The 55462-nt window shown below is 73.6% G+C and carries 55 protein-coding genes (2 of these 55 cut by a window edge); 30 read left to right on the top strand and 25 right to left on the bottom strand.

Annotation, left to right across the window (positions count from 1 at the left end):
- Both AOM06_RS03520 and AOM06_RS03515 read right to left on the bottom strand, forming a co-directional pair.
- Positions 1 to 159, bottom strand: the 5' portion of a protein-coding gene (locus AOM06_RS03520; RefSeq protein WP_062302835.1) for a fluoride efflux transporter FluC. 267 nt of this gene lie to the left of the window's left edge; only the first 159 of its 426 coding nucleotides appear in the window; it begins with the start codon at positions 157 to 159; its stop codon lies beyond the left edge, outside the window.
- Positions 144 to 635: a DUF2505 domain-containing protein gene (locus tag AOM06_RS03515; protein WP_156163562.1), complete on the bottom strand. Its 492-nt coding sequence runs from the start codon at positions 633 to 635 to the stop codon at positions 144 to 146. Before AOM06_RS03515 ends, AOM06_RS03520 begins: the two co-directional genes overlap by 16 nt.
- A 59-nt stretch (positions 636 to 694) precedes the next feature.
- On the opposite strand from AOM06_RS03515, the gene AOM06_RS03510 reads away from it, so the two are divergent.
- Positions 695 to 2158: a sensor histidine kinase gene (locus tag AOM06_RS03510; RefSeq protein WP_062302830.1), complete on the top strand. Its 1464-nt coding sequence runs from the start codon at positions 695 to 697 to the stop codon at positions 2156 to 2158.
- 298 nt (positions 2159 to 2456) lie between these two features.
- Here AOM06_RS03510 and AOM06_RS03505 read toward each other — a convergent pair whose 3' ends face one another.
- Positions 2457 to 2711, bottom strand: coding sequence for a WhiB family transcriptional regulator (locus tag AOM06_RS03505; RefSeq protein WP_062302829.1), 255 nt, complete (start codon positions 2709 to 2711; stop codon positions 2457 to 2459).
- A 138-nt stretch (positions 2712 to 2849) separates the two neighbouring features.
- On the opposite strand from AOM06_RS03505, the gene AOM06_RS03500 reads away from it, so the two are divergent.
- Positions 2850 to 3296, top strand: coding sequence for a hypothetical protein (locus tag AOM06_RS03500; RefSeq protein WP_062302828.1), 447 nt, complete (start codon positions 2850 to 2852; stop codon positions 3294 to 3296).
- On the opposite strand, the gene AOM06_RS03495 is transcribed toward AOM06_RS03500, so the two are convergent.
- Positions 3273 to 6164 (bottom strand): FHA domain-containing protein, encoded by a 2892-nt coding sequence (locus tag AOM06_RS03495; RefSeq protein WP_062302826.1) that lies wholly within the window; start codon positions 6162 to 6164, stop codon positions 3273 to 3275. The two genes, AOM06_RS03500 and AOM06_RS03495, sit on opposite strands and share 24 nt — an antisense overlap.
- A gap of 72 nt (positions 6165 to 6236) precedes the next feature.
- Entirely contained in the window at positions 6237 to 8360 is a 2124-nt protein-coding gene (locus tag AOM06_RS03490) for a glycosyltransferase family protein (protein ID WP_156163560.1), read from the bottom strand.
- Positions 8361 to 8453: 93 nt separating this feature from the next.
- Between AOM06_RS03490 and AOM06_RS03485 the strand changes: the two genes are divergently transcribed.
- Together AOM06_RS03485 and AOM06_RS03480 are read left to right on the top strand one after the other, a co-directional pair.
- Complete coding sequence (locus AOM06_RS03485; RefSeq protein WP_062302819.1) at positions 8454 to 9131, top strand: response regulator transcription factor; 678 nt, start codon at positions 8454 to 8456, stop codon at positions 9129 to 9131.
- An 8-nt stretch (positions 9132 to 9139) separates the two neighbouring features.
- Positions 9140 to 10444 carry an ATP-binding protein gene (locus tag AOM06_RS03480; protein ID WP_062302816.1) on the top strand — a complete coding sequence of 435 codons (1305 nt, stop codon included), beginning with the start codon at positions 9140 to 9142 and terminating at the stop codon, positions 10442 to 10444.
- Position 10445: 1 nt separating this feature from the next.
- Here AOM06_RS03480 and AOM06_RS03475 read toward each other — a convergent pair whose 3' ends face one another.
- The gene (locus AOM06_RS03475; protein ID WP_062302811.1) at positions 10446 to 10964 is read right to left on the bottom strand and encodes a GtrA family protein; all 519 of its coding nucleotides are present in this window, start codon (positions 10962 to 10964) and stop codon (positions 10446 to 10448) included.
- 33 nt (positions 10965 to 10997) lie between these two features.
- On the opposite strand from AOM06_RS03475, the gene AOM06_RS03470 reads away from it, so the two are divergent.
- Both AOM06_RS03470 and purE read left to right on the top strand, forming a co-directional pair.
- Complete coding sequence (locus AOM06_RS03470; protein ID WP_062302808.1) at positions 10998 to 12140, top strand: 5-(carboxyamino)imidazole ribonucleotide synthase; 1143 nt, start codon at positions 10998 to 11000, stop codon at positions 12138 to 12140.
- A complete protein-coding gene (purE, locus tag AOM06_RS03465; protein ID WP_062302805.1) occupies positions 12137 to 12637 on the top strand; it encodes a 5-(carboxyamino)imidazole ribonucleotide mutase in 501 nt (166 codons plus the stop codon). The genes AOM06_RS03470 and purE overlap by 4 nt, the downstream gene beginning before the upstream one ends.
- 137 nt (positions 12638 to 12774) lie before the next feature.
- On the opposite strand, the gene AOM06_RS03460 is transcribed toward purE, so the two are convergent.
- Both AOM06_RS03460 and AOM06_RS03455 read right to left on the bottom strand, forming a co-directional pair.
- Positions 12775 to 14055 (bottom strand): LCP family protein, encoded by a 1281-nt coding sequence (locus tag AOM06_RS03460; RefSeq protein ID WP_062302801.1) that lies wholly within the window; start codon positions 14053 to 14055, stop codon positions 12775 to 12777.
- A gap of 90 nt (positions 14056 to 14145) precedes the next feature.
- Positions 14146 to 15354: an LCP family protein gene (locus AOM06_RS03455; protein ID WP_062302798.1), complete on the bottom strand. Its 1209-nt coding sequence runs from the start codon at positions 15352 to 15354 to the stop codon at positions 14146 to 14148.
- Positions 15355 to 15685: 331 nt separating this feature from the next.
- On the opposite strand from AOM06_RS03455, the gene AOM06_RS03450 reads away from it, so the two are divergent.
- From AOM06_RS03450 to AOM06_RS03440, 3 genes are read left to right on the top strand one after another with little or no spacing between them, the layout of a single operon-like run.
- Positions 15686 to 15949 (top strand): WhiB family transcriptional regulator, encoded by a 264-nt coding sequence (locus AOM06_RS03450; RefSeq protein WP_439644714.1) that lies wholly within the window; start codon positions 15686 to 15688, stop codon positions 15947 to 15949.
- Between the two features lie 24 nt (positions 15950 to 15973).
- A complete protein-coding gene (locus tag AOM06_RS03445) occupies positions 15974 to 19102 on the top strand; it encodes a glycosyltransferase (protein ID WP_082105266.1) in 3129 nt (1042 codons plus the stop codon).
- On the top strand, positions 19099 to 20418 hold the full coding sequence (locus tag AOM06_RS03440) for a DUF5719 family protein (protein ID WP_062302791.1): 1320 nt from the start codon (positions 19099 to 19101) through the stop codon (positions 20416 to 20418). The genes AOM06_RS03445 and AOM06_RS03440 overlap by 4 nt, the downstream gene beginning before the upstream one ends.
- A 14-nt stretch (positions 20419 to 20432) precedes the next feature.
- Here AOM06_RS03440 and AOM06_RS03435 read toward each other — a convergent pair whose 3' ends face one another.
- Complete coding sequence (locus AOM06_RS03435; protein WP_062302787.1) at positions 20433 to 20831, bottom strand: metallopeptidase family protein; 399 nt, start codon at positions 20829 to 20831, stop codon at positions 20433 to 20435.
- Between the two features lie 111 nt (positions 20832 to 20942).
- Between AOM06_RS03435 and AOM06_RS03430 the strand changes: the two genes are divergently transcribed.
- Genes AOM06_RS03430 through AOM06_RS03415 form a run of 4 tightly spaced genes read left to right on the top strand, consistent with a single transcriptional unit; the run spans position 20943 to position 24195 of the window.
- The gene (locus tag AOM06_RS03430; RefSeq protein ID WP_062302784.1) at positions 20943 to 21302 is read left to right on the top strand and encodes a DUF3499 domain-containing protein; all 360 of its coding nucleotides are present in this window, start codon (positions 20943 to 20945) and stop codon (positions 21300 to 21302) included.
- 58 nt (positions 21303 to 21360) lie between these two features.
- A complete protein-coding gene (locus AOM06_RS03425) occupies positions 21361 to 22794 on the top strand; it encodes a phosphomannomutase/phosphoglucomutase (protein WP_062302781.1) in 1434 nt (477 codons plus the stop codon).
- Positions 22795 to 23739: a cation diffusion facilitator family transporter gene (locus tag AOM06_RS03420; protein WP_062302779.1), complete on the top strand. Its 945-nt coding sequence runs from the start codon at positions 22795 to 22797 to the stop codon at positions 23737 to 23739. It abuts the gene before it with no gap.
- A 15-nt stretch (positions 23740 to 23754) separates the two neighbouring features.
- Positions 23755 to 24195, top strand: coding sequence for a hypothetical protein (locus AOM06_RS03415; RefSeq protein ID WP_062302775.1), 441 nt, complete (start codon positions 23755 to 23757; stop codon positions 24193 to 24195).
- 56 nt (positions 24196 to 24251) lie between these two features.
- Here AOM06_RS03415 and AOM06_RS03410 read toward each other — a convergent pair whose 3' ends face one another.
- Positions 24252 to 25073, bottom strand: a complete 822-nt coding sequence (locus tag AOM06_RS03410; protein ID WP_062302772.1) for an RDD family protein — start codon at positions 25071 to 25073, stop codon at positions 24252 to 24254.
- 41 nt (positions 25074 to 25114) lie between these two features.
- On the opposite strand from AOM06_RS03410, the gene AOM06_RS03405 reads away from it, so the two are divergent.
- The gene (locus AOM06_RS03405; RefSeq protein ID WP_062302768.1) at positions 25115 to 26110 is read left to right on the top strand and encodes a stage II sporulation protein M; all 996 of its coding nucleotides are present in this window, start codon (positions 25115 to 25117) and stop codon (positions 26108 to 26110) included.
- Positions 26111 to 26237: 127 nt separating this feature from the next.
- On the opposite strand, the gene AOM06_RS03400 is transcribed toward AOM06_RS03405, so the two are convergent.
- Genes AOM06_RS03400 through AOM06_RS03380 form a run of 5 tightly spaced genes read right to left on the bottom strand, consistent with a single transcriptional unit; the run spans position 26238 to position 31356 of the window.
- The gene (locus tag AOM06_RS03400; RefSeq protein WP_062302764.1) at positions 26238 to 27527 is read right to left on the bottom strand and encodes a DUF58 domain-containing protein; all 1290 of its coding nucleotides are present in this window, start codon (positions 27525 to 27527) and stop codon (positions 26238 to 26240) included.
- 1 nt (position 27528) lies between these two features.
- Positions 27529 to 28578: an AAA family ATPase gene (locus tag AOM06_RS03395; RefSeq protein ID WP_062302916.1), complete on the bottom strand. Its 1050-nt coding sequence runs from the start codon at positions 28576 to 28578 to the stop codon at positions 27529 to 27531.
- Between the two features lie 23 nt (positions 28579 to 28601).
- Positions 28602 to 29807: a DUF4350 domain-containing protein gene (locus AOM06_RS03390; protein ID WP_062302762.1), complete on the bottom strand. Its 1206-nt coding sequence runs from the start codon at positions 29805 to 29807 to the stop codon at positions 28602 to 28604.
- Positions 29804 to 30445: a DUF4129 domain-containing protein gene (locus tag AOM06_RS03385; RefSeq protein WP_062302761.1), complete on the bottom strand. Its 642-nt coding sequence runs from the start codon at positions 30443 to 30445 to the stop codon at positions 29804 to 29806. Before AOM06_RS03385 ends, AOM06_RS03390 begins: the two co-directional genes overlap by 4 nt.
- The gene (locus tag AOM06_RS03380) at positions 30442 to 31356 is read right to left on the bottom strand and encodes a DUF8558 domain-containing protein (protein ID WP_062302760.1); all 915 of its coding nucleotides are present in this window, start codon (positions 31354 to 31356) and stop codon (positions 30442 to 30444) included. The genes AOM06_RS03385 and AOM06_RS03380 overlap by 4 nt, the downstream gene beginning before the upstream one ends.
- Here AOM06_RS03380 and AOM06_RS03375 point away from each other — a divergent pair.
- The 8 genes from AOM06_RS03375 to secA all read left to right on the top strand — a co-directional run bounded on the left by AOM06_RS03375 (position 31355) and on the right by secA (position 41280).
- Positions 31355 to 31567, top strand: a complete 213-nt coding sequence (locus tag AOM06_RS03375) for a hypothetical protein (RefSeq protein ID WP_062302759.1) — start codon at positions 31355 to 31357, stop codon at positions 31565 to 31567. The two genes, AOM06_RS03380 and AOM06_RS03375, sit on opposite strands and share 2 nt — an antisense overlap.
- A 134-nt stretch (positions 31568 to 31701) precedes the next feature.
- Positions 31702 to 32385 (top strand): MtrAB system response regulator MtrA, encoded by a 684-nt coding sequence (gene mtrA / locus AOM06_RS03370; RefSeq protein ID WP_062302758.1) that lies wholly within the window; start codon positions 31702 to 31704, stop codon positions 32383 to 32385.
- On the top strand, positions 32382 to 34019 hold the full coding sequence (gene mtrB, locus AOM06_RS03365; RefSeq protein WP_062302756.1) for an MtrAB system histidine kinase MtrB: 1638 nt from the start codon (positions 32382 to 32384) through the stop codon (positions 34017 to 34019). Before mtrA ends, mtrB begins: the two co-directional genes overlap by 4 nt.
- Positions 34016 to 35740: an LpqB family beta-propeller domain-containing protein gene (locus AOM06_RS03360; RefSeq protein WP_062302753.1), complete on the top strand. Its 1725-nt coding sequence runs from the start codon at positions 34016 to 34018 to the stop codon at positions 35738 to 35740. The genes mtrB and AOM06_RS03360 overlap by 4 nt, the downstream gene beginning before the upstream one ends.
- Positions 35741 to 35853: 113 nt before the next feature.
- Entirely contained in the window at positions 35854 to 36579 is a 726-nt protein-coding gene (locus AOM06_RS03355; RefSeq protein ID WP_062302750.1) for a ComF family protein, read from the top strand.
- A gap of 149 nt (positions 36580 to 36728) precedes the next feature.
- Positions 36729 to 37382 carry a ribosome hibernation-promoting factor, HPF/YfiA family gene (gene hpf / locus AOM06_RS03350; protein WP_062302746.1) on the top strand — a complete coding sequence of 218 codons (654 nt, stop codon included), beginning with the start codon at positions 36729 to 36731 and terminating at the stop codon, positions 37380 to 37382.
- Between the two features lie 56 nt (positions 37383 to 37438).
- Positions 37439 to 38350, top strand: coding sequence for a DMT family transporter (locus tag AOM06_RS03345; protein ID WP_082105265.1), 912 nt, complete (start codon positions 37439 to 37441; stop codon positions 38348 to 38350).
- A gap of 56 nt (positions 38351 to 38406) precedes the next feature.
- Positions 38407 to 41280, top strand: a complete 2874-nt coding sequence (gene secA, locus AOM06_RS03340; RefSeq protein WP_062302740.1) for a preprotein translocase subunit SecA — start codon at positions 38407 to 38409, stop codon at positions 41278 to 41280.
- A 78-nt stretch (positions 41281 to 41358) separates the two neighbouring features.
- Here secA and AOM06_RS03335 read toward each other — a convergent pair whose 3' ends face one another.
- Together AOM06_RS03335 and AOM06_RS03330 are read right to left on the bottom strand one after the other, a co-directional pair.
- The gene (locus AOM06_RS03335) at positions 41359 to 41751 is read right to left on the bottom strand and encodes an Rv3235 family protein (protein WP_062302736.1); all 393 of its coding nucleotides are present in this window, start codon (positions 41749 to 41751) and stop codon (positions 41359 to 41361) included.
- Entirely contained in the window at positions 41748 to 42437 is a 690-nt protein-coding gene (locus AOM06_RS03330; RefSeq protein WP_062302732.1) for a LysM peptidoglycan-binding domain-containing protein, read from the bottom strand. Before AOM06_RS03330 ends, AOM06_RS03335 begins: the two co-directional genes overlap by 4 nt.
- Positions 42438 to 42552: 115 nt before the next feature.
- On the opposite strand from AOM06_RS03330, the gene AOM06_RS03325 reads away from it, so the two are divergent.
- Positions 42553 to 43059, top strand: a complete 507-nt coding sequence (locus AOM06_RS03325; protein WP_062302729.1) for a hypothetical protein — start codon at positions 42553 to 42555, stop codon at positions 43057 to 43059.
- On the opposite strand, the gene AOM06_RS03320 is transcribed toward AOM06_RS03325, so the two are convergent.
- Positions 43056 to 43268, bottom strand: coding sequence for a helix-turn-helix transcriptional regulator (locus AOM06_RS03320; protein WP_062302726.1), 213 nt, complete (start codon positions 43266 to 43268; stop codon positions 43056 to 43058). The genes AOM06_RS03325 and AOM06_RS03320 overlap by 4 nt on opposite strands.
- Before the next feature lie 111 nt (positions 43269 to 43379).
- Here AOM06_RS03320 and AOM06_RS03315 point away from each other — a divergent pair, with 111 nt between their 5' ends.
- Genes AOM06_RS03315 through AOM06_RS03305 form a run of 3 tightly spaced genes read left to right on the top strand, consistent with a single transcriptional unit; the run spans position 43380 to position 45608 of the window.
- Positions 43380 to 43985 carry a CpaB family protein gene (locus AOM06_RS03315; protein ID WP_062302722.1) on the top strand — a complete coding sequence of 202 codons (606 nt, stop codon included), beginning with the start codon at positions 43380 to 43382 and terminating at the stop codon, positions 43983 to 43985.
- Positions 43982 to 45163 (top strand): CpaE/TadZ family protein, encoded by a 1182-nt coding sequence (locus AOM06_RS03310; RefSeq protein WP_062302717.1) that lies wholly within the window; start codon positions 43982 to 43984, stop codon positions 45161 to 45163. The genes AOM06_RS03315 and AOM06_RS03310 overlap by 4 nt, the downstream gene beginning before the upstream one ends.
- Positions 45164 to 45167: 4 nt before the next feature.
- Positions 45168 to 45608, top strand: a complete 441-nt coding sequence (locus AOM06_RS03305) for a DUF6912 family protein (protein ID WP_062302714.1) — start codon at positions 45168 to 45170, stop codon at positions 45606 to 45608.
- 3 nt (positions 45609 to 45611) lie between these two features.
- On the opposite strand, the gene hisN is transcribed toward AOM06_RS03305, so the two are convergent.
- From hisN to AOM06_RS03285, 4 genes are all read right to left on the bottom strand, one after another.
- Positions 45612 to 46397: a histidinol-phosphatase gene (gene hisN / locus AOM06_RS03300; RefSeq protein ID WP_062302711.1), complete on the bottom strand. Its 786-nt coding sequence runs from the start codon at positions 46395 to 46397 to the stop codon at positions 45612 to 45614.
- Positions 46398 to 46538: 141 nt separating this feature from the next.
- On the bottom strand, positions 46539 to 47555 hold the full coding sequence (gene rsgA / locus AOM06_RS03295; protein ID WP_062302708.1) for a ribosome small subunit-dependent GTPase A: 1017 nt from the start codon (positions 47553 to 47555) through the stop codon (positions 46539 to 46541).
- Positions 47556 to 48875: a 3-phosphoshikimate 1-carboxyvinyltransferase gene (gene aroA / locus AOM06_RS03290; RefSeq protein ID WP_082105264.1), complete on the bottom strand. Its 1320-nt coding sequence runs from the start codon at positions 48873 to 48875 to the stop codon at positions 47556 to 47558.
- A complete protein-coding gene (locus AOM06_RS03285; protein ID WP_062302705.1) occupies positions 48872 to 49432 on the bottom strand; it encodes a DoxX family membrane protein in 561 nt (186 codons plus the stop codon). Before AOM06_RS03285 ends, aroA begins: the two co-directional genes overlap by 4 nt.
- Positions 49433 to 49595: 163 nt before the next feature.
- On the opposite strand from AOM06_RS03285, the gene AOM06_RS03280 reads away from it, so the two are divergent.
- Complete coding sequence (locus AOM06_RS03280) at positions 49596 to 50201, top strand: sigma-70 family RNA polymerase sigma factor (RefSeq protein ID WP_062302702.1); 606 nt, start codon at positions 49596 to 49598, stop codon at positions 50199 to 50201.
- Entirely contained in the window at positions 50194 to 50442 is a 249-nt protein-coding gene (gene rsrA, locus AOM06_RS03275; RefSeq protein ID WP_062302699.1) for a mycothiol system anti-sigma-R factor, read from the top strand. The genes AOM06_RS03280 and rsrA overlap by 8 nt, the downstream gene beginning before the upstream one ends.
- A gap of 88 nt (positions 50443 to 50530) precedes the next feature.
- Here rsrA and AOM06_RS15220 read toward each other — a convergent pair whose 3' ends face one another.
- Complete coding sequence (locus AOM06_RS15220) at positions 50531 to 50605, bottom strand: 50S ribosomal protein bL37 (RefSeq protein WP_371327667.1); 75 nt, start codon at positions 50603 to 50605, stop codon at positions 50531 to 50533.
- A 142-nt stretch (positions 50606 to 50747) separates the two neighbouring features.
- Between AOM06_RS15220 and AOM06_RS03270 the strand changes: the two genes are divergently transcribed.
- Together AOM06_RS03270 and AOM06_RS03265 are read left to right on the top strand one after the other, a co-directional pair.
- Positions 50748 to 51836, top strand: coding sequence for a type IV pilus twitching motility protein PilT (locus AOM06_RS03270; protein WP_062302696.1), 1089 nt, complete (start codon positions 50748 to 50750; stop codon positions 51834 to 51836).
- A 140-nt stretch (positions 51837 to 51976) separates the two neighbouring features.
- Positions 51977 to 52633, top strand: a complete 657-nt coding sequence (locus AOM06_RS03265) for a class I SAM-dependent methyltransferase (protein ID WP_062302692.1) — start codon at positions 51977 to 51979, stop codon at positions 52631 to 52633.
- A gap of 105 nt (positions 52634 to 52738) precedes the next feature.
- Here AOM06_RS03265 and AOM06_RS03260 read toward each other — a convergent pair whose 3' ends face one another.
- Both AOM06_RS03260 and AOM06_RS03255 read right to left on the bottom strand, forming a co-directional pair.
- The gene (locus tag AOM06_RS03260) at positions 52739 to 53335 is read right to left on the bottom strand and encodes a GDSL-type esterase/lipase family protein (RefSeq protein WP_062302689.1); all 597 of its coding nucleotides are present in this window, start codon (positions 53333 to 53335) and stop codon (positions 52739 to 52741) included.
- Positions 53332 to 55462, bottom strand: the 3' portion of a protein-coding gene (locus AOM06_RS03255) for a multifunctional oxoglutarate decarboxylase/oxoglutarate dehydrogenase thiamine pyrophosphate-binding subunit/dihydrolipoyllysine-residue succinyltransferase subunit (protein ID WP_082105262.1). It continues 1730 nt past the right edge of the window; only the last 2131 of its 3861 coding nucleotides appear in the window; its start codon lies beyond the right edge, outside the window — the gene reads right to left on this strand; the stop codon is at positions 53332 to 53334. Before AOM06_RS03255 ends, AOM06_RS03260 begins: the two co-directional genes overlap by 4 nt.

Below are 55462 nucleotides of genomic sequence, written 5' to 3'. Positions count from 1 at the left end.
CACGAGCGAGCCGAGCACGTTGATGACCCACAGGTCCCACGGCACGGGCCCTCCGGTGTCCGGGAACGCCTCGGACAGGCCGATGCGCAGCGCGCCGCCCACGGCTCCGCCCACGAGGACGAGGCCCAGCTGAGCGGGCCGCGTCACCGCACGAGCCACGCGTCGGCCGCCTCCAGCTGCGCCGTGAGGGCCTTGGTGACGGCGCCTGCGACCGCGCGCTCGATCATCGCGCCGAACAGCGGCACATGCGCGACCACGTCGCCGGTCGCGAGCAGCTCGCTCGCCTCGCCGTCCGGCGTGAGGCCGATCGCGCCCGCGACGTGGCCCGGCGCGCCCGCGATCTCGACCGCGAAGGTGCCCACGCGGTCCTCCTCGATGGGCGGCTCCCACACCTCGGTGTACGTGACCGCGAGCTCGCGGCCCACGAGCGCGCGCAGCTCGGAAGGGATGGACGAGGTCGGCACGTCCGCGCGCAGCGTGATCGCGCATGAGCCGTCGTCGCGGACGTCGACGTCGACGTCGTGCGCCTCCGTGCCCATCGCGGCGGCGCGCGCGTGGCCGAACTCGGGTGACGTGAGCATCGTCCAGACGTCGTCGAGACCGGCGTCGAAGCGATGCATGTGAGTGATCTTCACCGATGGAACCCCCTGCGCTCAGGCTAGCGCGCTCGCGACGCGGCTCTAGGCTGGTGCCCGTGGCAACCCTGCGCGACACCATCGAGGAGTACGGCCCCATCACGGATGCGGAGGCCGAGCAGCTCGCGCTGCTCGTCGCCGACTGGCAGATCATCGCCGACCTGTCCTTCGCGGACCTGGTGATGTGGCGCGAGGACGGCGAGGGCTTCGTCGCGGTCGCCCAGTGCCGGCCCTCGACGGGCCCGACGGTGCATCTCGACGATGTGGTGGGCACGCACGCGCCGGGCGGCCGCGTCGCGCACCTGCGCCGCGCCCTCGAGGAGGGCGGGATCGTCGGCTCGCGGGAGCCGCGCTGGGACGAGACCTACGCCGTGCGCGAGGACGCCCTGCCCGTGGTGCTGGACGGCCGCCCCATCGCGGTGGTGACACGCGAGGTGTCGCAGGCCGTGTCGCGGTCCTCGAGCCGGCTCGAGCTCAACTACAAGGGCGCGGCGGACGACCTCCTGCGGATGGTGACGCGCGGCGAGTTCCCGATGCACACGACCATCACGGGTCCGCGCCGCGGCGCGCCGCGCGTGGGCGACGGCGTGCTCCGCCTCGACGCCGTCGGGCACGTCACGTACGCCTCGCCGAACGCCCTCTCCTGCTTCCACCGGCTGGGCGTGCACGGCTCGCTCATGAACAAGTCGCTGCCGCGCGTCACGAGCGAGCTGCTCGAGGACCAGGGCGTGGTGGACGAGACCCTCGCGATGGTCGTCGCGGGGCGCGCGGCCTGGCGCACCGACCTCGAGGCGAACGGCGCGGTGCTGTCGCTGCGCGCGATCCCGGTGACCGAGCACGGCGCGCGCGTGGGCGCCGTCCTGCTGTGCCGCGACGTCTCGGACGTCCGCCGGCGCGAGCGCGAGCTCGTGACCAAGGACGCGACCATCCGCGAGATCCACCACCGCGTGAAGAACAACCTGCAGACCGTCGCGGCGCTGCTGCGCCTCCAGTCGCGGCGCGTCGAGGCGCCCGAGGCGAAGGAGGCGCTCGCGGAGGCGATGCGCCGCGTCGCGACCATCGCGCTGGTGCACGAGACCCTGTCGGGCACGCTCGACGAGCTGGTCAACTTCGACGAGCTGGTGTCGCGCTCGATCCGCATGGCCGCGGACGTCGCGTCCCCCGACACCCAGGTGAGGATCGTCAACACCGGCGAGTTCGGGCTGATCCCCGCGCAGTACGCGTCGTCGCTGGCGCTCGTGGTGACCGAGCTCATCACGAACGCGGTCGAGCACGGCTTCGAGGGCCGCGCGCAGGGCACCATCACCGTGACCGCCATGCGCGACGGCCGGTCGCTCCACGTGAGCATCGAGGACGACGGCGTGGGGATCGAGGGCGAGCCGTCGGGGCTCGGCTCGCAGATCGTGCGCACCCTGGTCCAGAACGAGCTGCGCGGCACCATCGAGTGGCGCAAGCTCGAGTCGGGGTCCGTGGTGGACCTGCGCGGCAACGTCGAGGAGCGGGCCTCGGACCCGAGGCTCTAGCGGCGACCCACCCTCCGGAAGTGGTCGATCATGGTCGGCCCTGGAAGATCCGAGCATCACAGTGGTGCGCCATTGTCGCTGTCTTCGGGGCAGCGGTCATCGGGCGGCACCATGGGCACGTGTTCCTCCGACCCCCGCCGCATCGGCGCCCGACACTGAGGCACCACTGTGGCGCGAGGATCTGCGAGATCCGACCACCAGCCACCACTTCGGGCGGGGGTGGGCAGCCGGGATGCGCGAAGCCCCGCCGCGGCGGGGCCGGGCGGGGCTTCGGGGTGGCGGCGATGCCGCCGCAGGCCTACTTGGCGGCGCGGCGCGCGCGGGCGGCGCGGCGCTTGAGCGAGCGGCGCTCGTCCTCGGACAGACCGCCCCAGACACCGGAGTCCTGGTTGTGCTCCATCGCCCACTGCAGGCAGGTGTCACGCACGGTGCATCGGCCGCAGACGGCCTTCGCGCGCTCGATCTGGCTCAGGGCGGGGCCGGTGTTGCCGACCGGGAAGAAGAGCTCGGGGTCGTCTACTTCGAGGCATGCTGCGCTGCTGCGCCAATCCATGGGGTCTCCTAGGGGGATAGCGGGGATAGCATGGCGCGACGTAGCCCGAGGGGTTTCAAAGGGGTTTCGTCGCGCCGTCGCGTTTCGACTTCATTAAGATTCGCACAAGTAACGAGAATGTTTCAAGAGGTGTTTTCTGTGGACTCGCTCACAGGGGCCGAAGGCCACGACGAGGCGGTGCGGCGCAAGGGGCCGAAGTCCCTGCCGCAAGAGGCCCCTTCGGGCCGCTGGCGCCGTGCGGCTGCTCTCGGCATCGCTGTCGAGGCGCTCGGCCTGGGCGTCTACGGAGGAGCCTACGGCATCCACGCGCTCTCCCTGCCCGAGCCCGCCTTCGCGGTCGGGCTCTCCGCCTTCTACCTCCTCGTCGCGGCCGGGCTGCTCATGGTGGCGCGAGCCTTCGATCGTGGTGCCCGGTGGTCCGTGTCCGCCGCGCTCACGTGGCAGGCGCTGCTCACGCTCGCGGGCATCAACCTCACCGGGGTGCGACCCGCCTACGGCATCGTGCTCGCCGTCGCGGGCGCGGGGATCGGGATCGCCGTCCTCATCGGAGGGCGCGACGCGCTACGGCCCGCCGCCGACGCCTGAGCCGCGTGCCGCACCCGGCCTGAGCTGCGCGGCCTCCCACACCGTCCCGGTCCGGACCGCGACGCGCCCGTCCGCGGGCGCCGGGTCCGCGATCCCGGGCGGCGCATGCACCCCGAGCTCGCGGAGCCGCGACGGCGTGGGCGAGAGCACCACCTCGGCAGGGGCGGCCGGATCCGCGTGCGCGCCCACCGAGGCGGCCGCGCCGGCGCCGCGCAGCGCGTCGGCCATGGCCTCGCGCGCGGCGCCCGGGTAGCCCACCACGACCACGCGCCCCGGCCCCGGGAACCACGGGCGTGCCTGGTCGCCGATGACCCCGATCGCCGCGGCGGGAAGGCCCGCGCCGCACTCGAGGGGACGGACCAGCACGCGGCCCGGGGCCTCGTCGGGAGGGCCGATGCGGCACTCGCCCGCGCCTCGGGCCGTGATCGCGACGCCTCGGCCGGGCGTGGGGACGAGCGACACGAGCGGCGGCGGCACGCCCCACAGGACCTGCTCCACCCGATCGAGCCCCGTGAGCACCACGGCGAGGCCCGCGCGCGACGCCCACCGCGCGCCCCATCCGGGTCCTCCCGCGAGGCCCAGCGGGACGGTGCGCGCGAGGGACTCGAGCGCCTCGCGTGCACCGCGCATCCACGGCTCGAGCTGCTCGCACGCGCGTTCCGCATCGTCGATGAGCAGCGCGGGGATCCCGGCGTCGGAGGCGAGCGCGAGCGTGCGCGCCGCCTCCCGGGGGTCGGTCGGGAGGCTCACGGCCCCGGGCAGGGTCGCCGCCACCGCCCCGAGGGTGGCCGAGCGGCCGGAGCCGCGCGGACCGATCACCACGAGCGGTCCTGAGGCCGGGTCCCATCGCAAAGGCTCCCGGGCGCGCTCGGCCGGGCGGTCGATCCACCCGAACGACCCGGGGGTGGGCCGCTCCGTCGCGCCGAGAGGGTCGAGCCATAGCCGACGGGGCGCCTCGGAGCCGGCCCATCGGCTCGCGGCGGCATCGACGAGGCTCGGACCCGCCGCCGCCGGACGGGCGCGGGGCCGCGCGGGTGGGCGAGCCTGCGCGAGGGGAAGCGCCGTCTGCATGGTGACCCGGACGTGCGGGGTGACCACCACGGCGCGTCCGGGGGCGGACGCCGGCAGCGCCGCGGCGCCCGCATCGCCCACGAGGTCCTGCGACTCGGCCGCGTTCGCGGTGCGTAGCGCGATCACGGTCGCCACGTTGGCGCGGATCGCCGGGGTCACCACGCCTGCGGGACGCTGGGTCGCGAGCACCAGGTGCATGCCGAGCGAGCGGCCTTGGGCCGCGAGGCGCGCGAGCTCAGGGAGGAACCCCGGGTCCATCGCTCCGAGCTCCTGGAACTCGTCGACCACGACGAGCAGCCGCGGCGGAGGTCGGTCCGCAGAGGCGCCTGCGCCGTCCGCGACCCACTGCGCCCACGACGCGTACCCGACCCGCGCGAGCGCCGCCTTGCGCTGACGCAGCTCGTGCGCGAGGCCGAGCAGCGCGCGCCGCGCGGACGCCGGCTCGAGGTCGGTGAGCAGCCCGCACGCATGCGGCAGCGCCGCGCACGCCCCGAGGCCGGCACCGCCCTTGAGGTCGATGAGCGCGACGGCGAGCCGGTCGGGCCCGTGCCCGTGCGCGAGCCCCGCGACCAGGGTCTCGAGCAGCGCCGACTTGCCCGCACCTGTGGTGCCGGCCACGAGCGCGTGAGGGCCGTCCCGGTCGAGGTCGAGGATGACGGGCCCGCCGGGCCCGCGGCCCAGGGGCGTCGCGAACCGCGTGCCCGCCGTGGGCACGGCGCCGAGCTCCGCCCAGCGCACCACGCGCGGCAGCGCCTCCTCCTGCCCCACGCATCGTGCGCGCGCGCCCACGTCCGCGGTCTCGGGCGACACGATGCTCGCGAGCCATGCGTGCTCGCGGCCGTCGACCGTCAGGGTCCCCGCGTCGACGTCGATCACGCTGCGCGCCTCGGACGGCGGCGTGCCGCCCGGGGGTCGCACGGTGACCGCGCCCTCGGCCAGGCGCGGGCCCATCCACCGCATCCAGGGCTCGTCGAGGCGGGCAGGCAGCGCGGCCCCGCGGGCCAGCGCGAGCGCCCGTGCGGCGCCACGCGCGCGATGAGCCGTGCCGCGGATCGCGATCGGGAGCGGGAGGTCCGCGAGCGCCTCGGCCCCCACGGGTTCCGGGACCCGCGGCGTGCGACCCCGGACCCCGGCGGCGCCGGCGAGCGCGATCGGCGCCGCGAGCGCGACCGCCGCGAGCTCCCACCGCCCGGTGGCGACCGCGAGGGCGAGCGCCCCCGCCGTGCCGCCGAGCAGGCCCATGAGCAGCGGTGCGTGACGCGCGCCGGCCGCGTGCGGGCGCGGGGTCTCGCCGGCATCGTGCCCCGGGTCGATCCAGCGCAGCGCGGTGCCGCCCGCGAGCACCAGGTCGCCCGCCCTCAGGCGGCGGCCCACCCGTCCGAGCCGCCGGCGCCGCGCGCCGCGGACCAGCACGGTGCCGTTGCGCGAGCCGAGGTCGCGCACGCGCCCGTGCGAGTCGAGCGAGAGGTGCCGGCGGCTCAGGCGGGGATCCGCGAGCGCGAACGCGCCCTCGCGGCCCACCACCGCCGTGGCGCGGGTCACCTCGAGCCGGCCCCCCGCATCTGGACCCGCGACCACCTCGAGGTGCGGTCCGGCCGGCGGTGTGGTGGACGGCCCCGGCACCGCGCGCAGCAGCGCCCCGTGCACGAGCGGCGCCACGCCCGCACGATGCCCGGGGTCGAGCCGGGTCCCGCCGCACCAGACGGCCGCCGGCGCGCGGGTGATCCTCAGCACCTCGGCGAGCGGGGTGCCCGGATCCACCTCGACGTCGCCGGCTCCCTCGATGGTCACGTCCATGGCGCCAGGCAAGCCCGCCCGCGCATCGTCCGCGAGGGAGCGTCGCGCGGCCTGTGGACGCGCGGGGCGGCGTCAGGGGTTGGTGACCTCGGAGGCGGTCTCGCCGGCGGTCGCGACCGGTTCCAGCACGCCGTCGTCCCCGACGATGCCGGCGTACCACTGGTAGTCGCGCACGAAGTAGGTGCGCGGGATGGACTGCAGCGTGTAGCCGGCCTGCTCGACGGTCGAGGCCACCACGACGCCGGGGGCCTCGGTCCATTCGAACCACGACGGATCGCGCGTGAGCACCACGGGCGCGGCCTCCCACGACTCCGCCATCGTCGCCAGCTGGTCGGGGTCGAGCGCCCCGAGCGCGAGCACGGTGGGCTCGTCGCACATGACGCGGAGCGAGCCGAAGTGCGAGGAGGTGCCCGCGAGGATGATCGGCCGGTCGGGGGCGACGTCGCACAGCGCGGTGAGCTGGCCGTAGGCCCCGCCCATCTCGCGCACGAACACGGGGGTCGCGGCGGAGATCGGGAGGTCGTCGCCAGGGGAGATGGACACCCACGTGGTGAGCGGCAGGACCACGAACGCGCCCGCGGTGATGCGGTGCGCCCGCAGGCGCCACGCGCTCCGCACGCGGCCCAGCAGCCACCATGCGGCCACCGCGGCCGCGATCGCGAAGCCCGGGAGCGTCGCGGGCTCGAAGCGGCGGAAGGCCCACAGCTGGTCGGGGACCACCTCGGGGTTCCAGAAGTACAGGAGCGAGGTGGGCAGCGTCGCGCCGAGCAGCAGCGCCCACGTGGGGCGCTTCCGGATCATCCACGTGGTCGCGAGGCCGAATCCCAGGATGCCGAGCAGGACGATGGGCCAGGTGAGGTAGTAGCTCACCCACGCGACCGTGTGCTCGGCGTAGGTGCGGGTCGGGTCGATCGTCATGCCCTGCGCGCGCTGGAAGGACTCGACCACGCCGTTGGTGAACTCGTCGACGGAGTTGTCGGTGCCGCGATGGGCGGTCATCCACAGCGGCCGCGAGGCGAGCACCAGGAGGAGCCCCGAGACCGCGATCCCCGCGCCGATCGCCCCGCGCCGGCCCAGCATGTCCCGCGCGCCCGTCGCGACGCCGTCGCCCCCGCCGAGCCAGCTCAGCACCCACAGGGCGAGCGCGAGCGTCAGCACGCCGTAGCCCAGCATGAGCATGACAGCCTGGTCGGCGAGCCTGTCGGCGTAGCCCTCGCTCCAGCGCCACAGGGCGGCGTAGCCGGAGTACAGCACCGCGCCCTGGAGCGCGAGGACGCCGAGCGCCGCGCCGATGCGCCGCGCCCGCGACCCCTCCGACAGCGCGAGGGCGAGCACGGTGGCCGCGAGCAGGCCCGCGGCGAAGGCCGCCCCGTCGATGCGGATGAACGACGTCGCGCCCGCGGTGACGGCGCCGAGCGCGAGCGCGCGCCCGTCGCGCTCCTCGACGCCGCGCCACAGCCACACCGCGGCGGCGAGCACGAGCACGAGCGTGAGCGGCTCGGTGTACGCGGCGCGGGACAGGCCGATGTGCGACACGGACAGCGCGACGGCCTCGGCGGGTGCGAGCGACGCCAGCGGGCCGAGCATGCGCCGCGCCAGCACGTAGACGGCCAGCACGCCGACCGCGCCGACGAGGCAGTTGGCGATGAGGACGCCGCGGTCGCCCGCGATCCAGCCGCCCACCGCGATGAGCGCCGACAGGAGGCGAGCGCCCTGCGGCTGGACCTGGTCGTCGCGCAGGTTCCACGCCTGCGACGCGTCGGCGAGCGCCGAGCGGTCCACGCTCGCCGCCTCGATCGCGCCGGCCGCCGGGATGTCCGAGCTCGGGTGGTCGACCAGCCACAGCCCCGCGAGCGTGAGGAAGCCGGGATCCCGCACCACGATGAGGTACTCGGCGTACAGCACCGCGGCCGCGATGGCCCAGGCGCCCGAGCCGACGACGGCGATGAGGGCGCCTCTGCGCTCCGCCGCGGTGACCCGGACGGGCATGGGGACGATGCGCCACGTGAGGGCGATCCCGACGGCGGCGGTGGGCAGCACGGTCCAGGGGGTATGCATCCCGACGCTCGCCCACAGGCCGGCGGCGAGCGCGAGGACCACGAGCACGAGCAGGATGCGCTCGGGGGCCGCGACGAGGCGCGCCGCGGCGCGATCGTGGCGGAGGTCGGGTGCCGAGGGCGGAGCGGGCAGCGTCACGGCCACCCAGCGTATCGGTGGGCATGGCGGCGGCCTGCGGGCACGACCGCATGGGGTCGTTGCAAAGTCCGGGGGCACGGGTACTGTGTCGTCATGACGCGAATTGTTTTGGTCGAAGATGACCCGACCATTTCAGAACCCTTGACCCGTGCTTTGGGCCGGGAAGGGTACGACGTCGAATGGCACGGTACGGGCCTCGGCGGGGTCGGGGCATCCGATGACGCGGACCTGGTGATCCTTGACCTGGGCCTTCCCGACATCGACGGCGTGGACGTGGCCCGTCGCATCCGCGACAAGGGCCTTCAGGTCCCGATCCTCATGCTCACGGCGCGCGCCGACGAGGTCGACCTGGTGGTCGGCCTCGACGCCGGCGCAGACGACTACGTCACCAAGCCGTTCCGGCTCGCCGAGCTGCTCGCCCGCGTGCGCGCGCTGCTGCGCCGCCGCACAGGATCTGAGGCGGGCGGGGACATCGAGGCCGGGGGCGTCCGCATCGACGTCGCCGGCCACCGTGCGTACCTCGACGGCACGGAGCTGCAGCTCAGCGGCAAGGAGTTCGACCTGCTGCAGGTGCTCGTCTCCAACGCGGGCTCCGTGGTGTCGCGCGACTCGCTCATGCGCGAGGTGTGGTCGGCGGACCCGGGTGCGCCGTCGAAGACCCTCGACATGCACGTGTCGTGGCTGCGCCGCAAGCTCGGCGACGACGCCTCGCACCCGCACTTCATCACGACGGTGCGCGGGATGGGCTTCCGCTTCGAGACCGGCGACTGAGGGGACCCGTGCGCCGGCGCGTCCTCGCCGCGACGTTCTCCGCCCTGGCGGTCGCGGTCGTCATGCTGGGCATCCCGCTCGCGGTCGCCGCGGCGCAGATCATGCGCGACGACGCGGTGCGCAGCCTCGAGCAGCGCGCCACCACCGCGGCCAAGGCGCTCGAGCTGCGCTACCAGTCCGGTGAGGCGATCTCCGAGGGCAACGTCGCGTCCTACGTCTCGAACAGCCCCGGGGCGCCCGAGTACATGCGGGTGGTCCTGCCGGACGGCACCCAGCTGTCCGCGGGGGAGGAGCCCTCGCCCGCGTACACCGCGAACTACGTGACCGACTCGGGCGTGATCGTCTACGTCTACATCTCGTGGTGGGACGTCTTCTGGCAGGCCGCGCGCATCGTGGGCCTGGTGCTCGCGAGCGGCACGGTCGCGATCGTGGCCGGTGCCGCGATGGCGATCTGGCAGGCGAACCGGCTGTCCGCGCCGCTCGTGTACCTCGCCGCGTCCGCCGAGCAGATCGGCTCCGGGCAGGTCCGTCCCCGCCTCGAGAGCACGGGCATCGAGGAGATCGACCTGGTGGCGGAGGAGCTCGCGCGATCGTCGGACCGCATGGCCGCGCGGCTCGCGACCGAGCGTCAGTTCGCCGCCGACGCCTCGCACCAGCTCCGCACGCCCCTCACGGCGCTCAGCATGCGCCTCGAGGAGATCAGCGTGCTCACGGACCAGGACGAGGTCCGCGAGGAGGCGGAGCGGTCGCTCGAGCAGGTCGAGCGGCTCGTCGGCGTGGTGGACGAGCTCCTGGGGCGCTCTCGGCGCGCGCTCGGGTCGGGCACCGAGCTGGTGCAGCTCGACGAGGTGTTCGACCAGCAGCGTCAGGAGTGGGTCGCCGCCTTCGAGCAGGCCGGGCGCCGCCTGGTCATCATGCCCACCGAGTCGACGGTCTTCGCGACCCCCGGCGGGCTCGCCCAGGTGCTCGCGACGCTCATCGAGAACTCGCTCAAGCACGGCGGCGGCACCACGCGCGTCGCGGCCCGCGAGTCCGGGCAGAACCATGCCGTGGTGATCGAGGTCACCGACCAGGGCGCGGGCGTGCCGGAGGAGCTGGGCTCGCGCATCTTCGAGCGCGAGGTGACGTCGGGGCGCGGCACGGGTCTGGGCCTCGCCCTCGCGCGCGACCTCGTCACGGCGGACGGCGGCCGCCTCGAGCTCGCGCAGCGCGTTCCTGCGACGTTCGCGGTCTTCCTCCAGGGCGTGCCGCGCATGGTCGGCATCGACCAGATCGTGCCGCACGCGCGTCAGCCGCGCCGCCGGCGCCGCTGACTCAGGGCTCGTCGGGCGCCGCGTGCGCCTCCGATGCCGTGGACGGGCCAGGGGCGGGCGCATCGTCCGACGGCGGGTCGAACACGAACAGCGCGTAGCCCGCGTAGCGGGTCACCGTGCCGAGCCCGATGCCCACGAGCGACGCGATGTTGTCGGCGAGCGCGGAGGTGAAGCCCCACCAGTGGTGGCTCACCGCGAGCGTGCCGGCCTCGACCAGGAGCGCCCCGCCGTTGACGAGCGTGAAGAGCACGGCCTCGCGCATCGGCCGATGCCGGCGCCGTCCGCGGTACGTCCACTCGCGGTGCGCGACCCACGCGAAGGCGATCGACGTGAGCGTCGCGATGATCTTGGCGGTGACCACGCGGTCGTCGGAGCCCGCCACCTCGGCGTCCGGCGCGAGCGGACCCAGGCGCAGCAGGTTGAAGACGCCGAGGTTCACCACGACGCCCGCGAGGCCCACGATGCCGAAGCGCGTGAGCTCGCCGGCGCGGCGCCGGAGCCACGCGAGGAGAGCGGTCATGGGGGATGAGCCTAGCCCCGGTAGTTTTGTCCCATGATCCCGATCGTCGCCGTCGTCGGTGGTGGCCAGCTCGCCCGCATGATGGCGGCTCCTGCCACCGCGCTGGGCCTGACGCTGCGTGTGCTCGTCGAGTCGCACGAGGCCGCCGCCGCCCTCCCCGCCCACGAGACCGTGGTGGGCCTTCCCACCGACCCCGACGCGATCGCGCGGCTGCTCGCGCACCCGCGCCCCGCGGCCCTCACGTGGGAGCACGAGCACATCCCGGCCGAGGTCTTCGACGCCGCGGAGGCTGCCGGGGTGCCCGCGCGGCCCGGGCTCCACGCGCTGCTCTACGCGCAGGACAAGATCGAGATGCGCACGCGCATGGATGCGCTCGGGCTGCCCAACCCGGCCTGGGCGCACGTCGAGACCGAGGCGGATGTCGAGGACTTCCTCGCGCGTCACGGCGGCCACGGCGTGCTCAAGACCGCGCGCGGCGGGTACGACGGCAAGGGCGTGCGCGTCATCACGTCGCCCGCGCAGGCCGACGACTGGCTGCGTGCGGCCGCCGATGGCGGGCCGCGCGTCCTCATCGAGGAGAAGGTGCCCTTCGAGCGCGAGCTCGCGGTGCTCATCGCGCGGCGGCCGTCCGGCGAGTCGCGCGCGTGGCCCACGGTCGAGTCGATCCAGCGCGGCGGGGTCTGCTCCGAGGTGATCGCGCCTGCGCCGGAGCTGTCCGCACGGCTCTCGGAGGAGGCCGCGGAGATCGGCAGGACGGTCGCCGAGGGGCTCGACGTCACCGGCGTCCTGGCGGTCGAGATGTTCCTCGCGGGAGACCGGCTGCTGGTCAACGAGCTCGCGATGCGCCCTCACAACTCGGGTCACTGGACGATTGACGGCGCGGTCACGAGCCAGTTCGAGCAGCACCTGCGCGCCGTCATGGACCTGCCGCTCGGGGCGACCGAGCCCACGGCGCCGTGGACCGTCATGGCGAACGTGCTGGGCGGCTCGCGCACGCGCCTCACCGACGCGCTCGCGGACGTGGACGATGCGGGCGCCAGGATCCAGCTCTACGGCAAGGGCGTGCGCACTGGCCGCAAGGTGGGGCATGTCAACGTGTCGGCGGCGACGCGCGACGAGGCGTACGGACGGGCGGTCGCAGCGGCCGCCATCGTGAGGGATGGGGTGGACGCATGAGCATCCGTGTCGGGATCGTGATGGGGTCGGACTCCGACTGGCCGACCATGAAGGCCGCAGGGGAGGCTCTCGACGAGTTCGGGATCTCCTACGAGAAGGACGTGGTGTCCGCGCACCGCATGCCCGAGCAGATGATCGCGTACGGCCGCGAGGCCGAGTCGCGCGGCCTGCAGGTGATCATCGCCGGTGCCGGCGGCGCGGCGCACCTCCCGGGGATGCTCGCCTCCGTCACCACGCTGCCGGTGATCGGCGTGCCCGTCCCGCTCAAGCACCTCGACGGCATGGACTCGCTGCTGAGCATCGTGCAGATGCCCGCAGGCGTGCCCGTCGCGACCGTGTCGATCGGCGGTGCGCGCAACGCGGGCCTTCTCGCGGCCCGCATCCTCGGCGCCGGCGAGGGCGAAGAGGCTGCGCGGCTCCGCGAGCGGATGCGCGCGTTCCAGGAGGAGCTGCGCGAGCTCGCGTACGCGAAGGGCGAGGCGCTCCGCCAGGCCTGACCCGCATCGTCCCTGCGGCTCCGCCACACGGATCTGCGGCTCCGCCACACGCCTGGCGGCGTGTCGCAGCCTCAGCTGCCCTTCTCCGCCGCGATCCGGGCTCCGTGTGTGGCGGAGCCGCGGTGGCGGAGAAGGGGTCAGTCGATGACGCAGTCCGCGAGGATGTCGTCCTCGGTCTCGCGCAGCGGCGTGGGGCTCGCGGTGGGCTCGGAGCTGTCGCTCGGCTCGGCGCTGGGCTCCTCGGAGGCGGTCGCGTCGGGCGTCGCGGAGGTGGTGGGCTCCTCGGGTGTCGCGGTCTCCTCGGGCTCGGGCTCGAGGAGGTCCTTGACCGACTCGTCCGCCTTGAGCGCGGAGAAGACCTCCTGCGCGTCCGGCTGCGACCAGAGGACGTCGCCGCTGCCGTCGCCCGCGTACTGCCACGGCACCGTCGCCATGTAGAGGTTCGAGGTGTCGAAGTTGCGCAGGCTCCACGCGAGGCCCACGAGGTAGTGGCCGTCGCCCAGCTCCGGGTCCATGGTGAGCGAGCGCGCGAGCGCGTTGACGAACTTGGTGCCCTTGGTGACGTCCGTGAGGACGTTCAGCCCCAGCACCTTGCGCGCCATGTTGGTGAGCAGCTCCTGCTGGCGCTCGATGCGCATGAGGTCGGTGCCGTCGCCCAGGCCGGTGCCGGTGCGGGCACGCGCCCATGCGAGCGCCTCCGTGCCGTCGAGCACCTGCGCGCCAGCCTCGAGGTCCAGGTGGGCCTTCGAGGAGTAGACGTCCTGCGTGATGCACATCGGGACGCCGTCGATCGCGTCGACCATGTCGACGAAGCCGGAGAAGTCGACCACGGCGTAGTGGTCGACCATGAGGCCGGTGAGGTCGTAGATCGTGGTCATCACGCACGCCGCGGCCTCGGCCACGTTGCCCTGCGAACCGCCGTTGGCGAAGGCGATGTTGAACTTGCCGGTCCAGCCGCGGACGGTGCTGCCGTCGAGCATCTGGCAGTCGGAGATCGCGACGCGCGAGTCGCGGGGGATCGAGACGAGCTCGACGCGCGACCGGTCCGCGGAGATGTGGGCGATCATCGTCGTGTCGTTGCGCATGCCGCCGACCTCGCCCTTGCCCAGCTCCTGGTTGTCGTCGCCCAGGCGGGTGTCGGATCCCAGGAGCAGGATGTTGATGGCGTTGCCCGCGTTGGGGTCGTCGAGACCCTCCTCGGCCTCGGCGGAGGGCGTGACCTCCGGCAGCAGCGCGCTCACGTCGACGAGCGTGAAGCCGTCGGTCGCACGGTCGAGGCTGGCCTCGTAGAACACCCACACGAAGCTCGTGGTCGCGGCGATCACGCCCAGCAGCGCGGCGAACACGCGGTGGCTGGGCACGCGGGTCGCGTGGCGGACGCGCGCGCGGCGGCGGCGGTCCGAGACCTCGACGGTCATTCATGCTCCTGAGCTCGGCGTGCGTGCACGCGATGTCGATACTGCTGGCGACACAACGCGCCGCGGCTCACCGAGGTTCCGCGGACCCGACTATCGGCACTGCTCGAGCAGGTCCTCGGTCGTGGCGGCGGAAGGGGAGACGCTGGACTTCGACGAGGACGAGGGGGTCGCGGAGGAGGTGGACTCCTCCTTCTTTCCGTCATCCCAGGCGGAGCTCGCGTCACCCTCAGCGGTCACCGAGATCGGTTGGTCGTTCCGAATATCGTCCCACACCTGTGCGGCCTCCGGGAGAAGCTCCACGTTGAGGCGGTCCTCGGTGTACTGCCACGGGGGCGTGACGAACACGATGTCGTCCAGGCTCAGGTCCCGGAGGCTGTACACGAGGCCCACCAGATACGAGGTCGAGGCCATCGACTCGTCCATCGTCATCGACTCCGCGGCCGCCCGCAGGAAGCGCGTGACCTCGTCGGTGTCGGTGAGGAGGTTCTTGGACAGCACGGTCGCGGCGACCTGCTCGAGCAGCTGCTGCTGCCGCGTGATGCGCTGGAGATCGGAGCCGGACACGCCTCCCTCCTCCGCGGTGCGCAGGCGCGCGTACGCGAGGGCGGTCTCGCCGTCGAAGACCTGGGGTCCGGCCTCGAGCTCGAGGTGGGCCTTCTCCGACACGATCGGCTCGGTGATGCACATCGGCACGCCGCCCAGGGCGTCGACCATGCTGATGAAGCCCTCGAAGTCCACCACCACGTAGTGGTCCATGTAGATGCCGGTGAGCTGCTCGACGGTCTTGATGGTGCAGGCCGCCGCCTCGGCGGGATCGCCGCGCAGGCCGCCGTTGGAGAACGCGATGTTGAAGTCGCCCGACGTCGCGGGGATGGTCGAGCCGTCCTTGTAGGTGCACTCGGGGATCTCGACCTGCAGGTCGCGGGGGATCGACACGGCCTCGACACGCGAGCGGTCCGCGGCGATGTGCACGATCATCGTGGTGTCGTTGCGCATCCCGGACACGTCTCCGCCGCCCACCTCGGCGTTGTCGCCCGTGCGGGTGTCCGAGCCCATCACGAGGATGTTGAGCGCGTCGCCCTCGTCCTGGTCGGTGGGCCGGTCGGGCCGCTCGCCCACCAGCGAGTCCACGTTCTCGGAGTTGGCGGCGAGCGTCGAGTCGAGCTGGTCGACCACGGTGCTGCCGTACACGAGGACGTAGCCCAGCAGCGCCACGAGCGCGAGCGTCGCATAGCGGCCGACGCGGCGCGCGATGCTCGCGCGCGCATGTCGAGGCTGCGCCGCCTCGGGCTCGCTCATGGATCTCCCTCGCTCAGGCTCCTGCCGCATTGTAGGCACGGCGGATCGGCCCGACGCGGCGCGGGAGAGGCACGCCGGCGGGCGTGTGTCAGGGAGGACGATGCGCCGCGCCCGGGTGCGTGTGCACCGCTTTGTCCGACTCGCCCGGGTGCGTGCGCGCCGGGGCGCTCGAATAGTTGGTGTGAAATGGATCATCCGACTTGACTGGGGATGATTACACGGCTGTAATTTCCTGAGACGGGTGGAGGGCCCGTCGCGATCGGGAGGTGGGACCGTGTGGGATATCTACGGCGGCTCCGTGCCCTCCGACGCGGGAAAGCCGGCATCGACGCTGGCGTCCGTGGTCGACATCTTCGGCGAGACCGAGGATGACGGCCCTCTGGCGTGGCAGGAGCGCGCGCTGTGCGCCCAGACCGACCCCGAGGCGTTCTTCCCCGAGAAGGGTGGCTCCACGCGTGAGGCGAAGAAGGTGTGTGCGTCCTGCGACGTCCGCTCCGAGTGCCTCGACTACGCGTTGGCCAACGATGAGCGGTTCGGGATCTGGGGTGGGCTCTCGGAGCGTGAGCGCCGCAAGCTCAAGCGGCGCGCGGTCTAGCCGGATTTTCCGCGTGGGAGTGCGATGAGTCCTGCGCGCCTGCTGGTGCGCGCGATCGTCGTCTCCGACGGTCGTTCGACGCACCTGCCCGAGGTCCTCGCCGCCGTCGCGGCGCAGTCCTTGCGTCCCGACATCCTCCACGTGGTGCTCGGCGAGGGCGTCGAGCGACCCGAGGTCCCCGAGGGCCTCGCCGTCGACTGGGTCGACGCGGGCCGTACGTACTCGCGAAGCGTGTCGCGCGTGCTGGCGGCGCATCCCGCTCACCCGCACGAGTACCTGTGGCTCCTGCACGACGACACGGCGGCCCTGCCCGAGGCGCTCGGCCAGCTGGTGGCCACGGCGAAGAAGCGCACGGCCGCGGCGGTGGTCGCGCCCGCGCATGTGCGCTGGGACGATGCCTCGCGGCTCGTGAACCTGGGCGTCACCACCACGCGGGTGGGTGCCCGGAGGGTCGACCTGGTCGAGCAGGACGACATCAACCAGGGACAGTACGACGAGCGCGACGACGTGCTTGCGGCCTCGCTCGCGGCCGCGCTCGTCCGCCGCGACGTGTGGGAGGCGTTCGGCGGCCTGGAGCAGGCCTACCGCGGCTACGGCGACAGCCTGCATTTCTGCCGCCGCGCGTGGCGCGCCGGTCACGATGTGGTGATCGTGCCCGCGGCGAAGGTGCGCCACGCGCAGGACGGGCTCATGGGCGTGCGCTCGGGATCCGCGCGCGGCGAGGACTCGACCTACGGGCTCCGCCGCACCGGCGAGTGGGTGCACTCGCTCGCGTGGTCGCCCGTGCTCGTGATGCCGCTCCTGGTGCTGTGGTCGTTCCTGTCCGCCGCGACCCGCGCCGTGCTGCGCATCGCTCAGAACGAGTCCCGCATGGTCGGCGCCGACCTCGCGGTGCCGTGGCGGCTGCTCGCGCGCGTGCCACAGGTGCCCGCGATGCGGCTGCGCATCAGGCGCGGCTCGACGCGCTCCGCCGCCGCCGTCGCACCGTTCCTCGTAGGCACCAGGGCCGTGGTGTCGCACATCCGCTCGCGCGAGCTCCACGCGTACGACCGGTGGCGCGCGCAGTCCGCTCCGTCGGACATGGTGCGCCAGGAGCTCGAGCGCGCCGCGGTGCGCAGGCGCGCCGGCCTCGCGATCGTCACGATGCTCGCCGTCGCCGCCTCGGTGGCGCTCCATGGCACGTGGCTCACCGCGCTCTCCTCGGGCCGCATGCTCGCGGGCGAGGCGCTCGGCGTCACGGACACCTCGGTGGCCGCCCTGTGGGAGCGCACGTGGTCGGGGTGGAGCGCGGACGGCTTCGGGCTTCCCGCGCTCGACGGAGCGTTCAGCGCGCTGCTCCTGCCGCTTGCGGCCCTCCCGGGAGGTCTTCGCGTGTGGCTGGGGCTCCTGCTCGCGCTCGGCGTCGCGCTCGCGGCCGTCTCCGCATGGTTCGCGCTCGGCGCGGCGACCCGCTCGGTATGGGCCCGCGGGCTCGGCGCGCTCGCGTACGCGCTCTGGCCCCTTCATCTTCAGGCCGTCGCCGACGGCCGCGTGGGTGCGGTCATCGCGCATGTGATGCTGCCGTGGTTCGCGATGGGTGTCGCGCGCGCCGCCGGCTGGCATCGCGGAGAGGCGATCGGAGGCGGCGAGGAGTTCCCCTCGACGCGCACCCCGTCGCCCAGCGCGGCGATGGGAGCGGCGTTCTCGCTCGCGGTCGTGGTGGTCGCCGCGCCCGTGCTGCTCGTGCCGCTCGTGGTCGTGGTGATCGTCGCGGGCGCCTTCGCGGGCCGTGCGCGGTGGCGCGTGTGGTCGGCCGCGGTGCCGGCGCTCATCGTCTCCGGTCCGGCGCTCGTCGCGGCGTGGTCCGCGGGGCCGTTCACGCGCGACGCGTGGGCGATCCTGGCGCGAGAGAACGGACCCGCGCTCGCCAGCACGGCGGTCGAGCCCTGGCGTCTCGTGCTGGGCCTCACCGCCCACTCGCAGGGGGCCCCCGGGCTGCCGGGCATCCCCGGCACCGTCGTCGTCGGCGCGGTCGGGCTGGGCGTGGTGCTCGCCGCGGCCATCGCCGTCGCGTCCGGGCGCGCGCCGTGGGCCGCCGCGAGCGGTCTCGCGATCGCCGGGCTCGGGGTCGTGACCGCCGTCGCCGGGCAGGCGACCGTGGTGGTGCACGATGCGGGCACGGGCGAGGCCCCTGCGAACGGCTTCGCGGGACCGGGCTCGACGCTCATCGCCGCGGGGCTCATCGGCGCCGCGGCCGCCGCATCGTCCCGGCTGTGGATCGCCGTGGAGGGGCGCGGCCGCGCCGCGGTGCGGACCGCGGCGTCCGTCTCCGTGGTCGCGATGGCGGGCGTCCTGGTCGCGAGCGTGGTGGTCGAGGCCTGGCCGGGACGTGCCGAGCGTGGCGACGTCCACGCGGTGTCGACCGCGGTGCTGCCGCTCGTCGCGGCGCTCGAGCAGGACCTCGGCACGCGCCAGCGCGTGCTCCTGCTCGCCGACACGGAGACGGGCGTCGACTACTCGGTGCTCGAGTCGGACGGCACCACCACGGTGACCGGCCGCGCGCAGACCGACGCCGCGGGCGCGCCCGTCGCGCGTCCTGGGACGTCGCCCACGACCCCCGCGGTGCTCGCCGACACCGTCGCGGTGCTGGCCGGGGCGGGCGCGGACGCGACGCCCGTGCTCGCCGACTGGGGCATCGGCGTGATCGTGGCCGCGCCCGGGTCGCCCATGATCGCGAGCTCGCTCAGCCAGATCCCGGAGCTCAGCCTCATCGGCGCGAGCGATGTGGGGACCTCGTATCGCGTCTCACGCCCGGACGCGGACGAGCCGGTCTCGCGGGCGTGGCTCGAGGCCCCGACCGGGATCGTGACCGCGGACTCCGACTCCTGGTCCGGCGCGGTCGACGCCGGCAGGGGCGACGCGGGCACGCTCGTGATCGCTGCGGCCGCCGACCCCTCGTGGACCGCGACCGCGGACGGCGCCGCGCTCGATGCGGTCGAGGACGAGCAGGGTCGCGCCGCGTTCGCCGTGCCCGCCGGGGTGCGCGAGGTGACCTACGGGTACGAGGACACGGACTACCGCTGGTGGTGGTGGGCCTCGGTGGTCGCGACCGCGTGGGCGCTCGTGGGCATGGTCCCGCTGCACGACCGACGGTTCCAGGCGGTGCGACGATGATCCGGCGGCTGGTGGTGCTGCTCGCGGCGGGTGCCGCGATCGTGGCGGTCGTGGTGTCCGGCCGCATCGTCGCGGACGAGCCCGCCGAGCGCGCGACGACCGTCGCGGAGGTGATCCCCGCGGTGCAGCCGCTCGCGTGCCCCGGGCCGGTGGAGATCCCCGTGGGCGACATCGACTCCGGCGACCCCGACCTGGGCTCGGGCTCGGGTGAGCGGACCTACGACGTCGAGGGCGAGGGCGCCGATCCCGTGGGCGTCGGTTTCCTCTCCGAGGGCGACGTCGCGGCGTCGCTCGAGCGCATCGGGACGGGTGACGTCGCGGGCATCGCCGCCGCGGCGTGCGTCGCGCCCGTGCGCGACCAGTGGCTCGTGGGCGGATCGACCGCGCTCGGCGCGAGCGCGCGACTGGTGCTCACCAACCCCTCCGACGCGTCCACCGAGGCCACCGTGACGCTCTACGGCGGTCTCGGCGAGATCGAGGAGCACGCGGTCGTCTCGATCGCCCCGGGTGCGCAGCAGGACCTGCTGCTCGAGGGGATCGCGGCGGAGGTGCCGGCGCTCGCGGTCCACGTGGTCGCCACCGGTGCCGGGATCGTCGCGCACCTCCAGGACTCGCGACTCGACGGCTTCCAGGCTGCCGGCACCGACTGGGTGACGCGGGGCGCGCAGCCCGGCACCTCGCTCGTGGTGCCCGGCGTGGGCGTGTCTGGCGAGGCGACGGCCACGCTGCGGCTCCTCGCGCCCGAGGGCGCGGACGTCGCGCTCACGCTCGCGGGCGAGGACGGTGCCGCCGAGTGGGGCGGCGTCTCGGCGCTCGAGCTCGAGCCGGGCGTGGTCACCGAGGTCGAGGTGCCTGCGGTCGCGTCGGGCGCCATCGAGATCGAGGCCGATGCGCCGGTGGTCGCGGGTGCGCTCGTGACCGTGCCGCGTGAGGTGGTGGACGGTCCGGACGACGCGCTCGCGGCCGACCTCGCGTGGACACCGGCTCAGCCCGCAGATGACGGCGCGGCGCGGTCGGTCATGATCGCGGAGCATGTGACCGCGCTCGCGGTGCACGCCTCCGCCTCCGGCGAGGTCGCCTTCACGGATGCGACGGGCGCCGTGGTGGCCTCCGCGTCGATGACCGCGGGGTCCAGCCGCCTCATCGAGGTGGACCTCCCCGCGGGCACCGTGGTGACAGGGCCGGCCGGCGCGGCCTGGATCGCGATCGCGACCGACGAGCCGGGATTCATCGGCACCCTGGTACCGCGACGCACGGACGTCGAGTCGACGCAGGTGGCCGTGAGCCAGCGAGGGTACGTGCGCGACGAGTCCTGATCGGGGCGAACGACCTACGTGCCGTAGTCGGGGTCGACGTCCTCGGGCGGGTGCCCCACCACGTGCGCGACGTGCTCCGTGACCACATCGCGCACGAGCGCCGGGAGGTCGCCCGGGTCGGCGCGCTGCTCGAGCGGGCGCCGGTAGATCACCACGCGTGTGGGCTGGCCCAGGTCCGCGGGGAACAGGCGTCCCAGCGGCACGCCGTCCTCCCACGGGGTCGGGTCCGACGGCGGCACGTCCTCGGTGCCGAACTCGATGCGTCCCCACTGGTCGCCCCAGCGGGGCTCGAGGCGGTCCACGGCATCGGCCACGAGCTCGTCGAAGCGCTCGGCCCGCGTGCGATGCCCGGGTGCGCCGAAGGGGAGGAGCGGCCTGCGCAGGCCGCGGCCGTGACGATCGCGCCGGGACATACGGTGAGGCTACCGCGCGCCCCGTGCCCCGCATCGTCCCGCCTCGCCCGCGTGCGGCGGCCCCGGCGTGGCAGCGGCGCACGCGCGCGGCGCGGGGGTACCGTCCAAGACGTGATCGCCACCCGTCAGTGCTCGCGTTCGTCGTGCGCCCGCCCCGCCGCGGCCACCCTGACCTACGTCTACGCGGACTCGACCGTGGTGGTCGGCCAGCTCTCCGCGGCCGCGGAGCCCCACAGCTACGACCTGTGCGCGCATCACGCCGACCGCTTCACCGCGCCCCGCGGCTGGGACGTGGTGCACATCCAGAGCGAGTTCGTGGAGCCCGAGCCGTCGAGCGACGACCTCGAGGCGCTCGCGCGCGCCGTGCGCGAGGCGGGCCGGCCGCGGCCGGCCCCCGCCTTCACGCCTCCCGCGCCCGTGGCCTCCGAGCCGCGCCGCGGACACCTGCGCGTCATCACCAACGACGCATAAAGGGATAAACAAGGCTTCGCTAAGGACAGGGCTCGCGACGTCCCGCTACCCTGACCCCGTGACGACCGCACCTGACCTGTCCCAGCTCATCAAGTCGTACGACGTCCGAGGCATCGTGGGGGAGACCCTCACGCTCGAGATCGCCACCGCGATCGGCGCCGCGTTCGCCGACGCGATCGTGCTGCCCGACGGCGAGACCACCGTGGCGATCGGTCACGACATGCGCGACAGCGGGCCCGGGCTCGCGTACGCCGTCGCCACGGGCCTCACCGCGCGGGGCGTCGACGTCGTGCGCATCGGCCTGTGCTCGACCGACGGGCTCTACCACGCGTCCGGCGCGCTCGACATCCCGGGCGTCATGATCACCGCAAGCCACAACCCGGCCGCCTACAACGGCATGAAGCTGTGCCGCAGCCGCGCCCGCGCCGTGGGAGAGAACTCGGGTCTTGCGGACGTGCGCGCCCTCGCGTCGCGGTACCTGGTCGAGCCGCCCGCGGCCGCGGAGACGCCCGGCACGGAGACGATGCGCGACATGGTGGGCGAGTACGGCGCCTTCCTTCGCGGCCTGGTGCCGCTCGACGGCATCCGCCCGCTCAAGGTCGTGGTCGACGCCGCGAACGCGATGGCCGGCTACACGGTGCCGGCGGTGCTCGGCACGGCCAAGGGGCTCCCCGAGCTGCCGCTCGAGATCATCCCGCTCTACTTCGAGCTCGACGGCACGTTCCCGAACCACGAGGCGAACCCGCTCGACTCGTCGACGCTCGTGGACCTCCAGGCGGCGGTCAAGGAGCACGGTGCGGACATCGGGCTCGCCTTCGACGGCGACGCCGACCGCTGCTTCGTCATCGACGAGCGCGGCGAGGTGGTCACCCCCTCCGCCATCACGTGCCTGGTGGGCCTGCGCGAGACCGCGCGCGAGCTCGCGGCGGACCCCGACGCGCAGCCGACCGTGATCCACAACCTCATCTCCTCCCGTGCCGTCCGCGAGCAGCTCGCCGCGGCGGGTGCGACCCCGGTGCGCTCGCGTGTGGGACACAGCTTCATCAAGGCGGAGATGGCGCGCCTCAACGCGGTGTTCGGCGGCGAGCACTCGGGCCACTTCTACTTCCGCGACTTCTTCTACGCGGACTCCGGGATGATCGCGGCGATGCACGTGCTCGCGGCGCTGGGCTCGCAGGACGGCCCGCTGTCCGCGATGATCGCGCAGCACGAGCCCTACGTCGCGTCGGGCGAGATCAACTCCACGGTCGACTCGGTGCCCGACGCCCTCGCGCGTGTCAAGGCGGCGTTCGTCACCGAGGACGTCTACTCGGACGACTTCGACGGCCTCACGGTCGAGCACTGGCCCGCCCCGGGCGAGGGCGAGCGCTGGTGGTTCAACGTGCGCCCGTCGAACACCGAGCCCCTGCTCCGCCTCAACTCGGAGGCCGACGGCGCCGCGCTCATGGAGCGCAAGCGCGACGAGGTCCTCGCCGTCATCAGGGAGGCCTGAGTGTCCACCGAGGGCGGCACCAAGGCCGTCGTCGCGGCGCTCAGCGCCAACCTGGGCATCGGCGTCACCAAGTTCGCCGCGTGGGGCCTCACGGGTGCATCGTCCATGCTCGCGGAGGCCATCCACTCGGTGGCGGACTCCGGCAACCAGCTGCTGCTCCTCCTGGGGGCGCGCAAGGCGCGCCAGGAGGCCACTCCCGAGCACCCGTTCGGGTACGCCCGGTACCGCTACTTCTACGCGTTCATCGTCGCGGTCGTGCTGTTCACGCTCGGCGGCCTGTTCGCGCTGTACGAGGCGTGGCACAAGTGGCAGCACCCCGAGGCGATCGAGTCGTGGCAGTGGGTGCCGGTGGTGGTGCTGCTGGTCGCGATGGCGCTCGAGGGCATGTCCTTCCGCACCGCGATCGTCGAGTCCAACAAGATCCGCGGCAACGTGGGCTGGGGCAAGTTCATCAAGCGCTCGCGCTCGCCCGAGCTGCCGGTGATCCTGCTCGAGGACTTCGGCGCGCTCATCGGCCTGGTGTTCGCCTTCTTCGGCGTCTCGATGACGCTGGTGACCGACGACGGCCGGTGGGACGCGTTCGGCACCGCGATGATCGGCGTGCTGCTCGTGTGCATCGCGACCGTGCTCGCGCGCGAGACCCGCGAGATGCTGCTGGGCGAGTCGGCGACCGAGGAGGACCTCGCGAGGATCCGCGCCGCGCTCGCCGAGGGCGGCTATCCCGACGTCATCCACCTGCGCACGTCGCACCTGGGGCCCGAGGACATCCTCGTCGCGGTCAAGGTCGGCGCCGGCGCCGAGGAGACGCTCGAGACCATCGCGGCACGCACCAACACGGCCGAGTCGCTCATCCGCGAGGCCGTCCCCGCGGTGCGCCTCATCTTCATCGAGCCTGATATCCGGCACGATGCTGTCACCGGCGAGGGCGAGGCTCCCTCGCGCTGAGCCGAGGGGGCCGTCATGCACACGCTCGAGCTGCTGGGGGCGACGCTCGTCCTCACGGCGATCCTGTTCCGGCGGCCCCTGCTGGGCGCCCTGTTCGCCCAGCTCCGCGCGAGCCGCACGCCCGAGCCGACCGTGATGCGGCCGTGGGCCATGCGTGCCTTCGCCCTTGCCCCGGGCGAGGTCCCCACGCAGACCTGGCGCGCATCGTGCTCGGGGACCCAGGCGTGGGCGGCGGTCACGAGCGACGGGCGGTTCGTGGTCGGGACCGAGGCAGGGGAGAACCTCGTGAGGCTCGAGCGCGCCGACGTGGCCGGGGGGGCGCTGGAGGCCGCGTCGAGCGCGGACCACGCGGGGATGGTGGAGCTGACGATCGTGCCCGCGCAGGGTCCCGTCGTCGTCGTCGCCCTCGAGAGCAAGGCGGCCAAGGAGCTGCGGAAGTGGGCGTCCCGAGCCTAGGAGGGCCGGTACGGAGGCACCGCGCCCGACCCGTCCGGGACGCTCGGTCCTCGAGCTCAGTCGACGTCGGGGATCCCGTAGGGCAACGCCGTGAGCCTCGCCGCATCTCTCGCGGCGCGCGACATGCGGGCGGCCTCGACGGCGTGCTCGCGGTCGCGGCGCGCCACCAGCACCGCCGCGAGGAAGTCCTCGGGGTGCGTGCCCGCGGGCGGCAGGGGGGCGACGTGCGTCGCGAAGCGCGTCGACAGCTGGGTGCCGATGCGTGCGCGCGACGGGGCGTGCATCGTCCCCGCGCGGCCCAGGAACATGCGCGCGGTGAGCGCGAGGCCGTCGGGAAGGCGCGTGATGTCCGCGGTGAGGGCCCACGCGGCGAGCGCGGGCGGCATCGTGAGCGGCGGGAGGGCCCGTCGCGCCCCGCGGGTGCGCATCGCGTACGTGCCCGCGAGGTAGTCGCCGATGCGCTTGCCGCGCGAGCCGAGCGCGGACACGGTCACCGCGAGCATCCCGAGCGTCATGTAGACCTCGAACACCCCGACCAGGGCGCGCGCGGCGGCATGGCGGACGCTCACGGGGCCGCCGTCGTCGCGCACGATGCGCAGGCCCACCGCCCAGCGCCCGAGCGAGCGGCCGCGCGTGAGGGTCTCGACCAGGATCGGCGCGATCACGAGCACCGCGACCATCACCAGGATGGAGAGCGCGCGCGCCCATGCGTCGTTCACCCCGGCCAGCACGTTCTCGAGCATCGCGTAGGCGGCCACCAGGACCAGCACGGAGACGGTCAGGTCGATGAGGCCGGACAGCATGCGCAGCGGGACCGACGCGGCGCCCGAGTCGAGCACCACGCCCTCGCCGATGAGGATCGTGTCCTCGTCCGTCATGCGTCCTCCCTGGCCCAGGCCTCGTGTGGCATCGTAGCCGCGTGGACATCGACTCCTTCGGCGCCGTGCGCGAGGCGCGCTGGGCGAGGCTCAAGCAGCTGAGCGGCGCGCGGCGGCTCACGGGCGCCGAGGCGGACGAGCTCACGCGCCTGTACCAGGCGACGGCCGGCGACCTCGCGGCGGTGCGCTCGGCCGCGCCCGAGCCCTCCGTGGTCTCGCGGCTGTCGGTGCTGCTCGCGAGCGCGCGCGTGTGGCTCACGGGCGCGCACACGATGTCGACGGGGGACGCGGTCCGGTACCTCACCGTCACCCTGCCGGCGGCGCTGTACCGCGTGCGGTGGTGGAGCGTCGGCGTGACGCTCGCGGTGGTGGGCCTCGCGTTCCTGTCGGGCTGGTGGACGCTGACCCACCCCGAGGCGCTCGACCTGGTGGGGACGCCCGAGGCGCGCGCGGCGCTTGCCGAGGAGCAGTTCGCGAGCTACTACACCGAGTACGACTCGACGTCCTTCTCGGCCTTGGTCTGGACCAACAACGCCTGGCTCGCGGCCCAGTGCATCGCGTTCGGCATCACCGGCGTGTTCCCCCTGTACCTGCTGTACAACACGGTGCTCCAGCTGGGCGTCGCGGGCGCGGTGATGGCCGAGGCAGGTGCGCTCGAAGTCTTCTTCCAGCTCATCGCGCCGCACGGGCTGCTCGAGCTGTCCGCGGTGTTCGTCGCGGCGGGCACGGGGCTCCGCCTGTGCTGGACGATGCTCGTGCCGGGCCCGCGCCCGAGGGTCCGCGCGCTCGCGGAGGAGGGCCGCGCGGCGATCGCCGTGACGCTCGGCCTGGTGATCGCGCTGTTCGCGTCGGGCCTGATCGAGGGCTACGTCACGGGCTCCGCGATGCCGTGGTGGCTCAAGGTGACCATCGGCGTCATCGCGTTCGTGGCGTTCTGGCTCTACATCTTCGTCGCGGGCCGGGCGGCGACGCTCGCGGGCTCGCGTGGCGACTCCGAGGGCGACTTCGCGACCGACCAGGTCGCGCTCGCCGGCTGACCGCCTCCCTGCCTGACAGTGACAACGGAGCTGGTCCCGATCTGTCGGTGTGTCGGGCGGCATCGCGCCGCTCTCCCCGGCGTGTCGCCGCGAGATCCGTTGGCGCTGTCCGGGCGGGAGGGCGAGGCTAGAGCCGGCCCGCCGCCTTGAGCGCCAGGTACCGGTCGCACACCGCGGGAGCCAGATCGTCGGGCAGCGCGAGCACCACCTCGGCCCCGAGCTGGCGCAGGCGCGTCGCGACAGCCTCGCGCTCGAGCAGGGCCCGCGCCGCTGCGCCCGCACCGTACGCCGCATCGGTGTCGCCCCGCGCGGCGAGCATCGAGCCCAGCTCGGGGTCCTCGACCGAGCCCACGAGCACCTGATGGTGGCGCTGGAGCGCGCCGACCGCCTCGATCAGCCCGGAGTCGAGCGCCGAGGTCTCGACCGTCGTCAGCAGCACCACCAGCGAGCGCTGGGACACGCGTGACCCGACCAGGCGCACCATCGCGGGCCAGTCGGGCTCGAGCAGCGAGGCCTCGACGGGCGCGAGGGCGTCCGCCAGTTCGGTCATGAAGGCGGGCCCGGACGATGCGGCGCGCGCCTGCTCGGAGCGGTCGAACGCCGTGGCCTGGACGCGGTCCCCGGCGCGCGATGCGAGCGCGGCGAGCAGCAGCGAGGCCTCGATCGAGGCGTCGAGGCGCGGCGCGTCGCCCACGCGCGCGGCGGACAGCCGCGCGCAGTCGAGCACCACCACCACGCGGCGGTCGCGCTCGGGACGGTACGTCCGCACCACCACCTCGCCGCGGCGCGCGGTGCCTCGCCAGTCGATCGCTCGCACATCGTCCCCGATGACGTAGTCGCGCAGCGAGTCGAACTCGGAGCCCGCGCCCTTGAGCTGCACCGCGGTGCGGCCGTCGATCTCGCGCAGGCGCCTCAGGCGCGACGGCAGGTGGCGTCGCGAGGCGAACTCGGGCAGCACCCGCAGGCGCGCAGGGGCGTCGAGCGAGCGCTGACGGCCGGCCAGGCGCAGCGGGCCGTCGGTGCGGATGGTGACGGCGCCCGCATGCCGGTCGCCGCGACGCGTGGGGGTGAGCTGTGTCCGGAAGGTCACCGTCTCGCCGCGCGCGAGCGAGAAGCGGTGTCGCGTCTCGTCGGCGCCCGCGGAGGGCTGCCACGCGTCGCGGACCGCGCCGCGCACGCGCCGCCGCCCCACGTTCGCCACGAGCAGCGAGGACCGCGTCGACTGCGTGAGCCGCACCGAGCCAGGGACGTCGCGGCGCACGCCCACCGACGAGGTCGGCGGCGCCATCCAGGTATCGAGCAGCGCGAGCGCGAGCACGCCCGCCACCCACCAGAACGCCACCTCGCGCGACTGCGTCACCGCCGCCGGGATCGCCCCGAGCGCGGTGAGCGCGACCGTCCAGCCGGTGAGGTGCATGTCAGCGAGGCACCGGCACCGTCGCGAGCACGGACGTCAGCACGGTGGTGGCGGTGACGCCCTCGAGCTCCGCCTCCGCGCGTACGCGCATGCGATGCGCGAGCGTCCAGCCGGCGAGCGCCTTCACATCGTCCGGGGACACGTACGTGCGGCCGCGCATCCAGGCCCACGCGCGCGCGGTCTGCATGAGCGCGGTCGCGCCGCGCGGGGAGACGCCGAGCGACACCGAGGGAGCCTCGCGGGTGGCCCGGCACACGTCCACGATGTACGCGACCACGTCGTCCGCGATCTCGACCTTCGCGACCTCCGCACGCGCGCGCTCGAGGTCGGCGATGCTCGCGACCGCGCCCACGCCGGCGGCCGCGAGGTCGCGCGGGTCGAAGCCCGCGGCGTGACGGCGCAGCACCGTGGCCTCGTCCTCGCGGCCGGGGAGCGCGACCGGGAGCTTGAGCATGAAGCGGTCGAGCTGCGCCTCGGGCAGCGGGTAGGTGCCCTCGTACTCGACCGGGTTCTGGGTCGCGATCACCAGGAAGGGGTCGGGAAGCGGCCGTGCCTCGCCGTCGACGGTGACCTGACGCTCCTCCATCGCCTCGAGCAGCGCGGACTGCGTCTTGGGGGGCGTGCGGTTGATCTCGTCAGCGAGCAGGAGGTTGGTGAAGATCGGCCCCTCGCGGAAGGAGAACGCCGCGGTGCGTGCGTCGTAGACCAGCGAGCCCGTGACATCGCCCGGCATGAGGTCGGGCGTGAACTGCACGCGCTTGGTGTCGACCTCGAGGGACGCGGCGAGCGCGCGCACCAGCAGGGTCTTCGCGACGCCGGGCACGCCCTCGAGCAGCACGTGCCCGCGGCACAGGAGCGCGATCACCAGCCCGGTGACGATCTGGTCCTGGCCCACGACGGCCTTGCCCACCTCGGTGCGCAGAAGGCCCAGGGCGCCGCGAGCCTCGGCGCCCGCGTCGGCCTCGGCATCGGACGATGCGGGCGCGGGCGCGGGCGCGGGCGCGGGCGCGGGCGCGAGCTCTGGCTGGGGCGCCGCGCTCGGGTCGGGCATGGCCTCGGAGGGAGGGGTGTCGGTCACGGTCGGTGAACCTCGCTTTCCAGTGCGTCGAGCTCGGACATCAGGGTGAGGAGCGCCGCGTCGTCCGCGGGCGGGGGTCCGTAGAGCAGCCGGTCGACGTCCTGCGCGGGGCGCCCGGACGCGCGTGCGATCGCGGCGACCAGGGTCTCGCGCGCCTCCGAGCGGGGCACGCCGATGCGGCGGCCCATGCGCATCGCGGCCGCGGCGCGTAGCGAGGCCGCGGCACGCCCCGTGGCACGTGCCTTGCGGTACAGCCGGGCGCGGCCGCGCGTCGCCTCGGAGGCGCGCACCACCACGGGCAGCGGCTCCGCGACGAGCGCGCCGAAGCGGCGCGCCTTCCACACGGCGGCCACGAGCACCGTGAGCGCGAGGGCGTACAAGGCGGTGCCGGTGCCCGGCGGGAGGAAGTCGGGGACAGGCTCGAACTCGCCGGGCGTCTCGCCGGTCGGCCGCGATCCGTCGGCGCCCCACGTGAGCAGGCTCGAGTCGAAGCCGTCCGCCACGTACCAGAGCACCTCGGGTTGGCGCCCGAGCGCACGGAGCGCGAGAGCCGCGTGGCCGAGCTCGTCGAGCTGGTCGTTCGTCACGAGCGTGGAGGAGGCGATGACCGTGACGGTGCGGCCGCCGACCTCGGCGCGCCCGAAGCCCGCGGTCCCGCCGTGCAGGAAGCACAGCTCGACGCCGTCGCCGGTGGCGGCCAGGCCCTCGTCCGCCACGCGCACGGTTCCCGCGGCGAGCGCATCCGGGTCGGAGCAGCCGGCCTCGACGGTCCGCGGGATCGCGATGAGCTCGTCCGTCGCGGGGACCCCGAGCGCGGCGAGCGACTCGTCGGAGGCGCCCAGCAGCACCACGTCGCCGGGGTATTCCGCGAGCGACTCGAGCTGGCGCGCGCCCAGCAGGTACGGCGTGGCGATCACCACCGTGGTCGCCGCGGGATCCGCGATGCGGGCCTGCGCCAGACGGTCGACCTGCCGCACGTCCACGCCGTGGTCCCGCAGGATCTGCGCGACGGCGCGCGTGCCCGTCGACCGCGAGTTCTCGGTCGACAGGGGGACGACGTCCCCGCCGCGCGAGCCGAGCAGCATGAGCGCGACGATGGCGGCGAGCAGGGCGACGGCGACGATGCCGAGCCGGCTGCGCCGGGCGCGCGCCGCGAGGCCGGGACCCGCCGGCGCGACCACCAGGTCGGCGGGGGTCGTCACGGCGCCGGCTCCATCGCCGTCAACCGCGGACGCGCGTGCAGACAGGCCGCGAGCGTCTCGCTCACGTGCGTGTACGTCTCCTCGGAGGCCTCGACATGCCCGTAGCGGATGCCGTCGAAGGCGTCCGCGTCGCGCTGGAGCCGGGGCGCGAGCGCGGGCAGCGCGCGCGAGGCCTCCGCCGCGGCCTCGGCGGCGGTCAGGCCCGCCGTGAGCGACACGACGTCGCGCTGCGCGAGGTGCGCGATGAGGGCGCGGTACAGGTCGAGCGTCGCGGGACCCCAGTCGCGGGCACGGGCGGCCTCGCGCGCAGCCTCCTCGAGCTGTGCCGCGTCGCGCGCGTCGTCGAACAGGCCCTCGCCCGTGCGGCGTGCGCGCGAGCGCCGCATCGGCCCGACCACGAGCCACACCACCAGCGCCACCACCGCGAGGGCGATCGCCGCCGCGACGATCGTGCCCGTCGCGCCCGTGGCACCGCCGATCCCGTTGCCGATGCCGTCGATGAGCTCGCCCAGCCAGCGCATGAACGAGTCGAGCCACGAGGAGCCGCCCTCCTGGTACTCGCCCTTCGCGAGCTCGTCGGCCGCCCAGCGGCGGGCCGTCTCCGCGTCGGGACCGAGCGGCGGGGCGTCGAGGCTCACGCGCGCCGCGCCTCCGCGGCCTCCGCGAGCGTGAGGTCGAAGCCCTCGTGGCGGATGCGCAGGTCGACCAGCAGGAGCGCGAAGAGCGAGCCCAGGTAGGAGTACGTGAGCACGTACGAGACCACGAGCGACACGACCATCGTGAGCACGAACGCGATGCCGAGCACCACCGCGCTGTCGGGCGCGGCGAAGGTGAGCGCCAGGGACGCGAAGTTGCCCACCTGCCCGATGACCATTGACACGACGAAGATCAGCACGCTCGCGACGAGCAGCACGAGCACGGACCACCAGTACCGACCCTTGAGCAGGCGCATGGCGCGCGCGATCGCCTTGCCCGCGCTGCGCTGCTCGAGCACCACCACGGGACGCGCGACGCCGCCGATCAGCATGACCGTCACCGCGACGGCGATGTACACGAGCACCACGATGATCACGGCGAGGATCGCGGCGCCGACCGAGTCCAGCGATCCCACGAGGGCGGCGACCAGGAAGCCGAGCAGCAGCGCGACCACGGAGGCGAGGAACGCGTACAGGTAGAGCAGCAGCAGGGAGCCGATGCGCGGGCGCACGGCCTTCCAGGCGTCGCCCAGGGTGATCCGCTCGCCGAGGATCCCGCGCGCGACGGCCGGCGCGACGATCGCGCTCGCGAGCACATCGGCCAGCAGCATCATGACGCCCGCGGCGATGAGCAGCGCGACCGTGTCCGAGCCGAGCGTGGTCCCGCCCGTCCCGCCGACGTCGAAGAAGAGCATCGAGGCGTCCTCGAACGCGAACCACGCGGCGAGCGTGAGCAGCGCGGTCGCGCCGAGCGTGAACAGCAGCGGTCCGCCGACGACCACGCCGCGGTTGAAGCGCATCGCGCGGAAGGGCAGGCCGAGCAGGTCCCCGAAGCCCAGCGGGCGCAGGGGCATGAACCCCGGCTGCCACGAGGCCGAGGTGGGCACGCGGCCCGGTGCGGCCATCGGCGGCGGCATCGCGGGGGACGAGGCGGGCGCGGGCCAGGACGATGCGCCGGCAGCCGGCGCGGCGGGCGCGCCGGGAGCGTGCCACGGCTGCGCAGTGGGCGCCGGCCACGACGTCGGTGCGGCCGTCGGGGGAGCGGGTGCGGCGCTCGGCTCCTGACCAGGAGCGATGGGGTTCGGAGCAGCCCAGGCGGCCTCGTCGTCCCGGTCGTCCACGGTGCTCCCTCCCTCGCGTTCCGCCCATCCTGCCACGTGGTGCAGGGGCCTCGGGGGAGCGCTCGGCATAATGGGTGCATGACGGCGAAGATCCTGGTGGTCGACGACGACCCCGCGGTGTCCGAGATGCTTGGAATCGTCCTGCGCGGCGACGGCTTCGAGACGGTGTTCTGCGATCACGGTGACGAGGCGGTGGCCGCGTTCCGTGCGACCAACCCCGACGTGATCCTGCTCGACCTCATGCTGCCCGGCACGAGCGGCATCGACATCTGCCGCGAGATCCGCGCCGAGTCCGGCGTGCCGATCATCATGCTCACCGCGAAGTCGGAGACGGTCGACGTGGTGCTGGGCCTCGAGTCGGGCGCCGACGACTACGTCCCCAAGCCGTTCAAGCCGCGCGAGCTCATCGCACGGGTGCGCGCACGCCTGCGCCGCAACGACAACGCGACCCCCGCCGTGGTGCGCGTCGCGGACCTCGAGATCGACGTCACGGGCCATCGCGTCACGCGCGGGGGCGAGCTCATCCCGCTCACGCCTCTCGAGTTCGACGTGCTCGTCACGCTCGCGCGCAGCCCGGGTCAGGTCTTCACGCGCGAGGTGCTGCTCGAGGACGTGTGGGGCTACCGGCACGCGGCGGACACGCGCCTGGTCAACGTGCACATCCAGCGCCTGCGCGCCAAGGTCGAGCGCGACCCGGAGAACCCGGAGATCATCGTCACCGTGCGCGGCGTCGGCTACAAGGCCGGTGGCGTCGGGTCGTGAGGCTCACCCCTCGCTCCCTGTGGGCGAACCTCGCGAAGGGTCCCCGACGGGTCTGGCGCAGGTTCCGCGGCTCGCTCCTGCTGCGCGTGGTCGCATCGACCACCGTGGTCGGGCTCGGCGCGGTCATCGTCATCGGCGCCATGGTGAGCACGCAGATCCGCGACGGGCTGGTCGAGACGCGCGTCGACAGGATCCTCGACGAGTCCGCGCGCGACGCCGCCTCGGCGCAGGAGCAGGTCGACACGTCCACCGCGGAGACCCCGGGCGACCTGCAGCAGCTCGCGATCGACCTGGTCGACGGGCTGGGCGCGCTCGGCGGCAGCTCGCGCGGCCTGGTGCTGCTCCGCGACCCGTCGAACTCGTCCGGTGTGCTGCTCTCCACCCCCGTGACCGACGCGAGCCTCGTCGACGTCATCAGCCCGGAGATGCGTGAGGCGGTGCAGTCCGGGCAGGCGCAGTCGTGGCAGCACATCGCGCTTCCCGACACCGGCGACCCGGGCGTGGTGGTCGGCGTGCCCTTCACCATCAGGGTTGCGGGCGAGTACGAGCTCTACTTCGTCTACTCCCTCGCGGACGAGGCCTCGACGCTGGGGCTGATCCAGCGCGTGCTCGCGGTCGGCGGCATCGCGCTCCTCGCGCTCCTCGCGGTGCTCACGGTCCAGGTGTCGCGCCAGACCGTGCGACCGGTGCGCCAGGCCGCGCGCGTCGCGTCGAGGCTCGCCGAGGGCATCCTCTCCGAGCGCATGACCGTGCGCGGGCAGGACGAGATGGCGACGCTCGCGCGCACCTTCAACGAGATGGCGGAGTCGCTCCAGCGCCAGATCACGCGCATGGAGGAGCTGTCCCGTCTCCAGCGACGGTTCGTGTCCGACGTCTCGCACGAGCTGCGGACGCCGCTCACCACGATCCGCATGGCGGCCGACGTGCTGCACGATGCCCGCGCGGGCTTCCCGCCCGAGGTCGCGCGCTCGGCAGAGCTGCTCGACACGCAGATCGACCGCTTCGAGTCGCTGCTGTCCGACCTGCTCGAGATCTCGCGCATCGACGCGGGCGCCGCGCAGCTCGAGTTCGACGAGATGTCGGTCGCCGATGTGGTGCGCGACCAGGTGGAGGCGATGGTCCCGGCGGCGCGCAGCCTGGGCGTCGAGCTCCAGCTGTGGGTCGCGAAGGGCAGCCACGTCGCCTCGATCGACCGCCCGCGCGTCGCGCGCATCGTCCGCAACCTGCTGTCGAACGCGATCGAGCACGCGCAGCGCAGGCCCGTCGACATCGTGGTCGCGTCCTCGAAGCGCTCGGTCGCCGTGGTGGTCCGCGACTACGGCATCGGCCTCACCCCGCAGCAGGCGCAGCGCGTGTTCGACCGCTTCTGGCGGGCGGACGCCGCGCGCGCCCGCACCATGGGCGGCACCGGGCTGGGGCTGTCGATCGCGCGGGAGGACGCGCAGCTGCACGGCGGCCGCCTCGAGGCGTGGGGCCTGCCGGGCAAGGGCGCGAGCTTCCGTCTCCAGCTGCCGCGCACGGCGCAGGGGCTCGGCCAGCACCCCCCGCTGCCCCTCGTCATCGCGGAGCTGGACTACAGCGCGGTCGCGCAGCGCGTGCCGCTCGAGTCGGATCGCAAGGAGGTCGCGCCATGAGGCTGAGGTTCGCCGCGGTATGCGCGGCCGCGGCTCTCGCGCTCGGTGCGTGCGCCGTGATCCCCACCACGGGAGCGGTCAACGAGGGCTCGGGCGAGGTCGAGGGTGCGGAGCCGCTCGTGCCGTTCGCGGAGGGCCCTCAGATGGACGACAGCGTCAACGCGATCGTCTCGGGCTTCATCGAGGCGACCGCGGCGGGCTTCGCCTCCGACTTCACGGTGGCGCGCGAGTACCTCACGGTGCCGGCGCGCGCCGACTGGGACCCTCTCGCGCAGGTCACGGTCTTCGACTCGGGCGCGCTCACCCAGGACTACGACGAGGCCACGGGCATGGTGACCTACTCGGTCCCGGTCGCGGCGCGGCTGGACGATGCGGGGCGCATGGTCGAGGCCCAGGCGGGCACCCAGGCGCAGCTCGAGTTCCAGGTCGAGCGGTCGGTCGCGAACCAGTGGCGCATCGGCGGCCTCGACAACGGCTCGCTGGTGGCGGAGGCGACCTTCAACCAGGTGTTCCTGCCCGTCACGCTCGTGTTCGCCTCGATCGACGGCACCACCGTGGTGCCCGAGCAGCGCTGGCTGCCGCAGGCGAACATCGCGACCTGGGCCGCGAGCGAGCTCGTCGCCGGGCCGTCGCCGTGGCTCGCGAACGCGGTGACCACCGGCTTCCCGGCGGGCTCGGCGCTCGCGGTGGACTCCGTGGTGGTGACGGACGGCGTGGCCAAGGTGCAGCTCGCGGCGCAGTCGGCGGGGACGGCCGAGCAGCGCGCGCTCGCGGAGCAGCAGCTGCGCCTCACCCTCACGGCGCTGCCCGGCGTCCGCGAGGTCGACGTCACGGTCGGCGGGGTCCCGCTGACGACGGACCCTCAGGACACGCTCTCGCGCGAGCCCGTCCCCGCGAGCGTCGCGGCGCTCTTCATCGACGGCCGGCTCGGGCTGTGGGACGGCGAGGAGGTGCGCGTGGTGCCCGACGCGGTGGGCGCGCTGCCCGAGGGGGCGAACAACCTCGCGACGTCGTACGACGGCACGCGCACGGCCTTCCGGGTCGGCTCGAGCAGCATCGTCGGCTCGGACGCGCTCGCCGGCGGCATCGACTCGCTCGTCGCCCCGGCCGATGCGGGCGAGCCCCAGGGCACCATGGAGGTCACGACTCTCGTCGAGGGAGCCTCGCTGGTGCCGCCCGGCTTCGACCGCTACGGCTTCGTGTGGACCGCGGAGACGAACGAGCCGGAGTCCGTCATCGCCGTCTCCGCCGACGGCGTCGAGACGGATCTCGATGCGCGCTGGCTCGCGGGGCGCACCGTCGAGCAGGTGGTGCCGTCGCGCGACGGCGCGCGCCTGGTGGTCGTGTCGCGATCGGGCGCGCAGACCGTGGTCGAGGTCGCCGAGGTGGTGCGCTCCGACGCGGGCGAGCCGCTCAGCGTCGGCGAGCCGATGCAGGTGGGCGCCAACATCGGCACGGTCACGGATGCCATCTGGGTGGACGACCTCTCGATCGCGCTGCTCGGCGCGGCCGAGGGCTCCGACTCGGTGCCGCTGTGGATCGTGTCCGTCGGGGGCCGCACCACCGAGGACCTGGCCGTCGCGGACGCGGTCGCGATCTCGGCGCGGCATGGGGACCGCTCGATCACCCTCGTCGCGGCGGACGGGACGGTGCGGGAGCGCGCCGGCACCGCCTGGTCGACCATCGCCAGCGGGATCGACGACCTCGCGTACGCGGGCTGAGCCGACGCCCGCGCCCCGCGGGGCGATGTCCCCGGGCCGCGGTGGCCCTCGCCTCGTCCATGCGCGGCGCGCGCGGGTGAGCGCGCGCCCGCATCGCGGCCCAGGGTGCTCCCATGAACGATCGCCCTCGCGGCCCGGGAGCGCTGCTCGCGCGGCTGGTGGTGCCCGTGGAGTGCCCGGGCTGCCGCGCGCCCGACGTGCGGTGGTGCGAAGCGTGCGAGGCGCCCTGGTGGGAGCCTCCGCTGCGGTGCGAGTCGGGGGCGCCGCGGCTGTCCGCGGTGGAGCCGCCGCTCGCGGTGTGGTCGATCGCGCCCCTCGACGGCGCCGCCCACGGGGCCATCGCGGCGTGGAAGGACAGCGGCCGGCGCGACCTCGTGGCCCTGCTGGCGCCGGCGATGGAGCGGGCCGCGCATGCGCTCGCGCCCGCGCTCGGGGCCGCGATCCCCGCGGTGGCGGTGGTGCCGTGCCCCGCGCGCGCGGCGCACACGCGCCGACGCGGGGTCGACGTGCCGACGGTCCTGGCGCGCGCGGCGGCTGCAGGGCTCGCGCGTGGCGGGCTGACGGCGGGCGTGCGTCCCGCGCTGGTGCCCGCGCGGGGCTCCTCGCGGGGCGCTGGCGACCGGGGGCGGTGGCGGGCGGGTCCCCCTCGCGCCACGCGCGCGGCATGGCGCGACCCACGCCCCGTGGCGGCGCTGCTCGTCGACGATGTGCTCACCACCGGCGCGACGCTCGCGCGCGCGATGCAGGCGCTGGAGGGCTCGCCGCTCGTCCCGATCGGGGCGCTCGTGCTCGCATCCGCCGAGGGTCCGGGGCAAGGACCCGTAGTCCGTCGCGCATGACCGCGCGGGGGTCTATGGTGGGAGGTCCAGGACGACGAAGAACGTCGGACACCTTCATGGCGAGGAGGTGATGCCCCGGGCGCGACAGGCGCCGACCCCTTGCCCCGAGCCCGTGCGCGGGCTTCAGCGACAGTGAAGGAGTTTTCGTCATGGACATCGCCATCGTGGGACGCCACACCAAGGTCTCCGAGGACATGCGGCAGAAGATCTTCGAGAAGATGGAGAAGGTCGAGTCCCTCGCCCCGCGCGCGACGCGGGCTGACGTACATGTGGTCCATGAGAGGAATCCCAAGCAGGCCAACGACCGCGAGCGCGTCGAGATCACGGTGCGCGGCCGCGGCGTGGTGCGTGCCGAGGCGACGGCGGAGGACCGCTACGTCGCCCTCGACGGCGCGATGCAGAAGCTCACGGAGCAGCTGCGCAAGCTCCATGAGCGCAAGGCGCACCGTCACCAGGGCAAGGCCGGGCTCCACACGGTGCCCGCGCCGATCGACGAGCTGCCGGCGGTCGACGGGGACCGCGCGACCAGCGCCGAGGCCTGGGAGGGAGCGCCGGAGGGCTCGCACCGCGAGATCCCGATCGACGGCACCCCGATCATCATCCGATCCAAGACCCACGCCGCCGCGCCGATGAGCATCGCCGATGCCGTCGACCAGATGGAGCTCGTGGGACACGACTTCTTCCTCTTCCACGACCTCGACTCCGGGCTCGCGTCCGCCGTCTACCGCCGCCGCGGCTGGACGTACGGCGTGATCCACCTCGAGCAGAGCGAGAGCGAGACGCAGGCGCGCGAGACCGCCTGACCTGTCGCACGGCGGGGCTGCGCCCGGGTATATCTCCACCGAGGTAGATTCCCGGAGTGCAGCCCCGCCATTTCGCGTCCGTGGTCACCGCGGCCACGCTGTGGGGGTTCGGCGGGGTGCTCGGCACGATGCTGTCGCGGCACTCCGACCTGGGCTCGATGTCGATCGCGATGTGGCGCATGCTCGTCGCGGGCGCCGCCCTGCTGCTCTACCTCGCGGTCCGGCGCGCGCTGCGCCCGCTGCCGGGACCCGCGTGGCGCCGGGCGCTGCTCACGGGCGCGCTCACCGCGCTGTTCGAGGCGTGCTTCTTCAGCGCGATCCCGTACTCGTCGGTCGGGCTCGCGACGCTCATCGGCATCGGCTCGGCGCCGGTGTGCGTCGCGCTGTGGGACTGGGCGCACGGACGTCAGCGGCCCTCGGCCGCCACGCTCGGCGCGCTGGTGCTCGCCCTCGGAGGGCTCGCGCTGCTGCTCGGCGGCTCCCTCGACGCCGGCGGGGGCGGGCCGCTCGGGCCGCTGCTCGCGCTGGGGGCCGGCGCATCGTTCGCCGCGATCAGCGTGGTCAACCGCACGCCGGTCGACGGGCTCGGCCCGGTGGAGCACACCGCCGTCGCGTTCACGTGGGGAGGCCTGCTGCTCGTGCCCGCGGCCGCGCTCGCGGGCATCGCCGGACCTGCCACGCTCGGCGGCGTCGGCGCGCCCTCGGACGCCTACGGCTGGGCGCTCACGCTCGGCATGGGCGTGGTGGTGACCGCGCTCGCGTACGTCCTCTACCTCGGCGGGCTCCGCACGGTGCCGCCGTTCGTCGCGACCATCGTGTCCCTGCTCGAGCCGCTCGTCGCCGCGATCCTCGCCGCGTTCGTCTTCGGCGAGCGCCTCGGATGGGCCGGCATCGGCGGTGGCGCGGCGCTCGCCGCCGCGATCGTCCTGTTGCGCCCTCAGCGAGACGAGCCGGAGAGCATCCACTGACCGCCTACGATGGTCGGGGACTTACCAGGATTCGCGAGGAGTGCGACGTGGCATTGATGGACCGCATCATCCGTATGGGCGAGGGGCGCGAGCTCCGCCGGCTCGAGAAGGTGGTGACCCTGACCAACGCCCTCGAGGAGTCGTACGAGGCGATGTCGGACGACGAGCTGCGGGAGCTCACGGTCGAGTTCAAGGAGCGTCACGCCGGCGGCGAGTCGCTCGACGACCTGATGCCGGAGGCGTTCGCGGCGGTGCGCGAGGCGGCCCGCCGCACGCTGGGCATGCGCCACTTCGACGTGCAGCTCATGGGCGGCGGCGCGCTCCACCACGGCAACATCGCGGAGATGAAGACCGGTGAGGGCAAGACCCTCGTCGCGACGCTGCCCGCCTACCTCAACGCGCTCGAGGGCAAGGGCGTGCACATCGTCACGGTCAACGACTACCTCGCGAGCTACCAGTCCGACCTCATGGGGCGCGTGTTCCGCTTCCTCGGCATGAGCACCGGATGCATCGTCTCGGGCCAGTCTCCCGAGGTGCGCCGCCGACAGTACGAGGCCGACATCACGTACGGCACCAACAACGAGTTCGGCTTCGACCACCTGCGTGACAACATGGCGCTGCAGCCGTCGCAGCTGGTCCAGCGCGGCTACCACTACGCGATCGTCGACGAGGTCGACTCGATCCTCATCGACGAGGCGCGCACGCCGCTCATCGTCTCGGGCCCCGCGTCGGGCGACAACAACCGCTGGTACGTCGAGTTCGCGCGGCTCGCCAGCACCCTCGAGGTCGACGTCGACTACGAGGTCGAGGAGAAGAAGCGCGCGGTCGGCATCCTCGAGCCGGGCATCGACAAGATCGAGAAGGCGCTCGGGATCGAGAACCTCTACGACCCCGCGAACACGCCGCTCATCGGCTTCCTCAACAACGCGATCAAGGCCAAGGAGCTGTTCCGCAAGGACCGCGACTACGTGGTCCAGGGCGGCGAGGTCGACATCGTCGACGAGCACACGGGCCGCCTGCTCAAGGGCCGCCGCTACTCGGAGGGCCTCCACCAGGCCATCGAGGCCAAGGAGCGCGTGCCGATCAAGGCGGAGAACCAGACGTACGCGTCGATCACGCTGCAGAACTACTTCCGCCTCTACGGCAAGCTCGCGGGCATGACGGGTACCGCGCAGACCGAGGCCGCGGAGCTGCACTCGACGTACGGCATGGGCGTCATCCCGATCCCGACCAACCGCCCGATGATCCGTCAGGACCAGGCGGACCTGCTCTACAAGAACGAGCAGGCGAAGTTCACCGCCGTCATCGACGACATCCTCGAGCGCCACGACAAGGGCCAGCCGGTGCTGGTCGGCACCGTGTCGGTCGAGAAGTCGGAGTCGCTCTCGGCCGAGCTGCGCAAGCGTGGCATCGAGCACACGGTGCTCAACGCCAAGCAGCACGAGAAGGAGGCCGCGATCGTCGCGGAGGCGGGCCGCAAGGGCGCCGTCACCGTCGCGACGAACATGGCGGGCCGCGGTACCGACATCATGCTCGGCGGCAACCCGGAGTTCCGGGCCGTCGCGACGATGCAGGAGCGCGGGCTCGACCCGAAGGAGAGCCCCGAGGAGTACGAGGCGGTCTGGAAGGACGTCTTCGCGCAGGCGAAGGCCGATGTCGAGACCGAGCGGGACGAGGTCCTCGCGGCCGGCGGCCTCTACGTGCTGGGCACGGAGCGCCACGAGTCGCGCCGCATCGACAACCAGCTGCGCGGCCGCTCGGGCCGTCAGGGCGACCCGGGCGAGAGCCGGTTCTACCTGTCCCTCGAGGACGACCTCATGCGCATGTTCCAGTCGGGGCTGGCCGCGACGGTCATGAACTCCTCGGCGCTGCCCGACGACATGCCGATCGAGTCGAAGGTGCTCACGCGCGGCGTGCAGAGCGCGCAGGCGCAGATCGAGGGCCGCAACCACGAGATCCGCAAGAACATCCTCAAGTACGACGACGTCCTCAACTCGCAGCGTCACATCATCTTCGCCGAGCGCCGTCGCGTGCTCGACGGCGAGGACCTCCACGAGCAGATCCAGAGCTTCATCAAGGACGTCGTGACCGCGTACGTGCGCTCCGCGACGCTGGTCGGCTCGCCCGACGACTGGGACCTCGAGGCGCTGTGGAAGGACCTCCGCTCGGTCTACCCGGTGTCGATCGCCATCGACGAGGTGATCGACGAGGCCGGCGACCTGTCCGGGCTCACCACGGCTTTCCTCGAGCGCGAGCTCGTGGCCGATGCGCGCCTCCAGTACGAGTTCGTCGAGCACAAGCTGGGCGAGGACGTCCTGCGCCAGGTCGAGCGCCAGGTGCTGCTCCAGGTCATGGACTTCAAGTGGCGCGAGCACCTCTACGAGATGGACTACCTCAAGGAGGGCATCGGCCTGCGCGCGATGGGTCAGCGCGACCCGCTCATCGAGTACCAGCGCGAGGGCTTCCAGCTCTTCGAGGCCATGTCCGACGCGATCAAGGAGCAGGCCGTCTCGATCCTCTACCGGGTCGAGAAGAAGGAGGCCCCGGCGCAGCAGGCTCCCGTGACGGCCGCCTCGGCGGCCGCGACCGCGCAGGAGGCCGCGAAGGCGGGTGCCGCCGCCCCCGCGCAGGCGCTGCCCGGCGGCGGCGCGGCGACGGCGGCGGGCCCCGCGGGCCAGCGCATCGTCGCCCGACCTGCCACGGGCTCCGTGGGCGGGCCCGTGCAGGCGAGCATGGGCGCGCTGACGTTCTCCGGCCCGTCGCAGGACGGCTCGGGCCAGGCGACCGCGACCAAGCCTGCCGAGGGCGCCAAGCCGTGGGACGACGGCCGCACGTTCGCCGGCGCCGGCAAGAACTCCCCGTGCCCGTGCGGCTCGGGCCGCAAGTACAAGATGTGCCACGGCAAGAACGAGGAGGAGACGGAGCTCTGACTCCGCGCCACCCCTGACGCCGGGCGAGGGCGGCCACCTGCGGGTGGCCGCCCTCGTCGCGTTCCCGGGCGTCGCGCCTCAGCCGATGTCGAGCACCGTGATGACCCATCGACCCGCGAGGTCCTCGAGGCGGATCGCGATGGCGCGCGCGTGGGTGCCGATCTGCGCGATCACGGCGACCTCGGTCGCGCGCTCGGAGACGCGGCACGCCCGCGCGCGGACGATGCGCGCCGCGACCCCGCCGTGCCGTCCGATGCGTCGCGCGAGCGAGTGCTGGCGCGCGAGGCGCTCCCGCACCTCGGGGGTGATCCAGCGCAGCAGCGTGTCGAGCCCGTCCCCGCCGTGCACCACCTCGATCGCGGTGAGCGCGGTGGTGCACGCGAGCGGCGTCGGATCGCCGAGCATCGCACGCGTGCGCCCGTAGACGTCGGGTCGGGGCGGGCGCGGCGCCCAGGCGGGCTCGGCGCTCACGACCGTGCCTCGCGGAGGCCCTCGGGAAGGACCAGGCGCTGCCCCGGACGGATGAGGTCCGGATCCGCGCCGATGCGCGCGTGGTTCTCCCGGTAGAGCGCGGGCCAGGCCTCGGCGATGGCGCCTGGCGTGGCGCCCGCGCCGAGGGCATCCGCGGTGATCGACCAGAGGCACTCGCCGCGCGTCACCACGTGGAGCGCGGGTTCGGGCGCGGACGATGCCGTGTCGACCGGCGCGGTCGGCGACGTGTGCGGCACGGGGCTCGGGGCGGCCGACGGACGCGAGTCGGGGAGCCAGCCCGCGGACGGCGGCGGCTCGGCGGCGTGGGCCGCACCGGCGCCCAGGATCAGGGCGGCGAGGAGGGCCGCGACCGATCGCGCCCAGCGTCCCGCGGAGCGCGGGGCCTCCCGACCGCGCAGGCGTGCGAGCAGCGCCAGCAGCACGTCGAGCAGGAAGCGCGCCGCGAGAGCCGCGCCGAGCGTGCCGGCGACGATCGCGACGAGCTCCCCCGGAGCCCACAGCCGGAGGTCGAGCCGTGCGCCGGACCGCCATGCCAGGAGTCCCGAGACGGGGCCCAACGTGAGCGCGGCGAGCGCGGCGAGCAGGGCCGTCGCGTCGCCGCTCGTGATCGTCGCCGTGCCCGGCGCGGAGGCCTTGCGGGGTGTGCGACGCGCCTTCTCGATCATGCTTGCTCCCTTTAGATGCCGTTTGATGCTTTTTGATACCTCATGATGTAGTCCGGTGCGCGGCAATTGTCCAGAGGGTCGTGACGTCGTGTGGAGAGGCGGCTAGCGTGACCGCATGCGTTGGGACCGACTGTTCGCCGACCTCGAGGCGAGCCTCGACGGCGCCGGTCGTGCCGGATGGGACGAGGAGATCGCGGAGCGCGAGCGCGACGAGCGTGCCCGGATCGCCCTCGCCGGCCGGTTGCTCGCCGGGTCCGGCGCTGCCGTGCGGCTGGTGCTGAGCGACGGCGCGACCGTGGCGGGCACGGTGGCCGATGCGGCGGGGTCCTGGGTGCTGCTCGACGCCCCCCGCGGTCAGGTGCTCGTGCCGCTCGCCGCGATCGCGATGATCGAGGGCGTGGGCAACGCCGTGGCCACCCTCACCGAGGTGCGCCGCCGGATGGGCGTCGGCACGGTGCTGCGGGAGCTGGCGGAGAGCGGCGGGCCCGTGGTCGTGGAGACCCTCGCGGGGCGCTGGGCCGGCCGGATCGCGGCGGTGGGGGCCGACCACCTCGACCTGGTCGGGGACGGCAGCGCGCTGACGGTCCCGCTCGCCTCGCTGCTCGCGGTGCGTTCGGCCTAGCGCGTCTCGCGCTCGCGCAGGTGCTCGCGCGCCGCGGCGTACTGGCGGGCGATGTAGCTCTCGAGCTCCGCCTCGTCGACGCGCCACTGACCGCGCCCGCCCACCTGGATGGCGGGAAGGTCCCCGGAGCGCACGAGCGCGTACGCCTGCTGCGAGGAGATGTTCAGGATCTCCTGAACGTCGCTGAGCTTGAGGAACCTGGGCGGCACCTCGCCATTGTGACACGGCTCGAGAGCGCGCGTGCGTTGTCCACAAGCCTTCCGGTCAGCGCGCGCACCAGGCATGATGAGCCACATCCGAGTTGTCGCTGGGGGGTGGCCATGAGAGACGGGACGCGTCCGCTCGCCGCGCGCGTGCGCCCGCCCGGCTGGCGGGACCCCAGGCTCGTGGTGGGCGTGCTGCTCATCGCGATCGCCGTGGCCGGCGTGGTGGCGGTGCTGGCGTCCGCGGACCGCACGGTCCCCGTGTACGCCGCGGCGGCGGAGCTCGCGCCCGGCACCGTCCTCGACGAGTCCACGGTCGCGATCGCGCATGTCCGCGTGGGCGCGGGGTACCTCGAGGCGCCGGCGAGCGCGCCGTGGGGAGCGGTCCTCACCCGAGCCGTCGGCGAGGGCGAGCTCATCCCCGCGGGGGCCGTCGTCGACGCCGGCTCCTACGGGGGCCGGCGGCTCGCCGTGGTCGCCACGTCCCCGGTGGCCCCGGAGGTCGGTGCGGGCACGGTGGTCGACGTCTGGGTGACGCCGGCAGGCGGGGGCCCGTCCGAGCGCGCCGGGGAGTCCCTGCCGGTGGCCTCGGTCTCGCGCGATGACCCCGGGTTCGGGCTGGGTGGGGAGACGGTGTACGTGATCGTCGACGCCGACGAGGTGGGCGGGCTGCTCGACGCGCTCGCGCACGCAGACGCCGTGGCGGTGGTGGGCGAGGGATGAGCGTTCCGGTCGGCGTGGTGGTGGCGGTGCGCGGCGCCGACGAGTCCCGCGTGGTCGCCGAGCTCGACGCGCATCCAGGGATCCAGGTGGTCCGGCGGTGCGCCGACCTCGCCGAGGCCGTCGCGGTCGCGCGGGCCGGGCTGGGCACGGTGGTCGTGCTCTCGGACCAGCCCCACCTCGACGCGGACACGGTCGCGGGGCTGCGGAGCGCGGGCGTGGCGTTGGTCGGGGTGGGCTCCGGAGCCTCGCCGCGCCTCGCGGCGCTCGGGCTGCCCGTGGTGGACGCGGGCCTCGCGGACGCCGTGCTCGCCGCGATGCCACGTGCGGCCCCGGTGTTCGTCGCGCCGCGTGACACGGACGGCGGCGCGATCGTCGCGGTCTGGGGCACGGGTGGCGCCCCGGGCCGCACCACGGTGGCCGTGAACATGGCGGCGGAGGCCGCGCTCGCCGGGCACCGGACCGTGCTCGTCGACCTCGACACCTACGGCGCCGCGGTGGCGAGCGCGCTCGGTCTCGCCGACGAGGCGCCCGGGATCGCGGCCGTCGCGCGCGCCGCCGCGCGGGGCGAGGACGCCGCGGCGGCGCTGGAGCGTCACCTCGTCGACGTCGCGCCCCGTCTCCGCGTCCTCACCGGGCTGACGCGCGCGGCGCGCTGGCCCGAGGTCACCGCCGGCGGCCTCGCGCGGCTGTGGCCGGCGCTGCGCGCCCTGGCCGACATCGTCGTGGTCGACGTCGCCGCGCCGGCCGATGCGGGCGACGGCGGGGGCTTCGCCGCGGGTCCGCGCCGCGACGCCGCCACGCTCGCGGCGCTCGACGAGGCGGACGCCGTGATCGCGGTCGGAGGAGCGGAGCCGCATCAGCTCGTGCGGCTCGTGCAGGCGCTGCTCGACCATGAGGGGCCGACGCCGATCGTCGCGGTCAACCGGATCCGCGCCTCGGTCGCGGGCCCGCGACCCGAGGACGCGATCGCCGCCGCGCTGGGCAGGCACGCCGGGGTCGCGGAGGTGTGGCCGCTCCCGTGGGACCCGCGGGCGTGCGACACCGCGGCGCGCGAGGGTCGGATGCTCGCGGAGGCCGCTCCGCGCGCGCCGCTGCGGACCGCCATCGCGTCGATGAGCGCCGTGGTGGCCGACGCCGTGCGCGCCTCGCGCCGCACGCCCGCCGCGGTGCCAGACTGAAGCCATGCGCGTGTACATCCCGGCCACGGTCGACGACCTCCCTCGCTGCGCGGACGGCCTGTGGGAGCCGCCCGTCGCCTACGCCGTCACCGAGCGTCTCCTCGAGATCGTCGCGAGCGACGACGCCGACGAGCTGGCGGAGATCGCGCGGGACGTCGCGGCGCTCGCCTCCGTCATCGAGGTCGGCTCGCCGCTGCGCGTCGTCGTGGTTGCGGAGCTCACGCGTCCCGAGTGCGACGCGGACCCCGAGGTCCACCCGGCCGCGGTGCGCGTCCACGGCCGCATCCCGGCCTCCGCGATCGCGTGCGCGTTCGTCGACGAGCCCGAGGCGGCAGCGGATGTGCGCGCAGCGGTCGGTGGTGACGAGGACGCGCTCGAGCGCCTCGAGGAGCGCGACCTGCTCTGGTACGACGCCTCCGAGCTCGCGAGCGTGCCGGTCTCCTGAGCCTCACGCGAGGCGCGCGAGCACCTCGTCGTGCAGCAGGCCGTTGGTGACCAGCGCGTTGCCGCCGTGCGGCCCGGGCGTGCCGTCGACGCCCGTGAAGCGCCCGCCGGCCTCCTCGACGATCGGCACGAGCGCCGCCATGTCGTACAGCGCGAGCTCGGGTTCGCACGCGATGTCGACGGCGCCCTCCGCGACCATCATGTAGCTCCAGAAGTCGCCGTACGCGCGCGTGCGCCACACGCCGTCCATCAGCCCCAGGAACGCGTCGAGACGCCCGAAGTCCCGCCACTCGGCGAGGTCCGAGTAGGACAGCGAGGCCTCGGCGAGCGTGTCGACGCCGGAGACGTGGATCGGACGCGCGGTGGCCTCCGACTGCCCGAGCCACGCGCCCTGGCCGCGCGCGGCGAACCAGCGGCGGTGCAGCGCGGGCGCGCTCACCACGCCGACCACCACATCGTCGCCGTCGAGCAGCGAGATCAGCGTCGCCCACACCGGCACGTCCCGGATGAAGTTCTTGGTGCCGTCGATGGGGTCGACCACCCAGCGCCGCGGGCCCGTGCCGGTGGTGCCGTACTCCTCGCCCACGAACGCGTCGTCGGGGCGGTGCTGCGCGATGAGGTCCCGCGCGGTCCGCTCCGCCGCGCGGTCCACCGCGGTGACGGGGGTGTCGTCGGGCTTGGTCTCCACCGTGAGATCGCCCGTGGCGAAGTTCGGCATCGTCACGCCGTCGACCGCGTCGGCGATCGCGAGGGCGAGCAGGAGGTCGTCGGCGTAGGGGGCGTCCGTCATGCCCTCAACCTACCGGCCACGATCGGCCCCCCGCCCTGACAGTGCCAACGGAAGCGGTCCCGGGTCGGCGGCGTGTCGGGGGACGATGCGCCGGTCGCCTCGGCGTGTCGCGGCGAGATCCGTTGCTGCTGTCGAGAAGGGTCAGTACGCCTCGCCGGCGGCGCGCGAGGCCAGCAGGCGGCGGATCGAGTCGACGCGCGCGTGGCGGTCGGGCACGTCCGCGGCCCACGCGTCGAGCTCGCAGCCGGCCTCGGCGGACTCGTGGGTGCAACCGCGGGGGCAGCGCTCGTCGGCGGCGTCCGCGATGTCGGGGAACGCGAGGATGAAGTGGGTGGGGTCCACATGCGCGAGCCCGAAGGACCGCACGCCGGGGGTGTCGACGATGCGCCCGCCGGAGGGGACGTCGTAGAGCACCGCGGAGGTCGACGTGTGGCGGCCGCGACCGGTGACATCGTTGACGATGCCCACCGCGCGTCCCGCGTCGGGGACGAGCGCGTTGACGAGCGTCGACTTCCCGACGCCCGAGTAGCCCACGAGCACCGTGGTCCCGTCGACGAGCGCGTCGCGCAGCTCGACGAAGCCGGGATCCGCTTCGGGGCCGCCGTCGCGGCGCACCGAGGTCTCGAGCACACGGACGCCGAGGGGCTCGTACGCGCGGCGCAGCTCGGCCGCGTCCGCGAGGTCCGCCTTGGTGAGCACGAGCAGCGCGCTCATGCCCGCGTCGAAGGCCGCGACGAGGCAGCGGTCGATCATGCGCGGGTTGGGCTCGGGGTCGGCGAGCGCCGTGACGATCGCGAGCTGCTCCGCGTTGGCGACGATGACGCGCTCGGTCGCGTCCGTGTCGTCCGCCGTGCGTCGCAGCGCGGTCCTGCGCTCCTCGCGACGCACGATGCGCGCGAGCGTGTCGGGGCGCCCCGAGACGTCCCCGACCACGCCCACGAGGTCGCCGATCACCAGCCCGCGCCTCCCGAGCTCGCGCGCCTTCACCGCGGTCACCACCGCATCGTCCACCTGGACCGTGTAACGGCCGCGGTCCACGCCGATCACGGTGCCGAGCACCGCGTCCTCGTGCGCGGGGCGGATCTTGGTGCGCGGACGCGAGCCGCGGCGGTTGGGCCGGACCTTGGCGTCCGACTCGTCGTACTCGCGACGCGCCATTCAGCGGGCCGTGCCTTCGTCGCCGAGCATGCCCGACCACATGGCGGGGAACTCGGGCATCGTCTTCGAGGTGGTGCCGACGTTGAGCACGTCGACGTCCGGCACCGCGAGCCCGATCACCGCGGCGAAGGTGGCCATGCGGTGGTCGTGGTAGGTCTCCATCACGGCCCCGGCCAGGCCCGTGGGCGGCATCCCCGCGAACGCCAGCGAGTCGTCGTCCGCGAGGCAGCGGCCGCCGAGCCGCTCGACCTCCGCGGCGATCGCGGCGAGCCTGTCGGTCTCATGGCCGCGCAGGTGGCCGATCCCGGTGAGCCGCGACGGTCCGTCGGCGAGCGCGCACAGGGCGGCGATGGTCGGGGTGATCTCGCCCGCGGGGGAGAGGTCGGCGTCGATCCCGTGGATCTCACCGGTGCCGGTCACCGCCAGGACGCCGCCCTCGAGCGTGCACGTCGCTCCCATGCGCGTGAGCAGCTCCGGGAAGAGCGCCCCCGGCTGGGTGGTGACCGCCGGCCAGCCCGGGATCCGCACCGTGCCGCCCGCGACCAGCGCGGCCGCCATGAACGGTCCGGCGTTGCTGAGATCGGGCTCGACCCGCACGTCGCCCGGGCGGATCTCGCCCGGGTGGACCACCCAGGTGCGCTCATCCGGTTGGTCGACGCGGATCCCCGCGGCGCGCACCGCCTCGCACGTCATGTCGATGTGGGGCAAGCTCGGCAGCGTCTCGCCCGTGTGGCGGATGGTGAGACCGTCCTCGAGACGCGGCGCCGTCAGCAGCAGCCCCGTGACGAACTGGGAGGACGACGACGAGTCCACCTCGACCACGTCGGGCATCTCGAGAGGCGGCGTCACCGTGAAGGGGAGCGTGCCGCGGCCCTCGTCCTCGACGGTGGCGCCCAGCAGGCGCAGCGCGTCCAGCAGCGGGCCCATGGGGCGCACGCGCGCGCCCTCGTCGCCGTCGAAGCTCACCGGGCCGTCGGCCAGCAGCACCATGGGCGGCACGAACCGCATGACGGTGCCCGCGAGGCCGCAGTCGATGTGCGCGCCGCCGCGCAGGGGACCCGGCGTGACGCGCCACGCGTCGCCCGCATCGTCCACGTCCACGCCGAGCGCGCGCAGCGCGCCGATCATGAGGTCGGAGTCGCGCGAGCGCAGGCCTCCGCGGACGGTCACGGGCTCGGCGGCGAGCGCCGCGAGCACCAGGAAGCGGTTGGTGAGCGACTTGGAGCCGGGGACGGAGACGGTCGCGTCGAGGGGACGATGCGCGAGGGGCGCGGGCCAGACCTCGCCGATCCCGGTGCCGAGCGGAAGGGTGCCGCTCACGCGGCTCGCTTCTTCTTCGAGGCCTTCTTGGACGATGCGGCGGGCTCGGGCTGGGCCTTCGCGGCGGCCTTGGCCGCAGCCTTGGCCTCCTTCTCCTTGACCTTCGCGGCCGCGGCCTTCTCCTTGGCCTTCGCCTTCTTCGCCTTCTTGCGGTCGATGTGGCGCTGGCTGTGACCCGCGGTGGACGCGAGGAGGACGCCGCCGACCAGCGACAGGTTCTTGAGGAACTGCTCGAGCTCCTCGTCGCGCTTGGCCGGGTCCTCCTCCTTCCAGAACGGGTGCGACAGCGCGGTGGTGACGCCGGCGAGGCCCGCGAGCCCCAGCGCGGCGGTGCGCGGCGTGCGCGACAGCGCGAGCGCGGAGGCGAGCGCGATCGAGGCGATGCCGTGCGCCTTCACCAGGTCGGCGGTCTTGACGTCCTCGAGGCCGAGCTCCTCGAGCGCCGGCCCGACCGTGGGGGCGACACGCGCCGCGCGCGCCTCGGGCTCGAGATAGCTCTGGACACCCCCGTAGACGAACCACGAGGCGAGGAGGGGCCGGGCGAGTGCGCGCAACATGCCTCCTACGCTACCAAGCGGAGGCGGCCTCGTCAGGGTTCGCGTCCACACGGGAATGCGTGCGCGCCCTCCGGTGTTGAGCATCGGCGTGACGACCACCGTGGAGAGGCCCCAGCGTGCCCGTGCTTCTGCGCCAGGGCGCTCGCCTGTACGCTCGCATCCGATGACCGACACCACCGATTTCGACTTCGAGGCCGAGGCGCTGTCCTACATGGACCAGCTCTACGGCGCCGCGTTGCGCATGACGCGCAACGGCGCCGACGCCGAGGACCTGGTCCAGGAGACGTTCGCGAAGGCGTTCGCCGCACAGGACAAGTTCACGCCCGGCACCAACCTCAAGGCGTGGCTGTACCGGATCCAGACCAACGCGTTCATCAACAGCTACCGCAAGAAGCAGCGCGAGCCCAAGCGCTCGGACGCGGAGACCGTCGAGGACTGGCAGCTCGCCGCGGCGGCGGAGCACACGTCCGCGGGGCTCGCCTCGGCGGAGGACCGCGCCCTCGACGCGATCGGCGACGACGAGGTGAAGCGCGCGCTCTCCGAGCTGTCGGAGGACTTCCGCATGGCGGTGTACCTCTCGGACGTCGAGGGCTTCGCCTACAAGGAGATCGCCCAGATCATGGACACGCCTGTGGGCACCGTGATGTCGCGCCTGCACCGCGGGCGCAAGCTGCTGCGCGAGAAGCTGCGGGACTACGCAGCCGAGCGCGGCCTGTATGAGAAGGCCCCGGTGAAGAAGGACAAGGACGGGGGTACGTGCCGTGCCTAAGCCAGAGTGCGAGGAGGCCCTCGACCGCCTCTTCGAGTACATCGACCACGAGCTCCCGGAGGAGGAGATCCACCGGATCGGCGAGCACCTCCGCGAGTGCCCGCCGTGCGAGGCGGAGCACCGGATCAACGAGAAGATCAAGCGCATCGTCAACCGTGCGGGGCACGACGTCGCTCCCGACGAGCTGCGCGACCGCATCCTCACGACCATCCGCGCGACGCGTCCCGACGTGGGCGCGTAGGCGCCCACCGCATCGCCGGGGCGCCCGGAGACGACAGAAGCCGCATCGGCCAGGCCGATGCGGCTTCTCTCTATCCGGGTGGAACGGCTCAGGCGTTGGGCCGCTTGCCGTGGTTGGCGCCACCCTTCGCGCGCGCCTTGCGCTTGCGGCCTCGCTTGCTCACTTGCGTTCCCCTTTCTGGAGTCGAGAAATCAGACCCTCTATCCTCCCACATCTGACGAGTGCGTCACACCGTGCGGGGGTTGAGGGTGGTCCGGGGGTAGTCTCCCCTTGACTTCGACCCCTGCGATGCCGATGGAAGTAACGTGAGCGATCAGCCCCAGTCCGTCATCCCGTTCCTGCACGCCCTCGCCTCCACGGGCGGCTCCGACCTCCACTGCAAGGTGGGCTCGGCCCCGCGCGTGCGCGTGGACGGCCGCCTGCGCAAGCTGCAGGTGCCGCCGCTGACCCCCGAGGACACGCGCAACATGGTCGCGCAGGTGCTCCCCGAGGACCTGGTCGCGCAGTTCCGCGACACCCACGAGGCCGACTTCGCGTTCTCGCTCTCCGGCGTGGGCCGCTTCCGTGTCAACGCCTACGTGGCGCGCGGTACCGAGGGCCTCGTGTTCCGCCGCGTCGCGGTGGGCGCGCAGAGCTTCGAGGAGCTGGGCCTGCCGCCCGTCATCGCCGACCTCGCGCTCGAGCCGCGCGGCCTCGTGCTGGTCACCGGACCGACGGGTTCGGGCAAGACCACCACGCTCGCCTCGATGATCGACCTCATCAACAGCTACCGCGAGGTCAACATCGTCACCATCGAGGACCCCATCGAGGTCCTCCACCACGACAAGAAGTCGATCATCTCGCAGCGCGAGGTGCGCTCCGACACGCTCGACTTCACCAGCGCTCTCCGCGCCGCGATGCGTCAGGACCCCGACGTCATCATGGTCGGCGAGATGCGTGACATCGAGACCGTGCGCGCCGCCCTGTCCGCCGCCGAGACGGGCCACCTGGTGCTCGCGACCCTTCACACGGTCGACGCGCAGGACACCATCAACCGCATCGTCGACTTCTTCACGCCGCACGAGCAGGACCAGGTCCGCGCGACGCTCGCGCAGACCCTGCGCGGCATCGTCTCCCAGCGCCTGGTGCGCCGCGGGGACGGCTCGGGGCGGACCCTGGTGGCCGAGGTCATGGTCAACACCGGTCGCACCGCCGAGGCCATCATCGACCCGTCGAGCCAGCCGCCCATCATGGACCTCATCGCCGAGGGCGAGTACTACAAGATGCAGACGTTCGACCAGCACCTGTTCCAGCTGGTGCGCGACAACGTCGTGTCGCTGGACGATGCGGTCGCGATCGCGTCGCGTCCGCACGACCTCATGGTCGAGCTGCGCGGCGCCGGCGTCATCGCGTAGCAGCGGGGCTCGCCCACACCCACCACCCACCGCGCAAGTGGTAGGTGAGTGTCGGGCTGCGTGGATCGCTGCATCGCAGTGGTGGATGGTTGTCGCCTGCCTGCCGTCGCGCGACGGTGAGCGCCCCTACGCTGTCCGCCATGGATGGACGGCTCCTCGACCAGACGCGTGCGGGCTACGACCTGGTCGCGGAGGCGTACGCGGCGAGCCTCCCCGACGCGGGTTTCGAGGCGGCGCTCGACCTGGCCGTCATCGATCACTTCGTGAGCATGCTTCCCGCCGCCGCGTCGGTCCTCGATGCGGGGTGCGGGACCGGGCGCATGCTCGCCCACCTTCGTGGACACGATCCCGGGATGACGCTCACCGGTGTGGACCTCTCGGCCGGCATGCTGGCGGAGGCGCGGCACCTCGCGGCGGGGGCCGAGCTCACGTTGGGCGACCTGTCCGAGCTGCCCTATGCCGACGCGCGGTTCGACGGCGTCCTCGCGTGGTACTCGATCATCCACACGCCGCCGCATGGCCTTCCGCGCGTGTGCACCGAGCTGCGCCGCGTCCTGCGACCGGGCGGCGTCCTGCTCGTCGGATTCCAGAGCGGGTCGGGGAGTCGTGAGATCACGCGGGCGTACGGGCAGGAGGTGCGCCTCACCGCGTTCCGTCACGACGTCCGCGACGTCGCGGAGACGCTCGGGGCCGCCGGACTCGCCATCGACACGGTCCTCGAGCGTGCGCCGCGGCCGACGGAGGACCACCGCCAGGGCTTCGTCATCGCGCGTACGCCCGATGATCCTGGGCGCTGACCTCCGGGCGACACTCATCTACCACTGGCGCGCGGAGATCTTCGAGAACCGACCACCATCGACCAATTCGGCGAGGTGGGGCGGCGCGGCGGTGGCGAGGCCGGCTCAGCTGGCGGGCGGCTCGATGCCGAGCCACGAGTGCCACCGCGAGTGCAGCACCAGCCACGCCATGAGGCCGTAGCCGGCCTGCATCGGCAGCGCGTCGTGGCCCATCGTCATGTCCGCCGCCCACTGCTCGTGGCGCGCGAGCGGGCCGTACATGTCGATGTAGCCCACGCCGCGGCGCGACGCCGCGTCCTCGCACACGGCCGCGAGCTCGGCGATGCGCGGGTTGTCCTCCTCCGCGCCCGGGGGAGGACCGGCGATGAGCGTCTCGAAGCCGAGCGCGTGCGCACGGTCGAGGAAGTTCGCGATGTTGAGCCGCGTCATCGTGGGCGAGACCTTGCGGTGCACGTCGTGCCGGCCGATCGCGAAGAGCACGTGGTTGGCCTCGGGCTCGGTCTGGCGGAGGCGGCGCAGCGCCTCCTCGTCCCAGCGGCTCGTGAGCTCGCCCGTCGTCTCGTGCGGGACCGCGAGCGTGTGGAACGCGAGGTCCGGCGCGAGGGGGAGGGTCCGCGCCGCGACGCGGCCCACCCACCCCAGCGCCTTGGGGTCCCCGTGGCCGGCGACGAGCTCGTCACCGACGAGGAAGACGTTCCTCATCGCTCGAACGCCCGCGTGACCAGCTCGGACTGCTCGGACGCATGACGGGAGGCGAGGCCCGAGGCGGGCGACGCGGAGGCAGGTCGTGACACGACTCCGAGCGTAGTCCCGACGATCTGCGGGAGGCTCAGCGACATGCGCGACCATGCGCCCTGGTTGAGAGGCTCCTCCTGGACCCACATGAGCTCGGCGCCGTCGAACGGTGCGAGCACCTCGCGGATCGCGTCGTGCGCCAGCGGGTAGAGCTGCTCGAAGCGCACGATCGCGGTGGACGTGTCGCCCGAGCGGTCGCGCTCCGCCACCAGGTCGTAGTAGACCTTGCCGGCGCACATGAGCACCCGGTCGACGTTCGCGGGATCCACCGCATCGTCCCCGATGACCTCGCGGAACGTGCCCGTGGTGAAGTCCTCGACCGCCGACTGCGCCGCGCGCAGGCGGAGCATCGACTTGGGCGTGAACACCACGAGCGGCTTGCGGGGCCGGTCGTAGGCCTGGCGGCGCAGCAGGTGGAAGTAGCTCGCCGGCGTGGACGGCATCGCGGCGATCATGTTCTCCTCCGCGCACAGCTGGAGGAAGCGCTCGACGCGCGCCGACGAGTGGTCCGGGCCCTGGCCCTCGAAGCCGTGCGGCAGCAGCAGCACCACGGAGGAGGACTGCCCCCACTTCTGCTCCGCGGAGGAGATGAACTCGTCGATGATGGTCTGCGCGCCGTTGACGAAGTCGCCGAACTGCGCCTCCCACAGCACGAGCGAGTCGGGGCGCTCGACCGAGTAGCCGTACTCGAAGCCGAGCACGCTGTACTCCGACAGCGGCGAGTCGAACAGGTGCAGGCGCGCCTGGTCGGAGGCGAGGTAGAGCAGGGGGGTCCACTCGGCGCCCGTGTTGCGGTCGTGGTAGATCGCGTGGCGCTGGACGAACGTGCCGCGGCGGCTGTCCTGGCCGGACATGCGCACGGGCACGCCCTCCTGGAGCAGGGTGCCGAACGCGAGGATCTCGCCGTAGCCCCAGTCGATGCCGCCCTCGCGGCTCATGACCTCGCGCTTCTCGAGCAGCTTCTCGAGCTTGGGATGCACCGCGAAGCCCTCCGGCGGGCGCACGTGGGCCCGGCCGATGCGCTCGATCTGGCTCGCGCTCACGGCGGTCTTCCAGCCGACCATGATGCCGGCGTCCGACGACTGCGACGCGGGCAGCTCGAGGCCGGAGATGGACTCCGCGCCCTCCGAGGGCTTGTAGCCCTCGCGTGTCTCGATGAACACGCGCTCGAGCTGCGCGAGGTAGTCCTTGGAGACGGCCTCCGCCTCCTCGGTCGTGATGTCCCCGCGGCGGATCAGCGACTCCGTGTAGAGGTGGCGCACCGAGCGCTTGGCCTCGATGAGGTCGTACATGCGCGGCTGCGTCATCGACGGGTCGTCGCCCTCGTTGTGACCGCGGCGGCGGTAGCAGACCATGTCCACGATGACGTCGCGGCCGAACCGCTCGCGGTACTCGAACGCGAGCCGGGCGGCGCGCACGCACGCCTCCGGGTCGTCGCCGTTCACGTGGAAGATCGGGATCTGGTAGCCCTTGGCGATGTCGGTGCAGTAGCGCGTCGAGCGCGAGCTCTCGGGCCCCGTGGTGAAGCCCACCTGGTTGTTGATGACCACGTGCACCGTGCCGCCGGTCTTGTAGCCCTTGAGCTGCGCCATGTTGAGGGTCTCGGGGATCACGCCCTGACCGGCGAACGCCGCGTCGCCGTGCACGAGCACCGGCAGGACGGGGTAGCCGTCGGTGGCGGGGTCCGCGCCCAGCGCGTCGAGCTTGGCGCGCACGATGCCCTCGAGGACCGGGTCGACCGCCTCGAGGTGGGAGGGGTTGGCCGCGAGGTACACGCGCGTGGTCGCGCCGGACTCGGCGGTGAACGTGCCCTCGGTGCCCAGGTGGTACTTGACGTCGCCCGATCCCTGCACGAGCCCGGGCACCGCGGTGCCCTCGAACTCGGAGAAGATCTGCCCGTAGCGCTTGCCCGCGAGGTTCGCGAGCACGTTGAGCCGGCCGCGGTGGGCCATGCCGATGCAGACCTCGTGCACGCCGGCCTCGGCCGCCGCGCTCATCACGGAGTCGAGCAGCGGGATCAGCGACTCGCCGCCC

This window comes from Demequina subtropica, from assembly GCF_000971235.1.
GTDB lineage: Bacteria > Actinomycetota > Actinomycetes > Actinomycetales > Demequinaceae > Demequina > Demequina subtropica.
Note: the sequence above shows the minus strand (reverse complement) of the source record. Positions and strands in the feature narration are given on the sequence as shown.

Coding starts and splice junctions, on each gene's coding strand:
- AOM06_RS03455 (WP_062302798.1), bottom strand. CDS start 15,354: ATGAGCGAGCCCGAGGCGGCGCAGCCTCGACATGCGCGCGCGAGCATC.
- AOM06_RS03315 (WP_062302722.1), top strand. CDS start 43,380: ATGAGAGACGGGACGCGTCCGCTCGCCGCGCGCGTGCGCCCGCCCGGC.
- secA (WP_062302740.1), top strand. CDS start 38,407: ATGGACCGCATCATCCGTATGGGCGAGGGGCGCGAGCTCCGCCGGCTC.
- AOM06_RS03280 (WP_062302702.1), top strand. CDS start 49,596: ATGACCGACACCACCGATTTCGACTTCGAGGCCGAGGCGCTGTCCTAC.
- AOM06_RS03360 (WP_062302753.1), top strand. CDS start 34,016: ATGAGGCTGAGGTTCGCCGCGGTATGCGCGGCCGCGGCTCTCGCGCTC.
- hisN (WP_062302711.1), bottom strand. CDS start 46,397: ATGACGGACGCCCCCTACGCCGACGACCTCCTGCTCGCCCTCGCGATC.
- mtrA (WP_062302758.1), top strand. CDS start 31,702: ATGACGGCGAAGATCCTGGTGGTCGACGACGACCCCGCGGTGTCCGAG.
- AOM06_RS03260 (WP_062302689.1), bottom strand. CDS start 53,335: ATGAGGAACGTCTTCCTCGTCGGTGACGAGCTCGTCGCCGGCCACGGG.
- AOM06_RS03330 (WP_062302732.1), bottom strand. CDS start 42,437: ATGATCGAGAAGGCGCGTCGCACACCCCGCAAGGCCTCCGCGCCGGGC.
- AOM06_RS03325 (WP_062302729.1), top strand. CDS start 42,553: ATGCGTTGGGACCGACTGTTCGCCGACCTCGAGGCGAGCCTCGACGGC.
- AOM06_RS03310 (WP_062302717.1), top strand. CDS start 43,982: ATGAGCGTTCCGGTCGGCGTGGTGGTGGCGGTGCGCGGCGCCGACGAG.
- AOM06_RS03475 (WP_062302811.1), bottom strand. CDS start 10,964: ATGACCGCTCTCCTCGCGTGGCTCCGGCGCCGCGCCGGCGAGCTCACG.
- AOM06_RS03460 (WP_062302801.1), bottom strand. CDS start 14,055: ATGACCGTCGAGGTCTCGGACCGCCGCCGCCGCGCGCGCGTCCGCCAC.
- AOM06_RS03355 (WP_062302750.1), top strand. CDS start 35,854: ATGAACGATCGCCCTCGCGGCCCGGGAGCGCTGCTCGCGCGGCTGGTG.
- AOM06_RS03380 (WP_062302760.1), bottom strand. CDS start 31,356: ATGCCCCTGCGCCCGCTGGGCTTCGGGGACCTGCTCGGCCTGCCCTTC.
- AOM06_RS03445 (WP_082105266.1), top strand. CDS start 15,974: ATGAGTCCTGCGCGCCTGCTGGTGCGCGCGATCGTCGTCTCCGACGGT.
- AOM06_RS03495 (WP_062302826.1), bottom strand. CDS start 6,164: ATGGACGTGACCATCGAGGGAGCCGGCGACGTCGAGGTGGATCCGGGC.
- AOM06_RS03375 (WP_062302759.1), top strand. CDS start 31,355: ATGAACCCCGGCTGCCACGAGGCCGAGGTGGGCACGCGGCCCGGTGCG.
- AOM06_RS03440 (WP_062302791.1), top strand. CDS start 19,099: ATGATCCGGCGGCTGGTGGTGCTGCTCGCGGCGGGTGCCGCGATCGTG.
- AOM06_RS03505 (WP_062302829.1), bottom strand. CDS start 2,711: ATGGATTGGCGCAGCAGCGCAGCATGCCTCGAAGTAGACGACCCCGAG.
- AOM06_RS03305 (WP_062302714.1), top strand. CDS start 45,168: ATGCGCGTGTACATCCCGGCCACGGTCGACGACCTCCCTCGCTGCGCG.
- AOM06_RS03415 (WP_062302775.1), top strand. CDS start 23,755: ATGCACACGCTCGAGCTGCTGGGGGCGACGCTCGTCCTCACGGCGATC.
- AOM06_RS03265 (WP_062302692.1), top strand. CDS start 51,977: ATGGATGGACGGCTCCTCGACCAGACGCGTGCGGGCTACGACCTGGTC.
- hpf (WP_062302746.1), top strand. CDS start 36,729: ATGGACATCGCCATCGTGGGACGCCACACCAAGGTCTCCGAGGACATG.
- AOM06_RS03470 (WP_062302808.1), top strand. CDS start 10,998: ATGATCCCGATCGTCGCCGTCGTCGGTGGTGGCCAGCTCGCCCGCATG.
- AOM06_RS03395 (WP_062302916.1), bottom strand. CDS start 28,578: ATGCCCGACCCGAGCGCGGCGCCCCAGCCAGAGCTCGCGCCCGCGCCC.
- rsgA (WP_062302708.1), bottom strand. CDS start 47,555: ATGGCGCGTCGCGAGTACGACGAGTCGGACGCCAAGGTCCGGCCCAAC.
- purE (WP_062302805.1), top strand. CDS start 12,137: ATGAGCATCCGTGTCGGGATCGTGATGGGGTCGGACTCCGACTGGCCG.
- AOM06_RS03400 (WP_062302764.1), bottom strand. CDS start 27,527: ATGCACCTCACCGGCTGGACGGTCGCGCTCACCGCGCTCGGGGCGATC.
- AOM06_RS03435 (WP_062302787.1), bottom strand. CDS start 20,831: ATGTCCCGGCGCGATCGTCACGGCCGCGGCCTGCGCAGGCCGCTCCTC.
- AOM06_RS03410 (WP_062302772.1), bottom strand. CDS start 25,073: ATGACGGACGAGGACACGATCCTCATCGGCGAGGGCGTGGTGCTCGAC.
- AOM06_RS03485 (WP_062302819.1), top strand. CDS start 8,454: ATGACGCGAATTGTTTTGGTCGAAGATGACCCGACCATTTCAGAACCC.
- AOM06_RS03285 (WP_062302705.1), bottom strand. CDS start 49,432: ATGTTGCGCGCACTCGCCCGGCCCCTCCTCGCCTCGTGGTTCGTCTAC.